Origin of the sequence: Microvirga ossetica, from assembly GCF_002741015.1 — a bacterium.
Taxonomy (GTDB): Bacteria; Pseudomonadota; Alphaproteobacteria; order Rhizobiales; family Beijerinckiaceae; genus Microvirga; species Microvirga ossetica.
The window spans coordinates 2,803,927-2,857,842 of record NZ_CP016616.1 but is presented as its reverse complement, the minus strand read 5'-3'; the positions used below and the strand labels follow the sequence as shown (position 1 = coordinate 2,857,842).

The following is a 53,916-nucleotide window of genomic DNA, read 5'->3' as shown; positions in this document are numbered from 1 at the left end:
ACCTCGATGGAGCAGCTCAAGACGGACATTGCCTCCATCGACGTGACGATCACCCCGGAGATTGAGGAGCGCATCAACGCGATCCATGTCGAGCACTGCAATCCGTGCCCGTGATGGGTACAGCGTCATCCTGGACGGAGCGCAGCGGAGATCCGGGATCGCTCGACGAGCAGACCACTGTCATTCCGGGGCCGCGCAGCGGAGCCCGGGATCCATAACCACTGACGTTGCAGAAAGAGGCAAGACGCTGCTCACTCGTCCTTAAAGCGTCGCAGTTATGGATCCCCGCCTGCGCGGGGATGACAGTCGAGTTTCCAGCGCCACCTTATTAAAGCGATCCCGGATCGGCTTACGCCGTCCGGGATGACGCTCGACAAACCGGAACAAACCCCGTCACCAATCGTCTGACGCTTTGTCAGCAAGCCTCGGGAGGTGCCGCATGCCACGCCTGTTCACCGGCATCGAGATCCCGCCCGAAATCACCCTCGCCCTGTCGCAGTTTCGCGGCGGGTTGCCAGGCGCACGCTGGGTCGACCCCGAGAATTATCATCTCACCTTGCGCTTCATCGGCGACATCGACGACCGCATGGCGGACGACGTCACCTCGATCCTCGGTGAGACCCGCGCCCGCCATCCGCTCAGCATCACCATCGACGGACTCGACAGCTTCGGCGGCGGAAAGCCCCGCGCGGTCTTCGTCCGCACATCCGGCAACGGCGAACTGAACGCGCTGCAGGCGGAGCAGGAGCGGCTCCTGCGCCAGGTCGGCCTGCCGCCGGAAACGCGCAAGTTCACGCCGCATGTGACCCTCGCGCGGCTGAAGAACGCCTCGCCCATCGATGTGGCGGATTACATCGCGATACGCGGTCATTTCCCGAAGCTCGCCTTCACCGCCGAGCGCTTCGTGCTCTATTCCTCGCGCGCCTCGGTCGGCGGCGGGCCCTATGTGGTCGAGGCCGCCTATCCCTTGAGCTGACTCGACGCGACCGTGCAGGGGAGTTACACCGCGCCCATGGCTTCGCTCATCTTCCTCACCCATCCCGAGGTGGTCATCGACCCCGACCGGCCCGTTCCCGAATGGCCCCTGAACGCCACCGGGCGCGCGCGCATGGAGCGCTTTGCCGAGCGGCTTGCGGACAGAGATGTCTCCGCCGTCTATGCGAGCACCGAGCGCAAGGCCATGGACGGCGCCGCCATCGTGGCGGAGCGGCTCGGCCTGTCCTACGACACCGACGAGGCGTTGGGCGAAAACGACCGCTCGTCGACGGGCTTCATCGCGCCGCCGGAATTCTGGGACGTGGTGCGCGAGTTCTTCGGCAATCCGCATGAGAGCATCCGCGGCTGGGAGCGCGCCATCGACGCGCAGACGCGCATCGTGAATGCGGTCAGTCGGATCCTGCGCGAAGACGAGACCTCCGGCGACATCGTCGTGGTATCGCACGGCGGCGTCGGCTGCCTGCTCACCGCGCACCTGCAGAAGGTCGAGATCGGACGGGAAAGCCGTCCTTCCCATCCGGGCGGCGGCTGCTTCATCCGCATCGACCGCGACACGTTCGCGCTGACGCAGGATTGGCGCACCATCGAGGATGGGTTTGTGTCCTGAGTAACGTTCTCCCCTGTCATTCCCGGCCGGAGCGCAGCGGAGGGGAAGGGAATCCATAGCGCCGAGCGTGCCAGTGGATCCCCTTTCCGGCCTTCGGCCGCCGGGGATGACACGAACGCGTTTCGCGCTTGCATCCTTTCGGTCCTGCGATTAGCCCCTCCGATAGGCAGACAAAACAGAACGAACCCCCATGAACCGCAACCGCATCGCGCAACTGGCGCCCGGAATCGCCCTGTGCGCGGCGATCGCGCTTGCGGCCATTCTCCTGCAGCGGCTCGAGGAGCATTGGACGGGGCGGCCCTGGCTCGAGGCGCTCGTCATCGCGATCCTGCTCGGCACAGCGACGAGAACATTTTGGACGCCCGGAACGCGCTGGGTTCCCGGCATCGGCTTCTCGGCCAAAACCCTGCTCGAGATCGCCGTGATGCTGCTCGGGGCATCGATCAGCGCCCAGGCGGTGCTCGAGGCGGGCTTCGGATTGATGCTCGGCATCGCCGTCGTGGTGACGCTGGCGATCGGCGCGAGCTACGCGCTCGGCCGCTGGCTCGACCTGCCTTGGCGCATGGCGGTGCTGGTCGCCTGCGGCAACGCGATCTGCGGCAACTCCGCCATCGCCGCCGTTGCGCCCGTGATCGGCGCAAAGCCGCAGGATGTCGCCTCCTCCATCGCGTTCACCGCGATCCTCGGCGTCGTCGTCGTTCTCGCCCTGCCGCTGCTGGTGCCGATCCTCGATCTGTCGCTCACGCAATACGGCGTGCTTGCCGGTCTCACCGTCTATGCGGTGCCGCAGGTTCTCGCGGCGACCATGCCGGTGAGCGCGATCAGCACCCAGCTCGGCACCCTGGTGAAGCTGGTGCGTGTGCTGATGCTCGGCCCGGTGGTGATCGGCCTCTCGCTGGTCGCGGGCCGCGGGGCGACGGAAGCGACAATGCGCCTGTCCTGGAGCCGGTTGGTGCCCTGGTTCATCCTCGGCTTCTTAAGCCTCGCCGTGCTGCGCTCCCTCGGCTTCATTCCCGACGCGCTCTTACGCATCGCGAGCCCGGTCGCGACGCTTCTCACGATCATCTCCATGGCGGCGCTCGGCCTCGGGGTCGATCTGCGGGTTCTCGGCCGCGTCGGCGGGCGGGTGACGCTCGCCGTGACACTCTCGCTCCTGGTGCTGATCACCATCAGTCTCGCGCTGATCCGGCTGCTCGGGCTGCCGTGAGCCCTCCATGTCATCCCCGGCGCACGAAGTGCGGGAAGGGGATCCATTCACACGGTCGGCGCTGTGGGTTCCCTTCCCCTCCGCTGCGCTCCGGCCGGGAATGACATCAAGGGCTGAGCCCTTGAAACATCGCCCTGCCGCTGCATCACTAAGGCTGACCCGTCCTCACGATGAAGCCGCCCATGCCCCGATTGACCGAGACTGAACGTTCCGAACTCCTGCCCGCCCTCGATGGCTGGACGCTCGTCGAAGGCCGCGATGCCCTGCACAAGCGTTTCGTCTTCGAGGATTTCAACGCGGCCTTCGGCTGGATGACGCGCGTCGCGCTCGCGGCCGAAGCGATGAACCACCATCCGGACTGGTCCAACAGCTACAACAAGGTCGATGTGACGCTCTCCACCCACGACGCCAAGGGCCTGACGCGCCGCGACATCGAGCTCGCGCAGCGCATGGACCAGATGGCCGCCGGGCTGGCGAGGCGATAGGCCATGACTGAGACACGGACCGAGACACGCATCCGCACGGGAGGCTGCGCCTGCGGGCAGCTCACCTTCGCGACCCGCGGCGAGCCGAAGCGCGTGGGGCTCTGCCATTGCATGACCTGCCGCAAGATCAGCGGCGCACCCGTCAGCGCCTACGTGATCTTCGCCGTCGATCAGGTCACGATTTCGGGAGATTTCCGGAGCTGGTCCGCAACGCCCAAGACAGAGGACTGCTTCTGCCCGATATGCGGCTCGCAGGTCTTCGCTCGGTATTCCGATATCGAGATCGAAATCAGGCTCGGCGCCTTCGACGAGCCCAACCTGTTCACGCCGACCTACGAATTGTGGGCCAAGCGTCGCGAGCACTGGCTCTGCACGCCGGATCTCGAAAGCTTTTCCGAGAACCGGGAAGCTTCTCCCTCAGCCTCATCCTGAGCTCGACTTTGGCCAATTTCGCGGGCCAGTAGGCCACCTGCGGGTCAGTCCGGATCGGCAAATCTCACAAGGCTCATGAGCGCGTCCATTACGGCAATCCGATAGATTGCGGTAGCAAACCGGCGATCATTGGCAATTGCGTCGGCATCGCCATGCACGCGCTCCAGCATGGTGTCGAACACCTCCTCCATCATCTCCACATCCACCGGCACGACAACCCCACACGTCATCGCAAAGGCCTCCGGAGTACTCAGCCGCATCGCCAGCGATGTGCCAGGATGAGCCGTCTGCTCCAGATGCTCATCGACCAGCCAAACCTCTTCCTGGCGCATGAGATCCAGCACCACCAAGCCGGCCGTCTCGTGGCGACGCTCAACCCGCCAGACCGAGAAGCGGGCCCGCAGCAGAGCCTGCAGCATCACGTCCTCATCCGAGCCGGGCACCACGACAGCGTTGCGGGTATAGCGGTCCATCCCGCGCGAGCGGCCCGGCGGGGCGGTGTAGAGAGCCAGGTCGTAGGCCAACGTCACCTCGTCCAGGCTCTCGGCCACCAGCATCTTGCCAGCCGTGAGCCCCAGCCGGCGCGCCTGCTCCATCAGGGCCGAATCCGGTACGCAGCGAAGAGCCTCGTTGTGATGGTGGGTGCTGATCGCGCGGAGATGACGATAGCGCGTCAGGATCTCGGTCCGACCCATTTCGGCCATGGCGACCTCCCAGGCTCTTGAGCCTGATTGTGGGAGATCGTGGCCATGCCCGTCCAGCCCCATGTTCCTGACCTCCTGTCCACCTGGCTGGCTCCGTTCCGGTCCGGCCTGACCGGACCAACCTTCCGCCATGCCCTTGTGCTCGTCCTGGGGGCTCTTCTCACCCCGGGCCGTCGCACCGTCACGGCCATGCTCACCGTTGTTGGCCTCGCCCGCACCCGCAGCTTCACGAACTATCACCGTGTGCTCAACCGCAACCAGTGGTCCAGCCGCGAGGTGGCGCGCCGTCTGCTCGGCCTGCTGGTGGCAGCTTTTGTGCCGACCGGGCCAGTGGTGATTGGCCTGGATGACACCCTTGAGCGTCGCTGGGGTGCCCGGATCAGGGCCCGTGGCATCTACCGGGATCCGGTCCGCTCCTCCCATGGCCACTTCGTCAAAGCCTCGGGATTGCGCTGGCTGTCCATCATGATGCTCGCTCCCATCCCGTGGGCCGGTCGCGTGTGGGCCTTGCCCTTCCTGACGGTGCTGGCGCCCTCCGAGCGCTTCTCGCGTGAGCATCGCCAGCGTCACAAGGCGCTCACGGACTGGGCCCGACAAGCCCTTCTCCAGGTCGCCCGCTGGCTGCCGGACCGGCGCCTCGTGGCAGTGGCTGATCAGAGCTACGCGGCGATTGAGCTGCTGAACGCGGTTCGGCATCGCCTGTGCATGATCACGCGCCTGCGCCTGGATGCGCGCCTGTTCACGCCGGCTCCGCGCCGTCGGCCCGGAACCCGAGGACGCCCTCGCGTTGTTGGTCAACGTCTTCCGAGCCTGGCCGAACGCCTGGCCAATCCCAAGACGGCGTGGCGGCAGGTTTGGGTCGACGGCTGGTACGGCGGTGGCGAACGCCTGATTGAGTTCATCTCGGGCACGGCGATCTGGCACCATCCCGGCAAGCACGTGCCGATCCGCTATGTTCTGGTGCGGGACGTGGCCGGCCTCCTCAAGCCACAGGCGTTTCTGTGTACGGACCTGCAAGCCGATCCTCTTGAGATCGTGCGCTGGTTCGTGCGGCGCTGGAGCACCGAGGTGACCTTTGCCGAGGCTCGCAGACACCTGGGGATGGAGACGCAACGCCAATGGTCGGACAAGGCGATCGCCCGCACGACACCAGCCCTGCTGGGGCTGTTCTCGCTGGTCAGTCTCTGGACCGCTGACCCCGCCATTCGGCGCTTGGCTCGCCCGCAGTGTGCCGCTTGGTACAATAAGCGCACCATCACCTTCAGCGATGCTCTGGCGGCCGTCCGACGCTCGCTCTGGGCCGCCGCAGTTTCTGATGCGTCACGCCGGCCCGCCAACATGACAAAAGGCCAAATCGATGTTCTGAAGCGATTGACGGCGACACTCTGCTATCCAGCATAAATGGCCAAAGTCGAGCTGAGAGTCTGGCTCATAAATCTCTCCCTCATCCTGAGGAGCAGCGAAGCTGCGTCTCGAAGGAGGATCAGCGCGCACTGGAGGCGCCCTGATCCTTCGAGACGCAGCTTCGCTGCTCCTCAGGATGAGGGCTTAGGGGATTGCCGAATATCGGGTCAGACTTTGAGGAGTTCGCGGAGCGACCGTCTCGAAGAATGAGGGTTTGGTGCTTTATCGGTTTTAAATCGGACCCGGAGGCTTTACTTCGGCTGCATGCGCAGGGCGCCGTCGAGGCGGATGCCTTCGCCGTTGAGCATGTCGTTCTCGATGATCGCCTTTACCAGCTTCGCATATTCCTCGGGCCTTCCTAAGCGCGAGGGGAACGGCACGTTGGCTTCGAGTGCCTTGCGGTAATCCTCGGCGATACCCTCGAAGAGCGGCGTGTGGAAGAGGCCCGGCATGATCGTCATGACCCGGATGCCGAAGCCCGACAGGTCGCGGGCGACGGGCAGCGTCAGTCCCAGCACGCCGCCCTTGGAGGCGGCGTAGGCCGCCTGGCCGATCTGCCCATCCTGCGCCGCGACCGACGAGGTGTTGACGATGACGCCGCGCCCGCCATCCGGCGTCACGGGGTCGAGCGCGGCCATGGCCGTCGCGCATTTCGAGATCATGGCATAGGTGCCGATCAGGTTGATCTCGACCGCACGGCGGAAGCTTGGCACGTCGTGCGGGATAAGCTCGCCCGTCTCGCGCTTCTTCGCGACGGTGCGCTTGCCCGGCGCGATGCCGACGCAATTGACCAGGATGCGCTCGACGTCGTTGACGGCGCGGGCCGCGGCCAGCGCCGAATCGATGGAGGCCTCGTCGGTCACGTCGCATAGGCAGAAGACGGCTCCGATCTCGCGCGCAACCGCGTCGCCGCGCTCCGCGTTCATATCGAGAATGGCTACCTTGGCGCCGCTTGCGGCGAGCATGCGGGCCGTGGCCTCGCCGAGGCCGGAGGCGCCTCCGGTGACGATGGCTGCCATCAGTTTGTCGAGCTTCATCGCTTTTCTCCCTGTGTCAGGAGATGTCTTAGGGTATCCTCGCGCAGGCGGGAACCGGAGATTACGGAAGGAAGAGTTGAGATGAGTGAACCCTTCATGAAGCCTTTCAGCAAGGCCGAGATGGAGGCCATGCGCCAAGCGACACGGGACGAGGAGGGTCTCAAGCGTCGCTTCTGGGCCAAGCTGAAGCGCGTCGCGGGCAAGATCCCCTTCGCGGAGGATCTCGTCGCCGCCTTCTTCTGCGCCACTGATCCGTCGACGCCGAGCCGGGTGAAGCTGATTCTCCTTGGCGCGATCGCCTATTTCGTCTTCCCGGCGGATGCGATCACCGATCTCCTGCCCCTGTTCGGCTTCGCCGACGACGCGGCCGTCCTCGCCGCTGCGATCACGCAGGTCGCCGGCTCCATCACCGAGGAGCACCGTGCGCGGGCCCGCGAGGCCCTGGAAGACCGCGCGGAGGATGCGGCGAAAGCTTGAGCTTGGACGAGGTAGGATAGAATTCAGAAGAAGGAATATTGACTTATTGCAATGTTATCTCTTAGCGGTATAAGTGATTCTGTTGCAAGAAAAGTGATTTTAACTCCTCTTCCTTTGGTAACAATAAGCAACCATTTTCAGTAACACTGCGTTTGGGTCGCCTCGGCGGCCCTTTTTATTGGGCTGCGGTTTAGGTGAAAGCGCCATGCTTTGACCACCGCCGCGTTTCGACGCATCGCCAATCGTTTGGCGCAGCCTTAACGGAGATGGTGAAGAGTTCTTAACCATCCGCTTGTATGGTCCGCCCCATGACTCCTGCATTCCTTCAGCGCGGCATCGCCGCGGGCATCCTTTCCGCCCTTATCGTCATCGGAACCGGGCCTGCAGCTCAGGCTCAGTCCCAGCGTTCGACGCAGCCCTCGACCCGTTCGACTCCGGCCAAGCCGGCGCCGGCGGCAAAGCCTGCCGCCAAGCCTGCACCGACGGTCAGGACCAACGCGGCCAAGCCCACAGGAGCGGCAGCGGCGGGTGTCGCGGCCGGAGCGGCGGCCACGGCAGCCAGACCGGCCCAAGCCGCGACGGGTCCGGGCGGCGCCTCGCTCCTGACCTCCTACGGCGATTGGGGCGTCTACACGGCCCAGACCGGTCGTTCCAAGATCTGCTACGCGCTCAGCCAGCCCAAGGACCGGCTGCCGAAGAATCTGACCCGGGACCCCGCCTATCTCTTTGTGTCGTTCCGCCCGGCGGAGAACGTGCGGAACGAGGTCGCCCTGGTGCTTGGCTTCACCGCCAAGGAGAACGGCCCGGCGGAAGCCGCGGTCGGCAACGCGTCCTATGCGCTCGTCACCAAGACTGCCAATGCCTGGCTGAAGAACCCCGCCGAGGAGGGCCAGGCCATCGCCACCATGGCCCGCAGCGGCAGCCTGACGGTCAAGACGCAGTCGGCCCGCGGCTCGAGCCTGACCGACCGCTATTCCCTGAACGGCTTCGGCAAGGCCCTGGAGCACGCCCGCAAGGAATGCGCTTCTTAAGGACGGCGCAGTCTCGGCACATCCGTGAGCCCTCATCTTGAGAGTCTGGCTCGTCATTCATCATGACGCGCAGATGCCCTCCCCCTCCCCCTTGTGGGGAGGGCCGGGGTGGGGGTGTCAGCGCTGAACTGGACCAGCGTAGCGCTCACACCCCCACCTCCAACTCCTCCCCCCAAGGGGGAGGAGGGTTTCCCGCGCTTTATGAGCCAGCCTCTCACGATGAGGGATGAATTCATGGCTGCGTTTTGGCGCGAGACTTTTCCCGATCGGTTGAAAATCGGTACCTTGATGAGCATCTTCCGGGCCTCGCGCCCGGAATTTGCGTGTGAAGGCTCACGTTTCCGACGCAATCGTGATATATGGCCGCTTCCATCCCAACAACGAGGCTGAAGATTTCCCATGGCGACGGTGCTCGACATCGCCAAGCATAACCCCAATGCGGCCACCTTGGCCGTGAGCGATGCCGCGCGCGTGGCCGGGTTCGTCGAAAAGAAGGCGGAGTTGAACGTCGTGGCGGGAGCCGCTCCCGGCGGCGCTTCGCTGATCGGCCTCACCCGTGACCAGCTCAAGGATTCGCTTGCCGCCATCGGCGTGCCCGAGCGCGATCTCAAGATGCGCGTGGCCCAGCTCTGGCACTGGATCTATTTCCGCGGCGCGAAGGATTTCGCCGAGATGACCAATGTAGGCAAGGAGCTGCGCGCGCGTCTCGCCGCTGCCTACACCCTTGCCCGCCCGCAGGTGGTCTCCGAGCAGGTGTCGAAGGACGGCACCCGCAAGTGGTTGATCCGCATGGCCTCGACCGGCCCGCTCGACAAGGGCGCGGAGATCGAGTGCGTGTATATTCCGGAAGTCGACCGCGGCACGCTCTGCGTGTCGAGCCAGGTCGGCTGCACGCTCACCTGTTCCTTCTGCCACACGGGCACCCAGCGCCTCGTGCGCAACCTGACCTCGGCCGAGATCGTGGCGCAGCTCATCGTCGCCCGCGATTCCATCGGCGACTGGCCCCATGCGACGCCGCCGGAGGGCGCCCAAGAGAAGGGACTTTTGCCCACCGACGGCAGCCGCTTCGTGTCGAACATCGTGTTCATGGGCATGGGCGAGCCGCTCTACAACACCGACAACGTGATCGCCGCCATCGACGTGATGTCGGACGGCGAGGGCCTGACCCTCTCGCGCCGACGCATCACGGTCTCCACCTCCGGCGTCGTGCCGCAGATGGAGCGCTTGGGCAGCGAGGCGAACACGATGCTCGCGATCTCGCTCCACGCGGTGCGGGACGAGCTGCGCGACGACCTGGTGCCGATCAACCGCAAATACGACATCGGGCAGCTGCTCGATGCCTGCCGCGCCTATCCCGGCCTGTCGAATGCGCGGCGCATCACCTTCGAATACGTGATGCTCAAGGGCGTCAACGATTCGGACGCCGATGCGCGCCAGCTCGTGCGGCTCCTGAAGGGCATCCCGGCGAAGATCAACCTGATCCCGTTCAATCCCTGGCCCGGCTCGAAATACGAATGCTCGGACTGGGAGCGGATCGAGCGCTTTTCCGAGATCGTCTTCCGCGCCGGCTACGCCTCGCCCGTGCGCACCCCGCGCGGCCGCGACATCCTCGCCGCCTGCGGCCAGCTCAAGAGCGAGACCGAAAAGCTGCGCGCCCGCGCCCGCATGATGGCCGAACAGGGCATCGGCGCCGAGGGCGTCTATGCGGTGGGGAACGGGGAGTAGCCTCGAAGGCCTGGCCTTTCCTGAGAAGAAGAAGACAAAACCCACCGTGTCATTCCGGGGCGCACCTCTGGTGCGAGCCGGAATCCATAACCACGACGTGTCAAGAAAGAGCGAGCTGCGTCACGCCTCGCTCTGCATCGTCAGCGGCTATGGATCCCGGGCTCACCTTCGGCGCCCCGGGATGACAGCGGGAGCAATTTTTCCCTGCGTCACGGCCGGGCTTGTGCCGGCCGTCCCGATGCTCTGGAGTGCCACACCTCAGGCAATCCTACATCCCACGATACGCTAAGCGTTGTCCCGCACGGCCTGCGCGCGCTTGCCTGCCTGCGAGATGCGGCCGGCATCCATCGGGTTGACGATCCGGTCGCGGCGGGTGCTCGCGTTCTTGCGCATGCCCTTCCGGGGCGTCCTGCCCGAATCGGGACGGGCTGCCTCCTCCGCGCCCTGCCGCAGGCGAAGTGCACGACGGGCATTCTCCCGGAGTTCCTCCGCCTTGCGGCGCGTCCGCTCGCTGTTGATCCGGGTCAGCGCCTCCGCAAGAATGCGCGCCTTCTGACGGTTGCCGGCATCCTGCTTCTCGAAATTCGTGGCCTGCCGGCTCTTGCCGCGGACCTCGCGGCGCTGGCGATGGGCGATGTCCCTTGCCCGGTCGCGCCGCTCCCGCAGGCGCTGGGTCAGGTCCTTGAGCGCTGCGTCCTCCAGCTTGCCCAGGACCGGATAACGGGTCTGTTCGACGAGGGTGAATTCCTCGTCGCTCATGAGCCGCCGCTCGTCCAGCTTCGACGTCGCCATGGAATCCTCCTCCTGCACGGATGCCCGCCGCCCGGCCGTTTAAGTAGCGCAGTCCTCAGTGAGGGAAACCGGACCCCGCTGCCTCTGGCGGGGCGAGGTGAACTTTGCCACTATGCGGCAACATGGTCCGCTGGCTTCTCCTCATCCCCTTCGCGCTCATCATCGCCATCGGTGTGAGCGGCACCTTCTTTCTCATCGCCTCCATCGTCGATCCGGTCATGGCGACGCTGACGGGCGACACGCTCTTCGTCGGCTTCTGGTCGCTGATCGACGCGGTCTTTGCCGCGGACGATCCCACGCCCATCGTGGAGGACGCGTTTCTGGGGGTCGGCCGGATCATGTTCACGCTGCTGATCTTCCCGCCGCTGCTGATCGCGGTGATCAGCGAGGTGCTCGGAATGCGCAGCCTGCTCTGGCATGCGCTCGCCACGGGCGTGCTGACTGCGGCGGTGCCGTGGATCCTGCGCGGCGCGGCGCGGGTCGGCACGCCGGCGGAGCTTCACGTGAGCCTCGTCCTCGGGCTGACCGGGGCGGTCGCCGGCCTCGTCTATTGGGCGATCGCCGGCGGACGGGAGCCCCGCCGCCCGGAGCCTAGCGCGCCGATGTCGTCAGGATCTTGATCGCGAAGGCCGGGACAAGGCGGGCGAATCGTCGGGATCGTGCTGCAATCCCGGTTGCAATCCCATGTGCATGGGTGCCCGAACACAGCTTGTTGAAACCCGAGCCCTGCTCCATCTCTGATCTCGGCAAAGGTTCGAAGAAACCGAATCGCGAGAAGGACCGACATGACGGCTTTGCTTTTACGGATGCGCGTGGCGCTGACCGGCATGATCCTGGCCCTGGCTCTGTCCGGCTGCGGCATCAACAACGTCCCGACCCTGGAAGAGCAGGCCAAGGCGGCCTGGAGCGAGGTTCAGAACCAGTACCAGCGCCGGGCCGACCTCATTCCCAACCTCGTCGAGACGGTGAAAGGCTTCGCCCAGCAGGAGCGCGAGGTGCTGACGCAGGTCACGGAAGCGCGGGCGAAGGCGACGCAGATCCAGGTCGATGCCTCGACCGTCACCGATCCTGAAAAATTCCGCCAGTTCCAGGAGGCGCAGAACCAGCTCTCCGGGGCGCTGGGCCGGCTTCTCGCCACCGTCGAGCGCTATCCCGAGCTGAAGTCCAACGCCAATTTCCTGGCCCTGCAATCCCAGCTCGAAGGCACGGAGAACCGCATCGCGGTGGCGCGGCGCGACTACATTTCCTCGGTGCAGGCCTTCAACACGGAGCTGCGCACGATCCCCGGCCGCTGGATCGCCGCCATCGTCTATCCGAACGCCAAGCCGATGGAGACCTTCACCGCCACCGCCGGCTCCGAACGCCCGCCCGAGGTGAAGTTCTAGGCGAATGACAAGCGCTGGCGATCTTCCCTCCCCCTTGCGGGGAGGAATCGAGGGTGGGGGTCGAAAGGTCGAAGCGCTGCAGTCGATTCAGAAAATGCGCGACTGCTACAGCGCGTTCTGGTTTCGCCGTACGCCCAGTCGAACCACCCCCACCCCTGCCCCTCCCCGCAAGGGAGAGGGAAGAATCGTGGCGCTCGTCCTCATCGCGCTTGCCCTCCTCCTCGTCTCCCTCCCTGCCCTCGCCCAGACCTTTCCGCAGCTCACCGGCCGCGTCGTCGATGCCGCGAACCTTCTCAGACCCGAGGAGCGGGCGGCGATCGAGGCGAAGCTGAAAGCCCATGAGGACAAGACCACCGACCAGGTAGTCGTCGCCACATTGCGCTCCCTCGAAGGCTATCCGATCGAGGATTATGCCAACCGCCTGTTCCGGCACTGGCAGATCGGCCAGAAGGGCAAGGACAACGGCGCCCTTCTTCTCGTGGCGCCGCAGGAGCGCAAGGTGCGCATCGAGGTCGGCTACGGGCTCGAGGGCGCGCTGACGGATGCGCTCTCCAAGGTCATCATCACCACTGCCGTCGCGCCGCAATTCCAGAAGGGCAATTTTGCCGGGGGCATCGATGCGGGGGTCGATGCCATGCTCTCGATCCTGACCGGAGATGCGGAGGAATGGCATCGCCGCGCCGAAGTGCGCGAGGACGACACCACGGGCTTCGACCCGGTTGTCGCCTTCATCATTCTGCTGATCCTGTTCATCCTGATCTCGCGCCTGATGGGCGCCGGACGGGGTCGCAGCGTCAGGGGCGGGCGCCGCGGGCCGTGGATCATCCCGACGGGAGGCGGCTGGTCCGGCGGCGGCGGAGGGTGGTCCGGCGGGGGTGGCTTCTCGGGGGGAGGCGGTTCGTCCGGCGGCGGCGGTGCTTCGGGGAGCTGGTAGATGATTTCAGCCCAGGATCAGGCGCGCCTCGCCCAGGCGATCGGCGACGTGGAGGACGACACCTCCGGCGAGATCGTGCTCGTGATTGCCGAGCAGGCGGGCCATTACCGCGCCATCCCCCTGCTCTGGGCCCTGCTCGCAGCCCTGGCGACGCCGTGGTCGCTGCTCTGGCTCACGGCGCTCAGCGCTTCGCGCATCCTCCTGATCCAGCTCGCGGTGGCGCTCGTGCTGAGTTTCGTCCTGTCCTGGCCGAAGCTGCGCTACGCCCTGGTGCCGCGCTCCATCAAGCATGCGCAAGGACACGAGGCGGCCTCGCGCGAGTTCCTCCGGCGCGGTCTCACCCGCACCCGGGAGAAGACCGGCGTGCTGATCTATCTGGCGCTCGCCGAACACCATGCGGAGATCCTCGCCGATACCGGCATCGCGGACCGGGTCGATGCGGGGATCTGGGCCGGCATCGTCGCCGATCTGACCGCCGCCATCGGGGCGGGCCGGCTCACGGAGGGGCTGATCGAGGCGATCCGACGCATCGGCGCGATCCTGGCGGAGCACGTCCCGCCGCGCCTCGACGACGTGGACGAATTGCCCGACAAGGTGATCATCCTGCCGTGACCGGCGCGGCACGGGCGGGCGGATCCGCTTAGAAGTCGGGGCTCTTCGCGGCGCCCAGGATGATTCCCGGCTTTGCCGCATCGGTGCTCTGCAGCAGCACCACATAGGCGTCCCCGCCCCTGCGGGCGGTCTCGACGGACACCTCGAAGCGGGCGGAGCCGCCGCGCCATTCGCCGAGGCGGTTCAGGCCGCGCACCACATTGGCGTAGGTGATGGTCTTGCCGCGGTTCTCGCCGCGTTCGATCGGCACCGTCTGCGCCTTCAGGACGGGCAGGAGCCAGATCTCCGCATCGCGCTGCGCGGTCTCGGGCGTCTCCTCGACTGCGATCGTCACCGTGCCGTTCTGCTCGCTGAGATTGACCGCGACCGGCAGGGTCTTGCGACCCTTCGAGGTGTATTGGATCGCCTTCTCGATCTGGGCCCTGTCGGAGCCGATGCAGGACTTCTTGCCGTTGACGATCATCTGCGGCGTGAAGACCTGCCGGTCGCTGCGGCCATGGGCATAGGCCTTCTGCCGCTCGGTGAAGGCCACATGGGCAAGCGTGTCCTTCCAGCCGAGATAATCCCAGTAATTGACCGGCAGGGACAGGGCGATGATGTCAGGCTGGCGGGAGTATTCCACCAGCAGCGCATCGGCCGGCGGGCAGGAGGAGCAGCCCTGGCTGGTGAACAGCTCGACAACCGCGCGCGGCGGATCTGCCAAGGCAGGCTGCAGAAGAGCGGCGAGACCGAGGGCCGCCAAAGTCAGTGTCAAACGGGACGCCATGATGGCCGCCATGGAACACGAATTCAGGCTGAAGGGAAACTCACGTTACCTTGAACGCCAGCGCATCGTGCGAAAAAGTGGACCCGGTTATTCGCTGACGCGGCCCTTCGGGTCGCGCTCAACGATGTGCTCTTCAAAGAGCGGAGCATCGGATCAGATCCCAAAAGTGGAGCCCACTTTTGGGTCCGATGCTTTGGCAGGCGCGCGCCAGCGGCGATGCATCCACAGCCATTGCTCGGGATATTGCCGCACCCATTCCTCGACTACGGCGGTCATCGCCTGCATGGCGCCCTGAACGTTGATCTGTCCGTCGGGGTCGCGCGGCAGGTCGAGGGGCGGCGTGAGCTCGAGGCGGAAACGATGATTCGGCAGACGGATCACCCGCACCCCGTGGACCGGACAATCGAAGCGGCGGGCGAATTTTCCCAGGATCGGGTTCACCAGAGCCGGGCGGCCCATGAAGGTCACGATCACGCCGCGGGTGAAATGCTGGTCGATCAGCATGCCGAGATGGCCGCCCTTCTCCAGCGCGCCCTGCATGGCGAAGGCCGCGCCCTGGCGGGCCGCTTCCAGGCTGCCCATGGTCTCGCTGCGGATCTCGTGCAGGACGCGGGCGATGGCCGGATCGTTGGGGGCGCGGAACACGGCCGTCGTGTCGAGCCCGAAGCGGGCGGCGCAGATGGCGGGCAATTCCCAATTGGCGAGATGGGCCGAGAAGACGATCCCCGGCTTGCCGTCGTCCCTCAGGCTCAAGAAGTGATCGATGCCGTCGACCTCGGTGCGGCCGGGCACGGCGCTCTCGGGATCGAAATCGAACAGGCGGCCGAGATGCGGATATTCGCCGCCGGTGCGGCCGAGATTGTCCCAGGCGGCGAGCGCGATGGCCTTCACCTCGGCGTCCGATTTTTCCGGATAGGCGGCCCGGATATTGGCAAGCGCGGTCCGATGCGGCTTGAGGAGCGGACCGAAGGTGCGGGTGATCGCGGCGCCCAAGGCGCCGGAGCGCTCGGGGCCTAGCGCCCGCGAGAAGGCAAAGACGCCGCGCACGACCCCGACCATGACCGTTCCGACGAGACGCGAGAGAAGGTTGCGGGAACGGTGGGGCTGCTGCACGTGGGTGAAATCCTGGCCTGAAAAGAAAAGTTCTCGCGTCATTTCGCGAGGAGGCGGTTTAGTCAAGGACTGATCGCGCGACCCTTTTACCAGAGACCGGCATAAGATCTGTTATCCCTGAACCCTCATCCTGAGGAGGCTAGAATATTGCGTCGGGCCAATCGGAAAGGTGCACCGGATCAGAACGTCACGACCACCTTGCCGAACACCTTTCTGCCCTCGAGCCGCTCCAGGCCCTTTTGGAACTCGTCGATCGGGAAGACGGCATCAATGACCGGATTCATGCCTCCGGCTATCTTGTCGAGGGATTGCGCGATGTTCTCGATCCGGCAGCCGAAGGATCCGAAAATCCGGTATTGCTGCTGGAAGAGCTGCATCAGGTTCATGGTCGTGGAGACGCCGCTCGTCGATCCGCAGGTGACGAGGCGCCCGCCGCGCTTGAGGCAGAGCAGGGAGCCGTTCCAGGTCTCGGCGCCCACATGCTCGAACACCACGTCGACGCCTTTCCGCTTGGTGAGCCGACGGACCTCGCCCTCGAAGCGCTCGGTGCGGTAATTGACCACGTAATCGGCGCCGAGCGCCTTTGCCTTCTCGCCCTTCTCGTCGTCGCCGACCGTCGTATAGACCGTGCAGCCGATGACTTTCGCCATCTTGATCGCCGCGGTGCCGATGCCGGAGCCGCCCGCATGGACCAGGATCGACTCGCCCGGTTCCAGCTTGGCGTTGTCGAAGAGCATGTGCTGCACGGTGCCGAAGCCGATGGGCGCGCAGGCCGCCTCCTCGAAGGACACGCCCTTCGGCACCGGGATGACCAGCCGCTCCGGCCGGTTGATCAGCTCGCGGGCGAAGCCGTCGATATGGAAGCCCATGATGCCGGCGACGTTCTCGCACAGATTGTCCCAACCCTTCAGGCAGGCCTTGCAATGGCCGCAGGTCTCGGCGCCGTACATGGTCACCGGATCGCCGGCCTTGAACCGGGTGACGCCCTCGCCCACCGCCGCGATCTCGCCCGAGGCCTCGACGCCGACCGCCTGCGGCATCTTGCGCTTGGCGAACGCCATGCCGCGAAAGCCCCAGACATCGAGGTAGTTCAGCGCCAGTGCCTTCACGCGCACCTGCACCTCGCCGGGAGCAGGCGGCGGAGGCGCCTCCATCTCGGTAATGCGAAGGTCACGGTCGCCGAAGAGCTGAAGGGAGCGCATGCGTAAAATCCTTGTCATCGTCATCCTCGGACTTGTTCCGGGGATCTTCGTCTTGCCGGGCAAAGACGTGGATGGCCGGGACAAGCCCGGCCATGACGCGGAGAAATTGCTTGCGGGGGCTTAAAGGGCGGCGGAGCGGATGGCAAGTTCCGGCCTAAGCTCAAGCCGTCATCCCGGACGGCGCAGCCAATCCGGGATCGGGTGCAGGTAGCGTTCTGGAAACTCGACTGTCATTCCCGCGGAGGCGGGAATCCATAACCGCTGACGGCGCCGAACTGGATTAGGGTCGTGGTTATGGATCCCGGCCTTCGCCGGGATGACAGTGCTTCATCCTGAAAGTGAACCGGATCTGCTCCGCTGCCCCGGGACGACGTCGTATCTACCGATGCACGCCGAGCATCGAGGTGAGCCCACCGTCGATGGGAAGCACTGCGCCGGTGATGTAGGCGGCGGGATCGGACAGGAGGAAGGCGGCGAGGCCCGCGATCTCCTCCGGCTTGGCGAAGCGGCCCGCCGGGATCTGCTTTTCCATGTTGTCGCGGTAGGCGGCGTAGGGCGCCATCATGTCCGTGTCGATGAAGCCCGGCGCGATCACGTTGACCGTGACATTGCGCTTGGCGGTCTCGACGGAGAGCGTGCGGCAATAGGAGATCAGCGCGCCCTTGGACGCCGCATAGGCCGCATTGCCCGGATTGCCCTGCAGCGCCGCCACCGAGCCGATGGCGACGATGCGGCCCTGCTTGGCGCGGATCATGCCGCGCATGAGCGCCTTGGCGATGCGGGTGAACGACCAGAAGTTCACCTGCATGGCGGCTTCGGCCTTGTCCTGCTGCATCATGGCGGCGAGCGCATCGTAGGGCTGGCCGGCATTGTGCACGAGGCCGAAGAAGACCTCGCCTTCGATGCTCTCGCAGAAGGTGTCCAGAGCCGCCTTGTCTGACAGGTCGACTTCATGGGCCGTGACGGTGCGGCCGGCATTCGCCTGCACCAGCTCGGCGGCGAGAGCCTTCGCAGCATCGCCCGAGGAGCGGTAGGTGAAGTCGACGTCGTGCCCGGCCACCACCAAGGCCCGCACGATGGCGGCGCCGACGCCCTTGCCGCCGCCTGTCACCAGAACCCGGGTCATAAATTGAACTCCGAAAATCCTCCTCCCCCTTGTGGGGAGGGGTTAGGGGTGGGGGTGCCGGCGCCAGACTTTGACAGGCTACCGCTCACACCCCCCTCTCCAACTCTCCCCCACAAGGGGGGAGAGGGTCGGTTGGCGCTCGTCAGAAAAGATGCTTGGCCCATGGCCATCACTTCGGCTCGGCCCCGAAGACGAGGCAGGTGTTCTGGCCGCCGAAGCCGAAGGAGTTCGAAAGCACGTAATTCACGCTCGCATCCCGGGCGACGTTCGGCACCACGTCGAGCGGGATCGCGGGATCCGGCACCTGATGGTTGATCGTCGGCGGAATGCGGCCGGTGGCCAGCGTCAGGAGCGACATCACCGCCTCGACCGCGCCGGCGGCGGTGAGCGTATGGCCGATCATCGACTTGTTCGAGGAGATCGGTAGATGGGCCATGCGCTCGCCGAACACGGCGGTGCAGCTCATGGCCTCCATCTTGTCGTTCTCCGGCGTCGAAGTGCCGTGGGCGTTGATGTAGCCGATCTCGTCGGGCGTAAGACCGGCATCGTCCAGCGCCTGGCGGATCGCCGTGATGGCGGGCATGCCGTCCGGCGAGGAGCGGGTGCGGTGGAAGCCGTCGCCCTTTTCGCCGCAGCCGAGCACGTAGCCGAGGATTTTCGCGCCGCGCGCCTTCGCGCTGTCCGCGTTCTCCAAAACGAGCGCCGCGCCACCCTCGCCCATGACGAAGCCGTCGCGGTTCTTGGAGAAGGGTTTTGACGCGCCTTCCGGATTCTCGTTCTGGGTCGAGAGCGCCGAGAGCAGCGAGAAGCGGATCAGCGACTCGGGATTGACCGAGCCGTCGGTGCCGATGCAGAGCGCCGCATCCGTCTCGCCGCGGCGGATCGCCTCGACGCCGAGCTGGATCGCGGTGGCGCCGGACGAGCAGGCGGTGGAGAGCGAGATCGGCGAGCCCTTGGTGCCGAAGCGGTCGGCGACCCGGTCGGCCACCGTGCCGAAGATGAAGAGGTCGTGCCACGGCTTGAAGCGGCCCGTGGCAGCGGCCGTGAGAAGATCCTTATAGGTGACGTCACCGGTTTGGCCCGAGGCCTCGGCGAGGGCCTCGCGCTGCGGCCATTCCATCTCGACGGGAGGCACGGCGATGAACAGAGCGCCCGGGAAATCCTCTTGAGCAAGCCCGGACTGGCCGATGGCCTCCGCCGCCGCCAGCGTGGCGAGGCGCTCGGAGAGCACCGGCGCGCAGAAGGGCTCCACATCGACCGAGTCGATGGTGCCCGCAATCGTGGTGCGCAGGCCTTCCGTGGGAAAGCGCTCGATGCGGTGGATGCCGGATTTGCCCGCCGTCAGGGCGGCCCAGGTGTCGTCCTTGCCCTCGCCGAGGGATGTGACCACGCCCATGCCGGTGACGGCGACGAGCGGACGGCCTTTCGTGTCGCGAAGCGCCATTGCCTTCTCCTCAAGCCTTTGTGAGCCGGATGGCGCCCTCGCCGCGCCAATGGCCGACGGAGGTGACGAGCGCCTCGCCCGCCTTGCGCTCGGCGATCAGCCCTGCGGCAATCGCCACGCCCGTGGCAGCCTGTGCCTCGATCGTGTGACCGACGAGATCGCCGGTGGCATGCACGGCGGCCTTCGGCGCGATGTCCTTGAGAGCCGCCTGCTCCTCGTCCGTGATGCCCTTGATGCCGGTCGCGCCGGACAAAACCACGTCGGGCTTGGCTCCGAGCTGCTTCGACAGGGCATGGAGCGCTGCCTCGACGCTGCCGGCCCTGCGGCGGGAGCGGTCGGAGGCGACGCCCGCGACGGCCGCAAGCGGCTTCGCACCGCGCGAGGCGGCATGCTCGCGGGATTCCAGCACCAGGAAGCAGGCGCCCGATCCGAGAATCATGCCGCCGCCCTCCGCCGGGCGTTCCCGGACCGGCCGATAGGGCTTCTTCCAGAGGAAGCCGCCCATCTCGTAGATCAGGAGCACGTCGGGACGCTCGGCATTGTAGGCCCCGCCGACGAGGAAGATGTCGTCCTGGCTGGAGGCGATGCGCTCGCGGGCGATGCGGATCGCATCGACCCCGCTCGATTCCTCACCCATGAAGGTGCGGGAGGCCCCCGTCACGCCATGGACGATGGAGATGTTGCCGGCGAGCAGGTTCGAGAGCTGGGCGAGAAAGAGGGTCGGGCGAAGATCGCCCATCAGGCGCTCGTTGAGGAAGACGCCCGGATTGTCGGCTTTCGCCAGGCCGGTGAGGATCTGCCCGTCGACCGCGTAGTCGCGCTCGCCGCCGCCGGCGGCGACGATGAGCTGCATGCGGCTCTTCAGGGCCGCATCCTCCTTGGCGCCAGCGGCGTCGAGGGCGAGGCCCGCGGCGTAGCAGCCGAGCCTCTGCCAGGCCTCCATCTGCCGCTGATCGGACTTCTTCGGGATCTGCCGGTCCCATTCCAGCGAGCCGACGGGGTGAACCGTAAAGGGTGCGAAGGTGTCGGCATCCGTTTTCGGGGCGCTGCCGCTCGCAAGCGCCGTCAGATGCGCCTCCAGGCCTTCTCCGGCGCTGGAGACGAGACCGATCCCCGTGATGACCACATCCCGCATCAAACACTCTCCTCGAGGAGGCCGATGCGCCGGGCTTGAGCGCGCATCAGGCCATCCATGCCTTCCGGGAAGGGCATGATCCGGAAGCGCAGCTCCGCGTCGCAGATCGGCTTGCCCTCGGCCGCAATCTTGGCCTTGGTCACCGCATAGCCCGAGCCCTCATGCTCCAGCTGCGCCGTGACGGTGAGCACCGTACCCGGTCCGACGAAGGTGCGGAAGCGCGCCTTGTCGACGCCCATCAGGAACGGCATGTGGGTAAAGCCCATCAGGCCGAGCACGAGATAGCCCGAAGCCTGGGCCATGGTCTCGGTGAGAAGAACGCCGGGCACGAGGGGATGGCCGGGGAAGTGCCCTTCGAAGACAGGGCTTTCCTGCGGAACGGTGGAGGACACCTCGATCCGCTTGGTCTCGCGGTCGAGGCTCGTCACCCGGTCGATCATTTCAAAATATTCGAGGCGCATTTGCTTTTTGCAGAACCTGTTCCCCCTCCCCCTTGTGGGGAGGGGCTAGGGGTGGGGGTGCCAGCGATGAACTGGACCAGCGTGGCGCTTACACCCCCACCTCCAACTCCTCCCCGCAAGGGAGAGGAGGGCTGCGTCGCGCCTGCCACCCCGGCTGGCGTATCAAAGGCTTACTCGCCGGGATGGAGTTTTAAGGTATCAGGCCTGCTTGGCGGCAACCAGCGCGTCGATGCGCGACACGAGGTTCTTGAGGACGAAGTATTCCTCGGCCGGGGCCTTGCCCTCGTTCACTTCCTGCGTCCATTGCTCCAGGGGCAGCTTGATCCCGAAGGCCTTGTCGATCGCAAAGGCGATGTCGAGGAAGGCGAGCGAGTCGATGCCGAGATCCTCGATGGCATGGCTCTCGGGCGTGATCTGCTCGCGCGGGATATCGGCGGTCTCCGAAATGATGCCGGCGACGGTCTCGAAGGTGGACGACATGACGCCGCTCTCCTGAAGTGCTTGTTGGTCTCAACGATTCAGCGCCGGCAAGCTTGAGGCCCGGTGTCCAGCCGCTCTTTTCGTCGAGGAGGGTTGTTTCGAACGGCACCCCTTACACGAGAGGCCGCAGGGCGGCAACCGATTGGTTGCATTCCTTAAGCTCGAACCTGAGCCGGAGACCCCGATTCTGCCTGCGGCAACCACTCGAGGGCTAGGCGATTGATTAATCGGCTGCCATCGTCGATAAGGGCGGCCTTCGGCCAAACACCGAATTGTCTTACACCGACAACAGATTGCTTGGATCCACGTGTTCAACAGGTTCCTCAAACCTGAAATCCGCTATGCCCGCCGCATGGCCCGCATCGCGCGCTGGGACCGGCCCGTGGAGGGGCTCTCCGGACGTGTGCGCGCCTGGGCCCATATGCTGCTGGCCGATCACGGGGTCTTCCGCCTGTTTTACCTGAACAAGCACCAGGTCACCGACCGGCTGTGGCGCTCGGCCCAGCCGGCCCCGCACCAGATCGCTGCTCTCAAAGCCGAGGGCGTGCGCACCATCGTCAACCTGCGCGGCGGCCGCGAGCACGGGTCCTGGCAGCTCCAGAAGGAGGCCTGCGAGAAGCTCGGCATCCAATTGGAAGAGTTCATCGTCCGCTCCCGCGGGGCACCGGACCGGGAGACGCTGCTCTCCGCGAAGGAATTCTTCGACAGAATCGAGTATCCCGCCGTCCTGCATTGCAAGTCGGGGGCGGACCGGGCCGGCTTCGTCGCCGCCCTCTATCTCGTGGCCTTCGAGGGCAAGTCCATCGACGAGGCCCAGCGCCAGCTCTCCATGCGCTACGGCCATTTCCGCTTCTCGAAGACCGGCATCCTCGACGAATTCTTCGATCTCTACCGCCGCGAAGGCGAGGCCAGGGGCATCCCCTTCCTGACCTGGATCGAGACGCAATACGACGCGGAAGCCCTGGAGCGGAACTTCCGCCCGAGCTTCTGGTCGAGCCTGCTCGTCGACCGCATCATGCGGCGCGAATAGGCCGCAGCTCGAGGACTACGATGTCACGAGGCTGTGCTCGCCATCGTCGGCGAGCTGCAGCCGATGCAGGCGGGCATAGGCGCCGCCCTTGCCGATCAGGACCTCGTGCGATCCCGTCTCCGCGATGCGGCCGTTCTCCATCACCACGATCTTCTCCGCATTGCGCACCGTCGAGAGCCGGTGCGCGATGACGAGGGTGGTGCGGCCCTTCATGAGCCGGCGGATGGCGTCCTGGACGAGGCGCTCCGATTCGGAATCGAGCGCGCTGGTCGCCTCGTCGAGGAGCAGGATCGGCGCGTCCTTCAGGAAGGCGCGGGCCAGCGAGATGCGTTGGCGCTCGCCGCCGGAGAGGCGCCCGCCGCCGGTGCCGACCACCGTGTCGTAGCCGTCCGGCAGCTTCATGATGAAATCGTGCGCCGCCGCGGCCTTGGCCGCCCCTACAATCTCCTCGTCGGTGGCGTCCGCCCGTCCGAAGGCGATGTTGGCCCGCACGGTGTCGTCGAAGAGGATCACGTCCTGGCTCACCACGGCGATGTCGCGGCGCAGGCTCGCCAGGGTTACGTCCCGCACATCCTGACCGTCGATCAGGACGGCGCCCTGATTGACGTCGTAGAGGCGCGGCACGAGGGCAAGCAGCGTCGATTTGCCCGAGCCCGAGCGGCCGACCAGCGCCGTGGTCTCGCCGGCCTCGGCCACGAGGTTGACCCGGTCGAGGGCCACGGCGTCTCCGTCATAGGAGAAGGTGAGGTTGGAAAACCTGACCTCGCCGCCCGCGAGCTGGAGCGGCTTGGCTTCCGGCCGGTCCTGGATGCGGGGCGCCTCGTCCATGATCGCGAAGGTACGCTGCAGGGCGGCGGCCGCCTCCTGCACGATGGCGTTGAGGTTGCCGAGCGCCCGGATCGGCTGCGCTGCCATGACGAGGGCGGTGACGAAGCCCGTGAAATCGCCGACCGTGCTGCCGCCTGAGAGAATCCGATGGCCGATCAGAATGAGCACGATGGCGACCGCGAGGCCGCCGCCGGTCTCGAGGATCGGGTCCATCCGGCCGCGGGCATTGGCGGCCTTCATCTTGAGGTCGCGTACGTCGTCGAAGGTCTTGGCCGCCTTCGCCTTGAGATAGCGCTCGAGCCCATAGGTCTTGGCGATCCGGGTGCCCGCGAGGCTTTCGGTGATGAGGCTCGCCATCGATCCAGACTGCTCCTGGGTCGAGATCGCGACCCGACGCAGCTTGCGGCCGATCTTGTTGACCGGATAGGCGAAGAACGGCGCGATGACGGCGGCCACGATGGTCAGGACCGGGTCGATCCACAGCATCGCCGCGATCAGGGCGATGATCGTCGTGATCTCACGCAGGAACACGGTGGAAAGGCGGGTGAGCGCCTCCCGGATGAAGGCGAAATCCGTGGTGAAGCGCTGGGTCAGCGCGGCCGGGCTCTCGCGCCCGATCTGGGCGAGATCCGCCTCGATCATGTGGCCGTAGAGCGCCGTCTGCATGTCGGCCTCGATCCGCGTCACGACCTTGTTGGTAAGGATCGTGAGCGCGAGCAGGGAGAAGCCCTTCACGGAGGTGACCGCGATCACGAAGAGCGGCGCCAGCGCGATGGCCTGCGCATCCTTGGCGTCGAAGGCGTCGAAGGCGGCCTTGATCAGCACCGGGTAGAGGCCCGTCGCGCCGGAGACCAGGATCACGAGCAGCAGCACCAGGGCCAGCGTCTTCGCGTGCGGACGCATCCAGTCCCACCACAGGCGACGGATCAACGGAAGGGTATCGCCCCGAAGGAGGATTTTGCGGGCCATGCTCTGCCTGAAACTCTTGCTTTAATCTCTTGCACCGGAAGGCTCGCGGTTAGCACGCATTGGCCTCGGCCCGCAAATCCGGAGCCTGACCGGAAGCCGGTAGGCGCCGCTTGCCGCTTCCCTGCAGGCGGTGCCCTCGACAGAGGTGCCGTTCTATGGCTGCATGGCGCGATCGAACGGGGAAACACCATGACGCTCGAGACCTGGCTCGCCTTCACCGCCGCCTCCGCCGTGCTGCTCGTGATTCCAGGCCCGACGATCCTCCTCGTCGTCTCCTATGCCCTGGGACAGGGCTGGCGGACCGCTCTGCCCATGGCCGTCGGGGTCGCGCTCGGCGATTTCACCGCCATGACCCTGTCGCTCTTAGGGTTAGGCGCCGTGCTCGCGGCCTCGGCCACCCTGTTCACGGTCCTCAAATGGTGTGGTGCCGCCTATCTGGTCTGGCTCGGGATCAAGCTCTGGCGCGCCGGCGGTGCGCTCGATGCCAAGCCGCGCACCGATGCCGCATCCGCAGCGAAGATGCTGGGCCATGCCTGGCTCGTCACCGCGCTCAACCCGAAGGGCCTGACCTTCTTCATCGCCTTCCTGCCGCAGTTCATCGACCCGAAGCTCGCGCTCCTGCCGCAGATCGGCGTGTTCGGGGCGACCTTCCTGACCCTCGCCTTCGCGAACGTGATCACCTACGCCCTCATCGCCTCGCGGGCCCGCCGTGTCGTGCAGAACCCGCGGACCATGCGCGCGATCAACCGGACCGGCGGCAGCCTGCTGATCGGCGCCGGAATCGCCACAGTGGCGCTGAGGGCGGGGCAGGCTTAGGAGGCAAGCCAAAGACTTAACCTGAACCCTCATCCTGAGGAGCCGCTGAAAGCGGCGTCTCGAAGGAGGATCCAGAGCGCACTGGATGCTCCTTCGAGACGGATTGCTCACGCAATCCTCCTCAGGATGAGGTGACACTTTATAAGCGACCGCTCAGACCGCCACCCTCACACCGCCTTGAGATGCCGGATCGGCCGGCCGGGGGCGATCATGGCGGCTGCCGCGATGATGCCCTGGGCGTCGATGCCGAAATGGCGGTAGAGGTCCTTGATCGTGCCGGTCTGGCCGAAATGCTCGACGCCGAGAGAGCGCGTGCGGTGGCCCATCACCGAGCCCATCCAGGCGAGCGTCGCCGGATGGCCGTCGATGACGGTGATCAGCCCGCAATGGGGCGGCACGTCGCCAAGCAGGCGCTCCACATGGGAGCGGGCATGGACGAGGCCGCGCTCACGGGCGCGCTGCGCCGCCGTCCAGCCGGCATTGAGCCGGTCGGCCGAGGTGATGGCCAAAAGCCCGATATCGCGCCTGTCCTCGGCCATCAGCCCAACCGCCTCGATGGCTTCCGGCGCCACCGCGCCGGTATAGGCGACCACGACCTGCGCGTTCGGGCCGGGCTTGCGCAGCCAATAGGCGCCGGCCCTGATGTCGTCGGCCAGTTCCGGCGTCATCTCGCGCTGCGGCTGCTCGAGGCCACGGGTGGAGAGGCGCAGGTAGACCGAGCCGCCGGTCTCGTCGCGCAGCCACGTCTTCTCGTCCGCCTCGCCTTCCCCGTCGCGCTGCATGTAGTCGAAGGCCCAGCGCATGATCACGGCGAGCTCGTCCACGAAAGCGGGCTCGAAGGAGGCAAGCCCGTCCTGCGCCATGCCGACGAGCGGCGTGCCGATGGATTGATGCGCCCCGCCCTCCGGCGCCAGCGTCACGCCGGACGGCGTGGCAACGATCATGAAGCGGGCATCCTGATAGCAGGCATAGTTCAGCGCATCGGCGCCGCGATAGATGAACGGGTCGTAGAGCGTGCCGATGGGCAGGATCCGCTCGCCGAAGAGCGAATGCGAGAGGCCGAGCGCCGAGAGCAGGATGAACAGGTTCATCTCGGCGATGCCGAGCTCGATATGCTGGCCTTCCGGCGAGAATTCCCAGTTGTAGGTCGAAGGAATGCGCTCCTTCTTGAAGGTGTCGACCAGGCTCTCGCGGGCATAGAGGCCGCGCCGGTTGACCCAGGCGCCGAGATTGGTCGAGACCGTCACGTCGGGCGCCGTGGTGACGATGCGGGAGGCCAGTGCCTGATCGGAGCGGGCGAGCTCGTTGAGGATGAGCCCGAACCCCTGCTGGGTCGACATGGACGGATTGGCGGGAAAGGCGAGCGTCTCCGGCACCGGCACCTGCGGCGCCGCATAGCGGCGCGTGCCCTTCTGGACGAACGGCACCTCGGCCAGGAATTGTTCGATCTCGGCCTGCGGGGCCTTGATGCCCTCGAACTTGTCCCATTCATGGCCCGGACGCACGCCTTGCGTCTTCTGCCAAGCCTCCATCTGCGTGGGAGTCAGCAGGCCGGAATGGTTGTCCTTGTGGCCGGCGAGCGGCAGGCCGAAGCCCTTGATCGTATAGGCGAGGAAGCAGACCGGACGGTCGTGCTCCCGCGCCTTCTCGAAGGCGTCGAGCAGGCTCGGCAGGTCATGGCCGCCGAGATTGGACATGAGCTGCGCCAGCTCCTCGTCCGAGCGCTTCTCGATGAGCCGCGTTACCGGCCCCTGGTCACCGAGGTCGTCGAGGAGACGCTTGCGCCAAGCGGCGCCGCCTTGATAGGTCAGGGCGGAATAGAGCTGGTTCGGGCAGGAATCGATCCAGTCGCGCAGGCGCTCGCCGCCGGGCTCCTTGAAGGCCTCCTGCATCAGCACGCCGTGCTTGAGGATCACCACGTCCCAGCCGAAATTGCGGAACAGCGCCTCGAAGCGCTCCCACAAGCCCTCGCGGATCACCGCGTCGAGGCTCTGGCGGTTATAGTCGATGATCCACCACGTGTTGCGGATGCCGTGCTTCCAGCCTTCGAGCAGCGCCTCGAAGATGTTGCCCTCGTCCATCTCCGCATCGCCCACGAGCGAGATCATGCGGCCTTCCGGCCTGTCCTTGGCCCAGCCATGGGCCTTCACGTAATCCTGCACCAGGCTGGCAAACAGCGTCTGTGCGACGCCGAGGCCCACCGACCCGGTGGAGAAATCGACGTCGTCGATGTCCTTGGTGCGGGAGGGATAGGATTGCGCGCCCTTGTAGCCGCGGAAATTCTCCAGCTTCTCCCGGGTCTGGCGCCCGAACAGATACTGGATCGCGTGGTAGATCGGGCTGGCATGGGGCTTCACCGCCACCCGGTCCTCCGGCCGCAATCCCGCAAAATACAGCGCGGTCAGGATCGTGGAGAGGGAAGCGGAAGACGCCTGGTGCCCGCCGATCTTCAAGCCGTCCTCGCTGGCGCGCAGGTGATTGGCGTTGTGGATCGTCCAGGTGGAGAGCCAGAGCACCTTACGCTCGAGTTCCTTCAAGATGCTCAGGTGCCGCGCGTTCGCCATAAGGTTCTCCCGGTTTTGCCGAGATATACGCCGGGAACCGTCGAGAGGCGAGGCCCAAGCCCGCAGCATCGGATTGGCTTTTGGGAGGGCCAAAAAACGAAAAGCCCGCCAAGCGGCGGGCCTTCGTAAGCTCTCAAAACTTGAGAGAAATTGGAGCGGGCGAAGGGATTCGAACCCTCGACCCCAACCTTGGCAAGGTTGTGCTCTACCCCTGAGCTACACCCGCACGCTCCGCGATGCGCAAGGCATCGTTTCGAGGCCGTGATGTGCCCGAAAATGCGGCGCATTGCAAGAGGGGCCGGCAGAACTTTTCCGAGGAACCCTTGAGCCTGCTTCATCCGGTCGCTAGAAGCCCAAGCAAGATTTGGAGGATCGTCTTGGCCCATCTGTCCCCGCAGGAACTCCTGGATCGCCTGTCGTCGCTCGGCATCGCGGCCGAGACCGTGGAGCACGCGCCCGTCTTCACCGTGGCCGAATCGAAATCGGTCAAGGAGCAGGTGCCCGGCGCCCATTCCAAGAACCTGTTCGTGAAGGACAAGAAGGGCCGCTTCTTCCTCATCTCCGCCAAGCACGACACCGAAATCGACCTCAAGCGCACGCATGAGGCCATCGGCGCCTCGGGCCGCCTGTCCTTCGGCTCGGCCGAGCAACTGCGTGACCTGCTCGGGGTCGAGCCGGGCTCGGTCACCGCCTTCGCGGTGGTGAACGATACGGCAGGCAGGGTGACGATGGTGCTCGACGCCAACCTCATGGAGCATGAGCGGGTGAACTTTCACCCGCTGATCAATTCCATGACCACCGGTGTGTCGCGGGAGGATCTGGTGACCTTCCTGCGCGATACGGGACACGATCCGCTCATCCTGCGCCTGCCGGAGCCCGCGGCGGAATTGCCAGACCACACCTAAGCTCCCATTTAGGGAGCGTTCTTCCTACGATTCGAGGATCGCATGCTCTCCGACAATCCCGTTCCCTCCGACGATCTCGTGAAGGACACCACCACGGCGACGTTCCGCCAGGACGTGCTGACGGAATCCATGCAGCAGCCGGTGCTCGTGGATTTCTGGGCGCCCTGGTGCGGGCCCTGCAAGCAGCTCACCCCGATCCTGGAAAAGGCCGTGCGCGCCGCGGGCGGCAAGGTGAAGCTCGTCAAGATGAACATCGACGAGCATCCGCAGATCGCCGGCCAGCTCGGCGTGCAGTCGATCCCCGCCGTCTTCGCCTTCCAGCGCGGCCAGCCGGTGGACGGCTTCATGGGCGCCCTGCCGGAAAGCCAGATCAAGGGCTTCATCGAGCGCCTCGTGGGGCCGCTCGGGCCGAGCGCGGCGGAGGAGATCCTGGCCGAGGCCGACGGTCTCGCCGCCGAGGGCGATATCGGCGGAGCGGCCGAACTCTATTCCGCCGTCCTGGCGCAGGATCCGGAAAACATTCCGGCGCTGGCCGCCCTCGTGAAGCTCCATGTGGAGGTGGGCGATCTGGAGGGCGCGAAGCGCTTCCTCGCCATGACGCCGGAGGGGAAAGCGGGCGATCCGGCCATCGCCGGGGCGCGGGCGGCGATCGAGCTCGCCGAGCAGGCGGGCTCCCTCGGCGATCTCGCGGATCTGCAGCGCCGGATCGAGGCCGACCCCGCGGATTACCAGGCGCGCTTCGATCTGGCGGTCGGCCTGAACGCCCGCGGACGGCGCGAAGAAGCTGCCAACCACCTCCTTGAAATCGTTCGCCGCGACCGCAATTGGAACGAGGACGGCGCACGCAAGCAGCTCGTCCAGTTCTTCGAGGCCTGGGGCCCGACGGACGCGATGACGCTGGCAGGACGGCGGAGGCTCTCCTCGCTCCTGTTCTCTTGACGCCGTAAAGCGCTGTGGGAGATTTGGATGGGAATGAACGCGGTATACCGAGGGCCGGAGGATTGCCCCTCGGTCATCCCGGTCTTTCCCCTGCCCGGCGCGCTGCTGCTTCCGCGCGGCCAGATGCCCCTGAACATCTTCGAGCCGCGCTATCTGGCGATGGTGGATGAGGCGCTGAAAGGCGACCGCGTCATCGGCATGGTGCAGCCCGACGCCGACAACGATCCCCACGCCTCCGTGCCGAAACTCTACCGGGTCGGCTGCGCCGGCCGCATCACGCAGCTCGCGGAGACCGGAGACGGGCGCTATCTCGTCACCCTCATCGGCATCTCGCGCTTCCGCATCGAGGAGGAGCTGCCGCCGATCGATCCGTTCCGCCGCTGCCGCGTCGCCTTCGAGCCCTTCGCCGCCGATTTCACGGCACGCGCCGGGGAGAACGAGGTCGACCGGGCCGGCGTGGTCAAGGCCCTGCGCGACTTCGTCGAGGCGGTGCATGTGAAGGTCGATTGGCGCGGCATCGAGGAGGCGCCCAACGAGGCGCTCGTGAACGCGCTCTGCATGATGAGCCCCTTCGGCGTGCGCGAGAAGCAGGCGCTGCTCGAGGCGCCGAACCTCAAGACCCGCGCGGAAGTGCTGATCGCGCTCACCGAGATCGAGCTCGCCCGCGGCGGCGCCGGCTCCGACTCGACGCTTCAATAGGATATGACGACGATGGTGCCCGACACGACCCCCGGCGAGACGCCCCCACCCGTGGAGGCGACGCGGATCGACCCCAAGCTCCTGGAGCTTCTCGTCTGCCCGCTCACCAAGGAAACCCTCGAATACGATGCGGCCCGCCAGGAGCTGATCAGCCGCCGCGCCAAGCTCGCCTACCCGATCCGCGACGGCATCCCGATCATGCTGCCGGAAGAGGCACGGCCGCTGGGGGATTGAGCGTTTCGTTCAAGCGTCATCCCGGACGAGCGAAGGGGGTCTTCCCTCCCCCTTGCGGGGAGGGATTAAGGGTGGGGGTCGCAAAGTCGAACGCTGTATCTGATCCAGTTATGATCACGCTTCTACAGCGGTTCATTCGGCAATTGCTTACCCCGTCGCACCACCCCCACCCCTACCCCTCCCCGCAAAGGGGGAGGGAACATGTGCTCCATCCTGCACCCGATCCCGGATCGGCTTCGCCGTCCGGGATGACGTTTCAGGCTGACCTCTCTCCAATCGCCTCCGCCAGCGCCAACGTCCTTCTCGCCATCTCGGCATGCAGCCGCTCGACCATGCGGCCGTTGAGGCTGATGGCGCCCTTGCCGGCATTCTCCGGCTGCGCGAAGGCCGCCACGATGGTCCGGGCGTTCTCCACCTCGCCTTCAGACGGCGCGAAAATCCCGTTGGCGGCGGCGATCTGGTCCGGGTGGATCAGGGTCTTGCCGTCGAAGCCGCAATCGCGGCCCTGCTCGCACTCGGCGCGAAAGCCTTGCCTGTCGGACAGGCCGTTATAGACCCCGTCCAGGATGTCGATGCCGTGCGCCCGCGCGGCGGCGAGCGCGCCCATCAGCCAGGGCAGCATGGCGGCGCGGCCGGGCAGCAGCCGGGCGCGGGTGTCCTTGGCGAGATCGTTCGTGCCCATGACGAAGCAGGACAGCCGCGTGTCGACGTCGTGCGCCGCGCTCGCGATCGACTCCGCCCGCAGAATCGCGAGCGGCGTCTCGATCATGGCCCAGATTCGGGTGCGCTCCGCAGCGCCGAACTTGCGCAGGCGCAGGCCCACCGCCGCGAGAGTTTCGGCCGAAGACACCTTCGGCACGAGGATTGCATCCGGCGCCGCGGCGATGGCGGCCGCAAGATCGGCCTCGCCCCAGGGCGTCTCGAGCGCGTTGATGCGTATCACCAGTTCCCGCTTGCCGTAACCGCCCGCCTGCACGGCGGCGCAGACCTGCTCGCGCGCCTCGGCCTTCGCATCGGGCGCCACCGCGTCCTCGAGGTCGAAGATCACCGCGTCCGCGGCAAGCGTCTTGGCCTTCTCGATCGCCCGCGCGTTGGAGCCGGGCATGTAGAGCGCGCTGCGACGCGGGCGGATCGGAGTCATGGCGTTTTCCTCACGGTGCGGATCGGTTTTAGTCGTGGCCGGACTTGAAGAACAGTGTCATTCCCGACCGAAGCGCAGCGGAGGGGAAGGGAATCCATTGTGCGCTGAGCGTGTGGATCCCCTTCCCGGTCCTGCGGACCGCCGGGGATGACAGGGGGAGTGGAAAGAATGTGGGTCGCAGGCGTCGACGGCTGCAGGATCGGGTGGATCGCGGTGCTCATGCGGGTCGACGATCCGCAGATCCACCGCATCATGACGGCGCCGTCCCTTGCCGCCATCGCCGAGGCGCCGGAGCGGCCGGCCGTGATCGCCGTCGACATGCCCATCGGCCTGCCGGAGCGCACTGAAGGCTCGGGGCGCGCGCCGGAGCAGCTGATCCGGCCCCTGCTCGGCGCGCGGCAATCCTCCGTCTTCGCCATTCCCTCGCGCCGCGCCGTCGAGGCCACGGATTATGCCGAGGCCTGCGCCATCGCCGCCGCCACCTCGGACCCGTCGCGAAAAGTGTCGCGGCAGGGCTTTGCCATCTTCCCCAAGATCCGCGAGATCGACGCGCTGCTGCGCGCCCGGCCCGATCTGCTGCCGCGCATCTACGAGGTGCATCCCGAACTTGCCTTCTGGGCGCTGAACGGCCGCCGGTCGCTGACGCTGCCGAAGAAGGTGAAGGGCACGCCCTACGGGCCGGGCATGGACCTGCGCCGAGAGCTGTTGCGTCGGTCCGGCCTTCTGCCCGAGAGCCTGATCGAGGCGCTCCCGCCGCGGGGCGCGGCCCAGGACGACCTGCTCGATGCGCTTGCGGGGTTGACCGTGGCGCTCGATCTCGCGAGAGGTGGGGGACAAGCCTTTCCCGACCCGCCCGGCCGCGACGCTCACGGCCTGCCGGTCGCCATCTGGACGCTCCGCCAAAAGCCTCAAGGTTCGACCATGACCATCACCCGCACCGAGATCGAAGCGGCCCATGCCCGCATCGCCCCCCATATCCGCCGCACGCCTCTCCTGAACTTAGGAAGCGCCTTCGGCCATGACGGGCCGGTGAGCCTGAAGCTGGAATTCCTGCAGCATGCGGGCTCGTTCAAGACCCGCGGCGCCTTCAACACCCTGTTGTCGAACGAAGTCCCTGCTGCCGGCGTGGCGGCGGCGTCCGGCGGCAATCACGGTGCGGCGGTGGCCTATGCGGCGAGGCAGCTCGGCGTGACGGCGCGCATCTTCGTGCCGGAGATCTCGAGCCCCGCGAAGATCGCCGTCATCCGCTCGCACGGCGCCGAGGTGGTGATCGGCGGCGCGCGCTATGCGGATGCCCAGGATTCCTGCGATGCTTACGTGGCCGAGAGCGGCGCGCTGCGTATCCATCCTTTCGCGGCGGAGAGCACGGTGATCGGCCAGGGCACGGCGGGGCTCGAATGGGAGCAGGACGGCCCTGCCCTCGACACGGTGCTCGTGGCCGTCGGCGGCGGCGGCCTCATCAGCGGCGTGGCGAGCTGGTGGGCCGGCCGCGTGAAGGTGGTGGGCGTGGAGCCCGAAGGCTCGCGCGCGCTCCATGCCGCGCTCGAAGCCGGGCGGCCCATCGATGTGGATGTGGATTCAGTGGCTGCCGATTCGCTCGGCGCCAAGAACACCGGCGATCTCGTCTATTCGATCTGCAGCAGGACCGTCGATCACGTCGCCCTCGTCGCGGATGCAGCGATCCGCGATGCGCAGCGGCTTTTGTGGCGCGATTATCGCATCGCCTCCGAGCCCGGCGGCGCGGCGGCACTGGCCGCGCTGATCTCGGGCGCCTATAAACCCCGCTCGGGCGAGCGCATCGGCGTGCTCCTATGCGGCGCCAATGTCGAACTGCAAAAACTTGCCGAGATCACCCACCCGTAATGGAAGGACGCCCATGTTCCCGCAACGTCTGACCGAAGGCTACCGCGCGTTTCTCGACGAACGCCTTCCGCGCGAGAGGAACCGCTACGAGGCTCTGGCAGAAAAGGGGCAATCGCCCGAGGTCATGATCATCGGCTGCTGCGACAGCCGCGTCTCGCCGGAGGTGATCTTCGATTCGAGCCCGGGAGAGATGTTCGTTGTCCGCAACGTGGCCAATCTCGTGCCGCCCTTCGAGACCGGCGGCGATTACCACGGCACCTCGGCAGCGCTCGAATTCGCCGTGCAGGCTCTGCGCGTGAAGCATATCGTCGTGCTGGGCCATGCCCGCTGCGGCGGCGTGCGTGCCTTCGCGGACGACACCGCGCCGCTCTCCCCGGGCGACTTCATCGGCCGCTGGATGAGTCTCATCGCGCCTGCCGCCGAGCGGATCGGCCCGCGCGAAGGCGATCCGACGGATTATCTGACACGCCTGGAGCTGGCCACCGTCGAGAACAGCCTCAGGAACCTGATGACGTTTCCCTGCGTGCGCATTCTGGTCGAGCGCGGCAAGCTGCAGCTCCACGGCGCCTATTTCGGCGTCGCGACCGGCGTGCTCCTGGTGCGCGATCCCGAGACCGGCGAGTTCAAGCCGGCGGTGGAAGGCGTCCCGGAGCGGTTCTCGATGTTTTCGGCGCGGGATGCGGGACCGCTTTAAACATCGCTTGCCTCACTGTCATTCCGGGGCCGCGCAGCGGAGCCCGGAATCCATAACCACAATATTTCAGAAAAGAGCGAGCAGCGTTACGCCTCCTTCTGAATCGTCAGCGGTTATGGATTCCGGGCTCGGCTCTACGAGCCGCCCCGGAATGACAATCGAGAGGGCGGCAGAAACGAAAATGGCCGGGACAAGCCAGGCCATTTCAAAACACATCGGCGGCCTTTTAAGCCGCCTGCCTCTTGGCCTTCAGCAGGCCGCGATTGGCCATGGCTTCGGCGATCTGTACGGCGTTGAGGGCCGCGCCCTTGCGCAGGTTGTCGGAGACGCACCAGAAGGACAGGCCGTTCTCGACCGTGATGTCCTCGCGGATGCGGGAGATGTAGGTGGCGTCCTCGCCCGCCGCCTCATGCGGGGTGATGTAGCCGCCGGGCTCGCGCTTATCGACCACCATGATGCCGGGCGCCGCGCGCAGGATATTGCGCGCCTCGTCCGCCGTGATCGGCTTCTCGAACTCGACGTTGACGGCTTCCGAATGGCTGATGAAGACCGGCACGCGCACGCAAGTTGCGGTGAGCTTGATCTTCGGGTCGAGGATCTTCTTGGTCTCGACCATCATCTTCCACTCTTCCTTCGTGTACCCGTCCTCCATGAACACGTCGATATGGGGGATCAGGTTGAAGGCGATGCGCTTGGGGAACTTCTTCTCCTGCACGTCCTGCAGCGAGTAGAGCGCCTTGGTCTGGCGGTCGAGCTCGTCCATGCCGTCCTTGCCCGCGCCGGAGACCGACTGGTAGGTGGCGACGACCACGCGCTTGATGGTGGCGGCGTCATGGAGCGGCTTGAGGGCCACGACGAGCTGGGCGGTGGAGCAGTTCGGATTGGCGACGATGCCCTTCCTGATGTCGCGCAGGGCCTCAGCATTCACCTCCGGCACCACCAGCGGCACGTCGGCGTCGTAGCGCCAGGCGGAGGAGTTGTCGATCACCACGGCGCCCTGGGCCGCGATCTTCGGCGACCATTCCTTGGAGACCTCGCCGCCGGCGGACATGAGGCACAGATCGACGTCGGAGAAGTCGTAGGTGTCGAGGGTCTTCGTCTTCAGGATCTTGTCGCCGTAGGAAACTTCCGACCCCTGGCTGCGGCGGGAGGCGAGCGCCACCACCTCGTCGGCCGGGAAGGCCCGCTCGGCGAGGATGCTCAGCATCTCGCGGCCCACATTGCCGGTCGCACCGACGACGGCGATCTTGAAACCCATTGATCTTCTCCTGTTGTCGCTCTCCCCGGAAAACTAAAACCCTGTTCGGGTGTCGCCTCTCGCCCCGAGGGAGAGAGGACCGGGGACGACGAGGCTTATTCGGCTGCTTTCGCAACCGCGGTTTTCACCGTTTTGGCGGTTTTCGTTTTGCTCGTCGTCTGAATGAGCAGCGCCATTGCCATCGTCCATTCAAAAGCCCGGTCCGGGCTTCGATACACCGCCACCAACACACCAAAGTCACGCTGTCGTCAAGTGTTCTGTTGACTCTGCCAGGAATCAATCGCCCGTCAGCACGTCGGTCGAGAGATTGAACCGGTAGAAGACCTTGTTCATGCGCTCCGCGCCGAGGCGCTCGTAAAACGCCTGAGCCCCCACATTGGTGCCGTCGGTGGTGAGGTCGATCCGCGTCAGCCCCTCGGCGCGGGCGAAATCCGCCAGCCAGCGCATGAGCATGACGCCGACCGCCTGCCCGCGGGCGTGGCTTTCGACGAAGAGCTCCTTGACGAAGAGCAGGCCCGAAAGCTTGAAGCCGGGCCGCAGCACGGCGAAGCAGGCAAGGCCCACGGCGCGGCCGTCCCGATAGGCCAAGGCGTAGCGCGTGCCTTCCGCCTCCCGCATGGAGCGCTCGACCATCGCACGCGTCGGCTCGAGCGGCTGTGCGACCTCCGGGCCGACATAATGCAGGTCCAGGGCCCGAACCAGAGCCGCGATATCGGCCACGTCCTCCAGAGTGGCGAGGCGGACGGCGAACTGGGACATGCAGGTGCTCTGACGGTTTAAGCTTTGGTTAACCTTGCTTAGCAAAACCTTTCGATGCCTGGCCAGTGCCACGCTAGAACATGTTGATGACGTGGTCTTGGGACTTGATCGGTTGAGCGATGCCGCGGGCGGTTTATGCGGAATGGGATGAGGAGGACGTCGCCGGGTGGGTCGACGAACGCCCGGCCCGTCGCCTGCGCCGCAGGCCCCTGCCCTGGCTGCGCATCGTCCTGATGTCGTCCTGCAGCATCGCGGGGCTCGTCTATTTCGCCCTCGAACAGGAGCAGAACCCGCGTCCGACTGAGCGTGCGAAAGCCGCTCCCTCCGCCACTCTGGTCGCTCCCGCCCCGGCCTGGTCGCCGCTGCCGCCCTCGACCCCGGTCTATTCGCTTGCCAATGCCTCCGGCCCGGTCGCGTCGGAAGCGCGCCAGCATGCGGATGGGGCACGGGAGGACAGCCTGGTCCTCGGGCGCTTCGGCGATGCGCGCTACGCGCAGCTCGCCCTGACGCAAGGGGCGGCCGAGACGGCGGGCAGCTTCTATATCGATACCGTCCGCCGGGCCGCCCGCTCGGGCCTCGCAGTGGCGCATCAGGGCCAGGGGCGGATGATCGCGACGAAGTTCGGCGCCGTCGAAGCGGCTCCTCTGACCTTGTCCGCCAAGACCGAGCAGGCCTGCCAGGCCTTCCGCTTCACCGACGAGAGCGCCGCTTTCACGTTCCAGGGCTGGCTGTGCGGATCCTCCGCCCCCGACGACGCCCAGCTTGCCTGCTTCATCGACGGCATCGGGCTCGCCGGCAGCAGCAACCCGTCCCTCAAGGCGATCTTCGCCCGGGCCGAGCGCAACCGCACCGAAGCCTGCGGACCGGAGGCCCGCACCGCCTCGGTCGCCGTCAGGCCTCGGGCCCGACCGTAACCCGCACCCGGTGCATGACGTTGCAGCCGTAGCCGTTCGGGTTCCAGTTGGCGGCATGGAAAGGCTGGGCGCGGCCTTGCGAGTCCGTGGCGCGGGCGAAGATCTCGTAAGGGCCGTCGCCCGGCAGCGAAGCCGAAGCCTGCCAGCGCACCCAGTCGTAGCGGTTGCGCGGCGGCGTCATCGCCGCCTCGGTCCAGGTCGCGCCGCCGTCGAGGGTCACGTCGACCCGCGCCACGGCATCGTCGCCCGCCCAGGCAGCGCCGCGGATGTGGATGGCGCGCGTGCCCTCAGGATAGTGGGCGCCGTCGGCCGGCGCGGAGACGATGCTGCGGACGGGCATCGATTCGAGGATGCGCAGCGCGACGCCCTTGCCGTCGGACCCCGGCGGCAGAGGATGGACCGGGAGGCGGTAGGACAGGCCGGTCATGCCCGGTCCGTCATGCTCGCGGTTGCGGATCCAGATCCGGGTGAGCCATTTCTGGCTGAGCGACCCCGGCCAGCCCGGCACGATCAGGCGCAGAGGGCCGCCATGGAGGAACGGCAAGGGCTCGCCGTTCATGGCCCAGACGAGGAGCGTGTGCTCCTCGAGAGCCTTGGCGATCGGCACGCCGCGGGACATGGCCTGATGCTCGTGGCTGCCATGCTTGTCGGGATCGGCCCCGAAATGGCCGGTGAACAGGGCGGTTTCCTTCAGTCCTGCCTCGCGCAGCACGTCGCTTAAGGAAACGCCCGTCCATTCCGCGCAGCCGGCGCCGCCATTGGTCCAGGGATTGCCCGCGGCCTGGGGTTCGAAGAAGGAGCGCCCGTTGCCGCCGCATTCGAGCACCATGCGATAGGTCTTGTGCGGGAAGCGGCTCTTCAGCTCCGCGAGCGTCAGGCGGAGCGGGCGCTCGACCTCGCCGTCGACGACGAAGCTCCAGCCTTCCGGATCGCCGGTTGGCTGGGGCATCAGGCCGTTGTTGCGAACGAAGAAATGGGCAATCGGCGTGGTGTCGTCGTCAAGCAGCTCCTCCGGCGTCTCGGCGACCAGGGGCACCTCGCCCAAAAGGCTCAGACCCATTTTAGCCGATAGAGCGAAACCAAGCTTGGGCTTATCCTGCATCGGCGGTTGTCCTTCCTACCTCGCCGTTACCGTCACGCTTCGAAGGAACCATTTTAACAGCGTCGCCTTGTCTTGACAGTATTTGCATGTGTTGACGGCGCACAACAGAAGGTCCATGCGCCACTTCTGGAGGTTTACCCATGCGCCGCATCGCACTTTTGGGTTTGGCTTCACTCGCTGCGCTCACGACCGCCTCGGTCGTGGCTGAGGCACAGACCCGGAACCGCCCCCTCGTCCTCAGGGTCCAGCCCCGCAGCTTTCTCGATCCGGGGCCCGTCGTGCCGGTCGGCTCGATCAATCCAGGCTATACCGGGTACGGGCAAGCCCAGTCCTATCTGCTGAGCCCACCCTATGCTCCCAACGGCGCAGGCTTCGGCGTCGCCACCCTGCCCGATCCGATCACCAACGGGCCTTTCGTCGGATCACGCAATCCCTTCCCGATGTTCGGCGTTCCAGAGGTCGAAGTGACAGGTTCGATCCGCTAATCGCTCCATGGAATGGAAAGCCCCGGGCACGGCCCGGGGCTTTTTTCGTTACGACTGAGCTTCCAGCTCCCTGACGATGGCGTCGCCCACATCCTGCGTGCCGACCGCATTCGCGCCCGGAGCCGCGATGTCCTTGGTGCGGGTGCCGGAGGCGAGCACGTTGGCGATGGCCTTGTCCAGGCGATCCGCCTCGTCGATGAGGCCAAAGGAATAGCGCAGGGCCATGCCGAAGGAGCCGATCATGGCGATGGGATTGGCGAGGCCCTTGCCGGCGATGTCCGGCGCGGAGCCATGCACGGGCTCGTAGAGCGCCTTGCGCCGGCCGGTGGCCGGATCCTCCATTCCGAGGGATGCGGAGGGCAGCATGCCGAGCGAGCCGGTGAGCATGGCGGCGATGTCGGAGAGGATGTCGCCGAACAGGTTGTCGGTGACGATCACGTCGAACTGCTTCGGGTAGCGCACCAGCTGCATGGCGCAATTGTCGGCGAGCACGTGCTCGAGCTGGACGTCCGAGAACTCGGCCTTGTGGATGCGGGTGACGACCTGGCGCCAGAATACGCCGGTCTTCATCACGTTGAACTTCTCCGCCGAGGAGACCTTGTTGCGGCGCTTGCCTGCCAAGTCGAAGGCGACGCGAGCGATGCGCTCGACTTCGTGCGTGTGGTAGACCTGCGTGTCGACCGCGCGCTGGGAGCCGTCCTCGAGCGTCACGATCTCCTTCGGCTCGCCGAAATACACGCCGCCGGTGAGCTCTCGCACGATCATGATGTCGAGGCCTTCCACCACTTCGCGCTTGAGCGAGGAGGCATCGGCGAGCGCCGGATAGCAGATCGCCGGGCGCAGATTGGCGAAGAGGCCAAGATCCTTGCGCAGGCGCAGGAGGCCAGCCTCGGGGCGCACGGCATAGGGAACCGTATCCCATTTCGCGCCGCCGACGGCGCCGAAGAGCACCGCATCGGCTCCTTTAGCGCGATCCATGGCGGCTTCCGAGATCGCCGCCCCATGCGCGTCATAGGCCGAGCCGCCGACGAGATCCGTCTCGGTCTCGAAGCCGACGCCCCGCTTGCGGAACCAACCCACGATCTTCTCGACCTCGCGCATGACCTCCGGGCCGATGCCGTCGCCGGGGAGAAGGAGAAGCTTGTGCGTTGCCATGTTGCAGTGTCCTCAGCTCGATTGTCGCTTCGTCGTCCCCAGGCCTGCCCAAGGACTCATGTTCCCACATTGCTCAACCTCATCCTGAGGAGCAGACGAAGTCTGCGTCTCGAAGGAGGCTCCAGTGCTCTCCGAACCCTCCTTCGAGACGGTCACTGACGTGACCTCCTCAGGATGAGGGCATCAAGAGTCCACCGGTCGACAACGGGACGTGGATGACCGGGTCAAGCCCGGCCATGACGAGAGGGTTTAGGCGCGCGACCCTTGCCTTGGCAAGCATTTGTCGCGTTGGCCGTTAGGCGGAGGCTTGCGGCTCGCTGTCCGTTCGCCGGTCCTTCGCGGTCCTGACGACCGTGACCGAACAAGGCGCCTCTGCCACCACCTGGGACGAGACGCTGCCGAGATAGCGCCTGAGCGCCGAGGAGGCGCGCGCGCCGATCACGATGTGATCGACATTGTTGCGGCGGGCATAATCGACGAGGGCACCCGCCGGGTCGGGCGCCTCCAGCACGCTGTAGGAGATCCGCTCGCTCGGGATGTCGAGGGAGGCGCCCCAATGCCGGAGCTGCACGAGACGCTGCACGTGCAGGCTCCTCCCCTCCTCGTCCTCCAGGATATCCACCGCGATGCGCGAGGTTTTCAGGACGTTGACGCAGGCGATGCGCGCCTCGCCCTCGATGGACAGGATTCGCCCGATCATCAGGCGCAAAGAATCGGCCAAGTCCTCGCTGCCGGGCGAGAGATCGATGGCGGCGAGCACGATCGGGGCCCGGGAGAGCTGGCCCGCGATGTTGGGCGTCTCGAGGGGCTGCGCCTTGCGGGCCTTGAGCCAGCGGCGGAAGGTCTTCATGCCGCCGTCCCGTTCCAGGCGCTCGGCGCGCTCGGTCAGCTTCACCCGATCCGGGTTCTCCAGATCGAGCGCGAGCAGCGCCGCGGTGGCATAGCGGTCCTGCGGATCGACCTCGAGGCAGCGCAGGATGATCTCCTGCAGCCAGGGCGGGCAATCGGGCCGCAGCGCCCGCGGCGGGACCGGAACGCGCCACAGGCGCCGGCGGATCTGCCCGCCGCGCGGATTGCCGAAGGGACGTTCGCCGGTGACGAAGAAATACAGCATCACGCCGAGCGCGAAGAGATCGCTGCGCGGATCGGCCCTGTCCTGCAGCACCTGCTCCGGCGCCATGTAGGGCGTCGTGCCGAAGGGCTCGCGGAACTCCTCGGCCAGGAGATCCGGCAGGCGCTCGTGGCGGGCGAAGCCGTAATCGATGAGAACCGGCTCGCCGCTCGCGCGGATCATCACGTTGCTCGGCTTCACGTCGAGATGGATCACATGCTGCCGGTGAAGATCGTGCAGCGCATGCGCCACTTTCGCACCGATGGCGACGACGTCGGGCCAGGGCAGCGGCACCGCGTCGAGATGTTTTTTAAGCGATTCGCCCGGTATCCGCTCCATGACGATGTAGGGCATGGGCTCGAGCGGACCGGTTGCGACGAAGCGGGGAACATGCGCGCCCGAGAGGTGCGGCATGATCATCTGCTCGGTCTCGAAGCAGACGATGGGCAGGGGATCGTCGCTGTCGATCAGCAGCGGGATCTTCATGACCAGCGGCGTCGGATCGCCTTCCCGGGCGACGGCCCAGAGCTGCGCCATGCCGCCGGTGCCCAAATGCTCCTGAAGCTCGAAACCGTCGATCGCCGTTCCGGGGCTGAGGCGCCAGCGCACGCGCTATCGTCCCTCTTCGAGACGAAGCGCCAGTTTTTCGGGCAACCCGGCGGCCCGTACCTTGCGGGCGGCTGTTGCCGTGTCGTAGGGCACGCGCAGATAGCGCAGGGTCTGGCGGGCCGTATCGAAGACGGCGTAGTTCGCCGCCGCCACCCCGTCGCGAGGCTGCCCGACGGCGCCGATCACCGCAAGCCATGTGCGGCTCGGCAGAAGCGGGATGTCGTTGTCGCCCACCGGCGAGAAGGCGCCCACCTTGGCGGTGGTGCTCATGTGATAGAGCATGGGCACATGCACATGGCCGCAGAAGGTGATGTGCGCATCGACCCGGCTGAAATGCCGGATCGCTTCCATGGGGCCCGACATGTAGTCCCAGGTCCGCGGCGCATAGCCGTTAGCATGGACATAGAGAATGCTCCCCTCGTCATGCGTGAGGGGAAGATCGGCGAGGAAGCGGCGCTGTTCCGAGCCGAGCTGATTGCGCGTCCAGCGGATTGCCTCGCGGGCGACGCTGTTCATGTCTTCGTCGGAGCCGTCAATGGCCGCATCGTGATTGCCGAGGAGCGCAACTGCACCCTTATCCACCAATCCCCTGACCTGATCGACGACCCAGGCCGGATCGGCGCCGTAGCCGACATAGTCGCCGAGGAAGATCAGCCGGTCGACGGAGATCAGGCGCGCATGGGCAAGGCAGGCCGAGAGCGCCTCGCGATTGCCGTGGATATCGGTGAGGATGGCAATGAGCATGGGGCAGTACAACTCCAAAGCCGCCGATGCTGCAACTGGCCGATGGCCGGCAGGAAGCGAAAAGGCTAACCCCGCAGCGCCTGCAGCACCTTGCCGCCGGGCCGGCCGCGCGGTTCGAGGCCGATGCGGCGCTCCACGTCCTTGATCGCTTCGCGGGTCTTGGCGCCGATCTTGCCGTCCGGCTCGCCCACATCGTAGCCGCGGGCGGTCAGCAGCTGCTGCAGCTCGCGGCGCTGGGCGCGCGAGAGCGGCGGATCGTCGGTCGGCCAGGCCGTCTGGATGCCGGGCTGGCCTTTCAGGCGGTCGCCGAGCAGGGCGATGGCGAGACCGTAGGATTCGGCGGCGTTGTAGGAATAGACCGCATCGAAATTCTTGGTGACGATGAAGGCCGGGCCGTTCACGCCGGCCGGGATGATGATGCCGGCGGCATAGTTGCCCGAGAGCGGACGCCCGTCGACGCGGGTCACGCCCATGGCGGCCCAGGATGCGAGCGGCTTCTTGTTCTTGCGTCCGGCGAGACCTGCATTGAAGCTTTGCGGCAGGCGCACCTCGTAGCCCCAGGGCAGGCCGTTCACCCAGCCGGCCTTTTTGAGGAAGTTGGCCGTCGAGTGCACCGCGTCCGGCACGGAGGTCATGATATCCCGGTGCCCGTCCCCGTCGCCGTCGACGGCGAGACGCTGGAAGGTCGAGGGCATGAACTGGGTATGGCCGAAGGCGCCGGCCCAGGAGCCGCGCAGGTTCGCCGGGTTGATGTCCCCGTCCTGCACGATCTTGAGCGTCGCCATCAGCTCGCCCTTGAAATATTCGTTGCGGCGCGGCGCGTAGCAGACGAGGGTCGACAGGGACTGGATCAGAGGCCGGCCGCCGATATCCTTGCCGAAATTGGATTCCACGCCCCAGACGCCGGCGATCGCATGGCGATCGACGCCGAAGCGTGCCTCGGCCGCGGCAAGCGCCTGTCCCGCTTGCCGCATGGCGGTGCGGCCGTCCTGCACCCGCTCCTCGTCGACGAGAGCCGCCAGGTAATCCCAGATCGGCGTCTTGAACTCGGGCTGGTTGTTCATGAGGTCGAGGATGGTCAGATCCGGGGTGACGCCGCGGGTCGCGACGTCGAAAGCCTGGCCGGACACGCCCTTGGCGGCGGCCTGGCTGCGCAAGGAGGCGAGGCAGGAGCCAAAATCGGCCTGGGCCGAAGCCGGGGTCGCGAGGCCGAGGGCGGCAAGAACGAGGAGAGCGGGGGCAAAAACGTGCTTCATGCGCCGCACCTTGCAGGAAATTAGGTTAATCTTGTGAAAACGGAGCGGCTCTTCACGCTTTCGTTAGATTGGACTGTCCTGTCCTGCCCTTTCTCTCCTCTCCACTACCTGCGACGTCCTCAGCTCGACTTTGGCCATTTATGCTGGATAGCAGAGTGTCGCCGTCAATCGCTTCAGAACATCGATTTGGCCTTTTGTCATGTTGGCGGGCCGGCGTGACGCATCAGAAACTGCGGCGGCCCAGAGCGAGCGTCGGACGGCCGCCAGAGCATCGCTGAAGGTGATGGTGCGCTTATTGTACCAAGCGGCACACTGCGGGCGAGCCAAGCGCCGAATGGCGGGGTCAGCGGTCCAGAGACTGACCAGCGAGAACAGCCCCAGCAGGGCTGGTGTCGTGCGGGCGATCGCCTTGTCCGACCATTGGCGTTGCGTCTCCATCCCCAGGTGTCTGCGAGCCTCGGCAAAGGTCACCTCGGTGCTCCAGCGCCGCACGAACCAGCGCACGATCTCAAGAGGATCGGCTTGCAGGTCCGTACACAGAAACGCCTGTGGCTTGAGGAGGCCGGCCACGTCCCGCACCAGAACATAGCGGATCGGCACGTGCTTGCCGGGATGGTGCCAGATCGCCGTGCCCGAGATGAACTCAATCAGGCGTTCGCCACCGCCGTACCAGCCGTCGACCCAAACCTGCCGCCACGCCGTCTTGGGATTGGCCAGGCGTTCGGCCAGGCTCGGAAGACGTTGACCAACAACGCGAGGGCGTCCTCGGGTTCCGGGCCGACGGCGCGGAGCCGGCGTGAACAGGCGCGCATCCAGGCGCAGGCGCGTGATCATGCACAGGCGATGCCGAACCGCGTTCAGCAGCTCAATCGCCGCGTAGCTCTGATCAGCCACTGCCACGAGGCGCCGGTCCGGCAGCCAGCGGGCGACCTGGAGAAGGGCTTGTCGGGCCCAGTCCGTGAGCGCCTTGTGACGCTGGCGATGCTCACGCGAGAAGCGCTCGGAGGGCGCCAGCACCGTCAGGAAGGGCAAGGCCCACACGCGACCGGCCCACGGGATGGGAGCGAGCATCATGATGGACAGCCAGCGCAATCCCGAGGCTTTGACGAAGTGGCCATGGGAGGAGCGGACCGGATCCCGGTAGATGCCACGGGCCCTGATCCGGGCACCCCAGCGACGCTCAAGGGTGTCATCCAGGCCAATCACCACTGGCCCGGTCGGCACAAAAGCTGCCACCAGCAGGCCGAGCAGACGGCGCGCCACCTCGCGGCTGGACCACTGGTTGCGGTTGAGCACACGGTGATAGTTCGTGAAGCTGCGGGTGCGGGCGAGGCCAACAACGGTGAGCATGGCCGTGACGGTGCGACGGCCCGGGGTGAGAAGAGCCCCCAGGACGAGCACAAGGGCATGGCGGAAGGTTGGTCCGGTCAGGCCGGACCGGAACGGAGCCAGCCAGGTGGACAGGAGGTCAGGAACATGGGGCTGGACGGGCATGGCCACGATCTCCCACAATCAGGCTCAAGAGCCTGGGAGGTCGCCATGGCCGAAATGGGTCGGACCGAGATCCTGACGCGCTATCGTCATCTCCGCGCGATCAGCACCCACCATCACAACGAGGCTCTTCGCTGCGTACCGGATTCGGCCCTGATGGAGCAGGCGCGCCGGCTGGGGCTCACGGCTGGCAAGATGCTGGTGGCCGAGAGCCTGGACGAGGTGACGTTGGCCTACGACCTGGCTCTCTACACCGCCCCGCCGGGCCGCTCGCGCGGGATGGACCGCTATACCCGCAACGCTGTCGTGGTGCCCGGCTCGGATGAGGACGTGATGCTGCAGGCTCTGCTGCGGGCCCGCTTCTCGGTCTGGCGGGTTGAGCGTCGCCACGAGACGGCCGGCTTGGTGGTGCTGGATCTCATGCGCCAGGAAGAGGTTTGGCTGGTCGATGAGCATCTGGAGCAGACGGCTCATCCTGGCACATCGCTGGCGATGCGGCTGAGTACTCCGGAGGCCTTTGCGATGACGTGTGGGGTTGTCGTGCCGGTGGATGTGGAGATGATGGAGGAGGTGTTCGACACCATGCTGGAGCGCGTGCATGGCGATGCCGACGCAATTGCCAATGATCGCCGGTTTGCTACCGCAATCTATCGGATTGCCGTAATGGACGCGCTCATGAGCCTTGTGAGATTTGCCGATCCGGACTGACCCGCAGGTGGCCTACTGGCCCGCGAAATTGGCCAAAGTCGAGCTCAGAATCTGGTTCGTAAAGCGCGGGCAACCCTCCTCCCCCTTGTGGGGAGGAGCTGGAGGTGGGGGTGTTGGCGCCAAACCTTCATAGGCTATCTCCCACACCCCCACCCCGGCCCTCCCCACAAAGGGGAGGGGGAAGGCGCCTGCGTCTCATGATGAATGACGAGCCAGCCTCTGAAGAGGTAAGGGAATGCGGGGAAGGGAGGACAGCCAGCTGTTGGCCAAGCGACTCTTCATCCAAGCTCAGGATCGGGAAGATCCGTCTGGATCCAACGGTCGCTCATATGGATGTCGGTTGTCTCCAGCCGCCCCGGGCCGAGATTGACGAACTTGTGCGGCACGCCGGCCGGCCCGAGAAAGACCTGCCCCGCCTCGCATTCGAAGCGCTCGTCGCCCACCGTGAAGAGCGCCCGCCCCTCGCGGATGATGAAGAGCTCATCGTAAGGATGGACATGCCATTTCGGCCCGACGCCGACCTGTTCCGTGGTGTAGAAGAGCACGGTCACGCCGGTGCCTAAGGTATGCCCCTCCACATGGCCCTTCCAGAAAAGGTCGGGATGGGTCGCCCAATCGGCGCGGCTGAGAACTTTTGGCTTGCCCTGTGTCATCGCTTACTCTCATCGAGTGGATTACATTAAGAATTATTTCCGACTATGCCGCTGAAGGCTGACCGAACACATAACGAGATAAACGATGATACTGGAGGAGCACACCACTGCAGACGGCCTTCTGACAGTTAGTGTCCAGCAGTTCGACGATGGCATCGCTATCGGTTTTGATGGTCTAGCTTGGCATACCCACCCGAACTTGCTGATCGAAACCTACGGCGAGGATGAGGAGAAGGCTCTAAGAGGCTTCATATCGGCGATGCTCAATGACGAACTCTTGATCATCTGTTCCATGGCAGGAGATCGCCTCGTCGAGGCATGGATCGATGACGACTTCCAAAGCGCCATGGAGTTCGCTTCGCAAAGCGAGACCATAAAGGTCAGGCATTGGAGTGGTTGGATCGAGGCGAATACTTCCGCACGGGGCTGAGTTTCCCCGCACCCTGGGCGGCAAAGGGGCGGGCCGAGACTCGCCAGCCTCAAGCAATCTTCTACGCCCAGGCGCGTTCCGAAAGCTTCTTCTCGAAGGCGTCGATGGCGGGCGCCTTTTCCATGGTCAGGCCAATGCCGTCGAGGCCGTTGAGCATGCAATGCTTCTTGAACGGATCGATGTCGAAGGTGACCGTGCCGCCGTCGGGGCCGCGGATTTCCTGCTTCTCCAGGTCGATGGTGAGCGTCGCATTGGCGCCGCGCTCGGCATCGTCGAAGAGCTTCTCCAGGTCCTCAGGCGAGACCTTGATCGGCAGGATGCCGTTCTGGAAGCAGTTGTTGTAGAAGATGTCGGCGAAGCTGGTGGAGATCACGCAGCGGATGCCGAAATCGAGCAGCGCCCAGGGGGCGTGCTCGCGGGACGAACCGCAGCCGAAATTGTCGCCCGCCACGAGGATGTTGGCCTTGCGATTGGCCGGCTGGTTGAGCACGAAATCCGGGTTCTCCGAGCCGTCCTCGCGATAGCGCATCTCCGAGAACAGGCCCGTGCCAAGCCCCGTGCGCTTGATCGTCTTCAGGTACTGCTTGGGAATGATCATATCGGTGTCGATATTGATGATCCGCATCGGCGCCGCGACGCTTTCCAGCACGGTGAACTTGTCCATGGTCTTCACATCCCTGAAGGCGGCGGCCCAGCCGCTGTCAGGTGCCTCTTATCAAAGGCTTGGCGAGCCGACTAGGCCAACGATGGTCGCGGCGGGAAATTGCGTCACCGCCAGAGATTCGTCTTGGCGAGGTCATAGACCTCGTCGGCACGGCCGCTCAGCACGGCCTTGACCATGTAGAGGGTGAAGCCCTTCGCCATGTCGAGCGTGACCGAGGGCGGCATGGCGAGCTCCGTGCGGTTCACCACCGCATCGACCAGGACCGGCCCGTCATGGGCGAAGGCGGCGGCGATCCCCTCCTCCACCTCGGACGGATCCTCGAGCCTGATGCCGCGGATGCCGGCGGCCTCGGCCATGGCCGCAAAATTCGGGTTCTGCAGCTCCGTGCCGAAATCGAGAAAGCCGGTGGATTTCTGCTCGAGCTCGACGAAACCGAGGGTGCCGTTGTTGAAGACCACGACCTTCACCGGAAGGCGCTGCTGCGTCAGAGTGAGGAGATCGCCCATCAGCATGGCGAAGCCGCCGTCGCCGGAGAGCGAGATCACCTGCCGGCCGGGGAAGGCGGCCTGGGCGCCGATCCCCTGCGCCATCGCATTCGCCATCGAGCCGTGCCAGAACGACCCGACGAGCCGACGCTTCCCGTTCATGGCGAGGTAACGCGCGGCCCAGACCGTCGGCAGGCCGACATCGCAGGTGAAGATCGCGTCCTCCGCCGCCCGGTCGCTGATTGCCTTGGCGACCTGCTGCGGGTGGATCGGCCGCTTGCCCGGGGTGCTAACGGCCAGATCGTCGAGGGACTCGCGCGCCTTGGCATAATGATCTCTCGCCTTCGCGAGGTGCGTGCCGTCGGTCTTCTGGTCGATGAGCGGCGACAGGGCCGCCAATGTCGCACGCACATCGCCCACGACGCCGACATCGACGGGCACGCGGCGGCCGATATTCTCACCCCGCAGATCGACCTGAGCGATGCGAACCTTGGTGCCGTCGGGGTAGAACTGGCGATAGGGGAAATCGGTGCCGAGCATCAGCAGGACGTCGCAATCGCACATGGCGTAATAGCCGGACGAGAAGCCGATCAGCCCGGTCATGCCGACATCGTAGGGGTTGTCCCACTCCACATGCTCCTTGCCGCGCAAGGCATGCACCATGGGCGCCTGAAGACGCTCGCCCAGAGAAAGCAGCTCGTCATGAGCCCCCGCGCAGCCCGAGCCGCACAGGATCGTGATGCGCTTGCCCTCGTTGAGCAGGGCCGCGAGACGCTCGAGATCGCCGGGCGCGGGCGCGACGACGGGAGCGGAGGGCAGCAGACCCTCGAATTTCGTCGCCGGCGCGGCGGCGGCCGGCTGCAGCGCGACGTCGCCGGGCAGCACCAGCACCGACACGCCGCCCTTCGCCCTCGCCGCGCGGATCGCTGTCTCGAGGATGCGCGGCATCTGGCTGGTCGCGGAGACGAGCTCGCAATAATGGCTGCATTCGCGAAACAGATTTTCCGGATGCGTTTCCTGGAAAAAGCCGCTGCCGATCTCGGGCGAGGGAATATGCGCGGCGATGGCGAGCACCGGCACGCGCGAGCGGTGGCAATCGAACAGGCCGTTGATGAGGTGCAGGTTGCCCGGCCCGCAGCTTCCGGCGCAGACGGCAAGCGCGCCGGTCAGATGCGCTTCGGCCCCGGCCGCGAAGGCCGCGACCTCCTCATGCCGGACATGGATCCATTCGATATTGCCCTGGCGGCGGATGGCGTCCGTCAACCCGTTGAGGCTGTCGCCGACGAGGCCGTAGACGCGTTTCACGCCGGCAGCGGCCAGGATCTCGACGAATTGTTCGGCCAGCATCTTCGCCATGAAGCCCCTCCTCCCATGAGAATCGTCCGCCGCGGCGCGGGCGGGCCGATGAGACGTGGAGCAAACTATGTGGCGCAGCATCCAGCTGCTGGCAGGTGCCCGATATCAAAGGCTCGTGAATCCGGCCGCGCCAATGACTGGCTGAGCAACCAGCGCTCTTGGCGCAGTCCCCGCGTTCCGGAGCGTCGATACGCCTTCCACGGTACCACGTTTTCGCAATCGCAATTTGCAACTATTGGGTGATATCAACCGGATTAATATCACTTTAGTTGTGTCTCCGAGCAACCCTTCGAAAGCAAGTTGACTGCCATGGATGCCGAAAGGATCAACCAGCTTATCCAGATCACGGGCGCTCAATGGGAGGCGAAGGATACGCCCCTGTCCAAGGCCAAAGTCGCACCGGGAGCGATGAAATACATGGGGCTGGCGATATCGCCGACCGAGATTTCCAAGGAAGCCAAGCTCGCAGCGAGAACCGAGCCCAGGGCCGTCTCCCTCCAGCCGCCGCCGCCGAAGGTGGATTGGCGCAACAACGGCGGAAATTTCGTGACTGAGATCAAGAACCAGCACGAATGCGGCGCCTGCGTTGCGTTTGCCACCTGCGCCGTGCTCGAGTCCCGTGCGCGCATTGCGCAGCAAGCGCCTCATCTGAACATCGACCTGTCCGAAGCCCATCTGTTCGCCTGCGGCTGCGGCGATTGTTGCGACACCGGCTGGGTCAACAGCAAGGCCTTGGACTTCGCGCGCAGGAAGGGCATCGGCGCGGAAACCGATTTCCCCTACAACACAATGAGAAGGGACGGATGCAAGCCGATCAATGCCATCGTCAAGGTCAGGGCCTACGCCGCCATAGAGACCCTGACCGTCAGGAAGAAGGTCGTCGCGGCAAAGGGGCCCGTATCCGCCTCGATGGAGGTCTATGAAGACTTCCTGTCCTACGGAAGAGGGATTTATCAGCATGTCACCGGGTCCCTCATCGGATATCATGCGGTCTGCGTCGTCGGCTACGACGATACCGATCAATGCTGGATCGTGAAGAACAGCTGGGGCCGCGAATGGGGCGATGGCGGCTTCTTCAAGATCGCTTACGGACAATGCGGGATCGATACCAGATTTGCCTTCTATGATGCGGATCTCGTCGGCATCGGGACGGCGACAAGGACGCGGGCCAGGAAGAGCGCCAGGGAAAAGGAACTCGAAAATGCCTAGGCAGCCACCCTTCGAAGCTCTGGCGGAAACAACGGGCCATGTCGGCGAGCCGCTGACGGTCGAACTGAAAGGCGGCGGCGGAACGGGCTTCGTCTGGCAGCCTCAAACGCCTCTTCCGGAGACCGTGAAGCTGGACAAGGAATATGTCGTGCCCGACCCGGAACATGGGATGGGAGGCGCGGGGAAAGAGAAGCTGACCTTCAGCTTCGCCCAGCCCGGACATTACGAACTCGCCTTCGGCTTCGTTTCCCCATCGGGCGATCGGATCGTGGAGAATGCGATCCTCAGGTTCGAGATCGAGTGAGATCGCGATTCGTCGCAGCGAGCGCATCTTGTTCTGCGCTCGCCGTCGCATCGTTTCGCCCGCCGATGCGTCTTAAAGCATCGGACCCAAAAGTGGACTCCACTTTTGGGGTCTGATCCGATGCTCCACTCTTTGAAGAGCGCATCGTTGAGCCCGACCCGAAGGGCCGCGTCAGCGAATAACCGGGTCCACTTTTTCGCACGATGCGCTAGCTCGCCGCCGCCTCGATCGCTTCCATGTCCTCGTCGGAGAGGCCGAAATGGTGGCCGATCTCGTGCACCAGGACGTGGGTGACGATCTGGCCCAAGCTCTCCTCGTGCTCGGCCCAGTAATCGAGGATCGGGCGGCGGTAGAGCCAGACCATGTTCGGGAACTGGCCCGTCTGCATCATCGCGCCGCCCTGCGCGAGGCCGATGCCGCGGAAGAGCCCGAGCAGGTCGAAGGGTGTCTCGCAGCCCATCTCCTCCATCGTCTCGTCGTCGGGAAAATCCTCGACCCGGATCACCACGCCCTCGCAGAGCCGGCGGAACGCTTCCGGCAGGCGCGCATAGGCATCCCGCGCGAGAGCTTCGAGATCGTCGAGGGAGGGTGCCTGGAGATTGGCGAGGCTCGTCATGGCGTCAGAGGATCCTCAGCTGGACCAGAAGCCAGATAGTGAGGATGACGACGCCGACCAGCGACAGCGCGCGGCCGATGCGCCGGCCCCAGAGCTCGATCGGATCGGTGCCGCCGCCCTCGCCCGCACCGACGGCGTCCTTGGCCCCGAAATGCTCCCCCGCCTGCCGCCCCATCCGCGCAAGCGCCGAGGAGCCGAGGGTTTCCGTATCCCGCCGGACGCGCTCCAGCGCCTCACGGGCCTCGCGGGCTTTCTCCTGGTCCCGTTCGCTCATCGATCCCTCCTCCAGCCCTCCTCCAGGCCTTCACCATTGCTTTACCATGGCCGGCGCAATGCCGCCTTGCAACGGAACGCCTGACCTCCTTCGCCGTTAACAGCCCCGGAACTGTCAACATTCGATGAGGCAACAATGCGTAAAGTGTTTGGTATCCTGGCTGTGGCCGGGCTGGTGGTTTTCGGCGCCGGTGCGGCGTCGGCTCAGGGCGTCGACGTGCGGATCGGCCCGTCGGGCGTTCGTGTCGAGCAGGAGCGGGATTACCGTCCGCGCTATCGTGAACGCATCGTCGAGCGCCGCGTGGTGCGCCCGGTCCGGACGCGCACCGTGTGCCGCACGGTGATGGAAGAGCGGGTGCGCCGGAATGGCGTGGTCGTCCGCCGCCCTGTCGAGCGTTGCCGCCAGGTCGTGGCCGGCCGCCGGGTCTACGTGGATTAAGCACTGAGACTTTTATCATGAAAAGGCCGTGGCTCGGCTGAGCCACGGCCTTTCCGTTTGTCCGTGAAGACGACGATCAGCGGAAAGTCCGGATGTCCACGAAGCGGCCCGCAATCGCGGCCGCCGCCGCCATGGCGGGCGAGACCAGATGGGTGCGGCCCTTGAAGCCCTGGCGGCCCTCGAAATTGCGGTTCGAGGTGGAGGCGCAGCGCTCGTGGGGCGCGAGACGGTCGGCGTTCATGGCAAGGCACATGGAGCAGCCTGGCTCCCGCCAGTCGAAGCCGGCTTCCTTGAAGATCCTGTCGAGACCTTCGGCCTCGGCCTGCATCTTCACGATGCCCGAGCCGGGCACGATCATGGCGTTGACGCTCGCGGCGACGCGCTTGCCCTCGACGACCTTGGCCACTTCGCGCAGGTCCTCGATGCGGCCATTGGTGCATGAGCCGATGAAGACGCGGTCCAGCGCGATGTCGGTGATCTTCGTGCCGGGGGTGAGGCCCATATATTCCAGCGCCCTCCACTTCGAGCGGCGCTTGTTCTCGTCCTGGATGTCGTCCGGGTTCGGCACGACGCCGGCGACGGAAACGACATCCTCGGGGCTCGTGCCCCAGGTGACGATGGGCGGGAGATTGGCCGCGTCGAGACGGATCTCGGTATCGAAGAACGCGCCCTCGTCCGTGCGCAACGAGTCCCAGTAGCGCACGGCCGCGTCCCAGGCCTCGCCCTGCGGCGCCTTGGGACGGCCTTTCAGATAGGCATAGGTCTTCTCGTCGGGAGCGACCATGCCGGCGCGGGCGCCGCCCTCGATCGACATGTTGCAGATCGTCATGCGGCCTTCCATCGACAGGGACCGGATGGCCTCGCCCGCATATTCGATCACATGGCCGGTGCCGCCGGCGGTGCCGATCTCGCCGATGATGGCGAGGATGATGTCCTTCGCGGTGACGCCGGCGGGCAGCTGCCCGTCCACGGTCACGCGCATGTTCTTGGCCTTCTTCTGGATCAGGGTCTGGGTGGCGAGCACATGCTCGACCTCGGACGTGCCGATGCCATGGGCGAGCGAGCCGAAGGCGCCATGGGTCGAGGTGTGGCTGTCGCCGCAGACGATGGTCATGCCCGGCAGGGTGAAGCCCTGCTCCGGGCCCACCACGTGGACGATGCCCTGGCGGATGTCGAGCTCGTTGAAGTACTCGACGCCGAATTCCTTGGCGTTCTGGGCGAGAGCCGCAACCTGGGTCGCGGCTTCGGGATCCTCGATGCCGTGCGAGCGGTCGGAGGTCGGCACGTTGTGGTCGACCACGGCCAGCGTCTTGCCCGGCTGGCGCACCTGGCGGCCGGTCATGCGCAGGCCCTCGAAGGCCTGCGGGCTCGTGACCTCATGGACGAGGTGGCGGTCGATGTAGAGAAGGCACGTCCCGTCATCCTGCTGATCGACGACGTGGTCGTCCCAGATCTTGTCATAGAGGGTGCGGGCTTTAGCCATGGTTCTCTTCCAACGGTCGACAATAAGTGGTTCGGCGTTTTTAGCGGCAGGACGCCGGGACGGGAAGATGTCCTGAGCGCACACCGCCTTGAAACGATCGCATAGCAGACACAAGCCTTCGCGCAATTATATTTTTGTCGCGATGGCGTGCCGCAACGCTTGTCCTGTCAGCAAA

General features: G+C 65.8%; 58 protein-coding genes and 1 tRNA gene (1 of these 59 only partly in view). 30 read left to right on the top strand and 29 right to left on the bottom strand.

Features of this window, described 5'->3' with window-relative positions:
• The 6 genes from BB934_RS13555 to BB934_RS13530 all read left to right on the top strand — a co-directional run.
• On the top strand, positions 1-114 hold the 3' end of the coding sequence (locus BB934_RS13555) for an aldo/keto reductase (RefSeq protein ID WP_099510105.1). It extends 930 nt beyond the left edge of the window; the window shows 114 of its 1,044 coding nt (coding positions 931-1,044); the start codon falls outside the window, past its left edge; its stop codon occupies positions 112-114.
• Between the two features lie 325 nt (positions 115-439).
• Positions 440-976, top strand: coding sequence for an RNA 2',3'-cyclic phosphodiesterase (gene thpR, locus BB934_RS13550; protein WP_099510104.1), 537 nt, complete (start codon positions 440-442; stop codon positions 974-976).
• 36 nt (positions 977-1,012) lie between these two features.
• A complete protein-coding gene (locus BB934_RS13545; protein ID WP_099510103.1) occupies positions 1,013-1,603 on the top strand; it encodes a histidine phosphatase family protein in 591 nt (196 codons plus the stop codon).
• Positions 1,604-1,793: 190 nt separating this feature from the next.
• Complete coding sequence (locus BB934_RS13540) at positions 1,794-2,810, top strand: YeiH family protein (protein ID WP_099510102.1); 1,017 nt, start codon at positions 1,794-1,796, stop codon at positions 2,808-2,810.
• Between the two features lie 182 nt (positions 2,811-2,992).
• On the top strand, positions 2,993-3,295 hold the full coding sequence (locus BB934_RS13535) for a 4a-hydroxytetrahydrobiopterin dehydratase (protein ID WP_099510101.1): 303 nt from the start codon (positions 2,993-2,995) through the stop codon (positions 3,293-3,295).
• 3 nt (positions 3,296-3,298) lie between these two features.
• A complete protein-coding gene (locus BB934_RS13530) occupies positions 3,299-3,727 on the top strand; it encodes a GFA family protein (RefSeq protein WP_099510100.1) in 429 nt (142 codons plus the stop codon).
• Between the two features lie 44 nt (positions 3,728-3,771).
• On the opposite strand, the gene BB934_RS13525 is transcribed toward BB934_RS13530, so the two are convergent.
• Positions 3,772-4,431 carry a DUF7986 domain-containing protein gene (locus tag BB934_RS13525; protein WP_099510067.1) on the bottom strand — a complete coding sequence of 220 codons (660 nt, stop codon included), beginning with the start codon at positions 4,429-4,431 and terminating at the stop codon, positions 3,772-3,774.
• A gap of 45 nt (positions 4,432-4,476) precedes the next feature.
• Between BB934_RS13525 and BB934_RS13520 the strand changes: the two genes are divergently transcribed.
• Positions 4,477-5,832 (top strand): IS701 family transposase, encoded by a 1,356-nt coding sequence (locus BB934_RS13520; protein ID WP_099512825.1) that lies wholly within the window; start codon positions 4,477-4,479, stop codon positions 5,830-5,832.
• Positions 5,833-6,086: 254 nt separating this feature from the next.
• Here BB934_RS13520 and BB934_RS13515 read toward each other — a convergent pair whose 3' ends face one another.
• Complete coding sequence (locus BB934_RS13515; RefSeq protein ID WP_099510099.1) at positions 6,087-6,872, bottom strand: SDR family NAD(P)-dependent oxidoreductase; 786 nt, start codon at positions 6,870-6,872, stop codon at positions 6,087-6,089.
• Between the two features lie 81 nt (positions 6,873-6,953).
• Between BB934_RS13515 and BB934_RS13510 the strand changes: the two genes are divergently transcribed.
• The 3 genes from BB934_RS13510 to rlmN all read left to right on the top strand — a co-directional run bounded on the left by BB934_RS13510 (position 6,954) and on the right by rlmN (position 10,105).
• The gene (locus BB934_RS13510; protein ID WP_099510098.1) at positions 6,954-7,349 is read left to right on the top strand and encodes a YkvA family protein; all 396 of its coding nucleotides are present in this window, start codon (positions 6,954-6,956) and stop codon (positions 7,347-7,349) included.
• A gap of 308 nt (positions 7,350-7,657) precedes the next feature.
• Positions 7,658-8,380, top strand: coding sequence for a hypothetical protein (locus tag BB934_RS13505; protein ID WP_175608884.1), 723 nt, complete (start codon positions 7,658-7,660; stop codon positions 8,378-8,380).
• Between the two features lie 399 nt (positions 8,381-8,779).
• Positions 8,780-10,105, top strand: a complete 1,326-nt coding sequence (rlmN, locus tag BB934_RS13500) for a dual-specificity RNA methyltransferase RlmN (RefSeq protein ID WP_099510097.1) — start codon at positions 8,780-8,782, stop codon at positions 10,103-10,105.
• 285 nt (positions 10,106-10,390) lie between these two features.
• Here the strand turns inward: rlmN and BB934_RS13495 are convergent, their stop codons facing one another.
• On the bottom strand, positions 10,391-10,897 hold the full coding sequence (locus BB934_RS13495; RefSeq protein WP_099510096.1) for a hypothetical protein: 507 nt from the start codon (positions 10,895-10,897) through the stop codon (positions 10,391-10,393).
• Positions 10,898-11,019: 122 nt separating this feature from the next.
• On the opposite strand from BB934_RS13495, the gene BB934_RS13490 reads away from it, so the two are divergent.
• From BB934_RS13490 to BB934_RS13475, 4 genes are all read left to right on the top strand, one after another.
• Complete coding sequence (locus BB934_RS13490) at positions 11,020-11,517, top strand: hypothetical protein (protein ID WP_099510095.1); 498 nt, start codon at positions 11,020-11,022, stop codon at positions 11,515-11,517.
• 165 nt (positions 11,518-11,682) lie between these two features.
• Positions 11,683-12,282, top strand: a complete 600-nt coding sequence (locus BB934_RS13485) for a LemA family protein (protein ID WP_099510094.1) — start codon at positions 11,683-11,685, stop codon at positions 12,280-12,282.
• Positions 12,283-12,376: 94 nt separating this feature from the next.
• Positions 12,377-13,216, top strand: a complete 840-nt coding sequence (locus BB934_RS13480; RefSeq protein WP_099512831.1) for a TPM domain-containing protein — start codon at positions 12,377-12,379, stop codon at positions 13,214-13,216.
• Positions 13,217-13,828, top strand: a complete 612-nt coding sequence (locus BB934_RS13475; RefSeq protein ID WP_099510093.1) for a TPM domain-containing protein — start codon at positions 13,217-13,219, stop codon at positions 13,826-13,828.
• 28 nt (positions 13,829-13,856) lie between these two features.
• Here BB934_RS13475 and BB934_RS13470 read toward each other — a convergent pair whose 3' ends face one another.
• From BB934_RS13470 to BB934_RS13460, 3 genes are all read right to left on the bottom strand, one after another.
• Complete coding sequence (locus BB934_RS13470; RefSeq protein WP_099512829.1) at positions 13,857-14,594, bottom strand: DUF1223 domain-containing protein; 738 nt, start codon at positions 14,592-14,594, stop codon at positions 13,857-13,859.
• Positions 14,595-14,747: 153 nt separating this feature from the next.
• On the bottom strand, positions 14,748-15,653 hold the full coding sequence (locus BB934_RS13465; RefSeq protein WP_099512828.1) for a lipid A biosynthesis lauroyl acyltransferase: 906 nt from the start codon (positions 15,651-15,653) through the stop codon (positions 14,748-14,750).
• Between the two features lie 233 nt (positions 15,654-15,886).
• The gene (locus BB934_RS13460) at positions 15,887-16,909 is read right to left on the bottom strand and encodes a zinc-binding dehydrogenase (RefSeq protein WP_099510092.1); all 1,023 of its coding nucleotides are present in this window, start codon (positions 16,907-16,909) and stop codon (positions 15,887-15,889) included.
• On the opposite strand from BB934_RS13460, the gene BB934_RS50220 reads away from it, so the two are divergent.
• Positions 16,908-17,033 carry a hypothetical protein gene (locus BB934_RS50220; RefSeq protein ID WP_257792372.1) on the top strand — a complete coding sequence of 42 codons (126 nt, stop codon included), beginning with the start codon at positions 16,908-16,910 and terminating at the stop codon, positions 17,031-17,033. The two genes, BB934_RS13460 and BB934_RS50220, sit on opposite strands and share 2 nt — an antisense overlap.
• Positions 17,034-17,288: 255 nt before the next feature.
• Here BB934_RS50220 and BB934_RS13455 read toward each other — a convergent pair whose 3' ends face one another.
• The 5 genes from BB934_RS13455 to BB934_RS13435 all read right to left on the bottom strand — a co-directional run bounded on the left by BB934_RS13455 (position 17,289) and on the right by BB934_RS13435 (position 21,555).
• Positions 17,289-18,035 carry an SDR family NAD(P)-dependent oxidoreductase gene (locus tag BB934_RS13455; protein ID WP_099510091.1) on the bottom strand — a complete coding sequence of 249 codons (747 nt, stop codon included), beginning with the start codon at positions 18,033-18,035 and terminating at the stop codon, positions 17,289-17,291.
• 169 nt (positions 18,036-18,204) lie between these two features.
• On the bottom strand, positions 18,205-19,479 hold the full coding sequence (locus BB934_RS13450) for a beta-ketoacyl-ACP synthase (RefSeq protein WP_099510090.1): 1,275 nt from the start codon (positions 19,477-19,479) through the stop codon (positions 18,205-18,207).
• A 10-nt stretch (positions 19,480-19,489) separates the two neighbouring features.
• Positions 19,490-20,614 (bottom strand): beta-ketoacyl-ACP synthase, encoded by a 1,125-nt coding sequence (locus BB934_RS13445; RefSeq protein WP_099510089.1) that lies wholly within the window; start codon positions 20,612-20,614, stop codon positions 19,490-19,492.
• Positions 20,614-21,075, bottom strand: coding sequence for a 3-hydroxyacyl-ACP dehydratase FabZ family protein (locus BB934_RS13440; protein WP_099510088.1), 462 nt, complete (start codon positions 21,073-21,075; stop codon positions 20,614-20,616). Before BB934_RS13440 ends, BB934_RS13445 begins: the two co-directional genes overlap by 1 nt.
• Before the next feature lie 198 nt (positions 21,076-21,273).
• Positions 21,274-21,555 carry an acyl carrier protein gene (locus BB934_RS13435; protein ID WP_099510087.1) on the bottom strand — a complete coding sequence of 94 codons (282 nt, stop codon included), beginning with the start codon at positions 21,553-21,555 and terminating at the stop codon, positions 21,274-21,276.
• A 307-nt stretch (positions 21,556-21,862) separates the two neighbouring features.
• On the opposite strand from BB934_RS13435, the gene BB934_RS13430 reads away from it, so the two are divergent.
• Entirely contained in the window at positions 21,863-22,585 is a 723-nt protein-coding gene (locus tag BB934_RS13430; RefSeq protein WP_099510086.1) for a fused DSP-PTPase phosphatase/NAD kinase-like protein, read from the top strand.
• Positions 22,586-22,600: 15 nt separating this feature from the next.
• On the opposite strand, the gene BB934_RS13425 is transcribed toward BB934_RS13430, so the two are convergent.
• Positions 22,601-24,382 (bottom strand): ABC transporter ATP-binding protein, encoded by a 1,782-nt coding sequence (locus BB934_RS13425; RefSeq protein WP_099510085.1) that lies wholly within the window; start codon positions 24,380-24,382, stop codon positions 22,601-22,603.
• 189 nt (positions 24,383-24,571) lie between these two features.
• Here BB934_RS13425 and BB934_RS13420 point away from each other — a divergent pair, with 189 nt between their 5' ends.
• Positions 24,572-25,198: a LysE family translocator gene (locus BB934_RS13420; protein WP_099510084.1), complete on the top strand. Its 627-nt coding sequence runs from the start codon at positions 24,572-24,574 to the stop codon at positions 25,196-25,198.
• Positions 25,199-25,365: 167 nt separating this feature from the next.
• On the opposite strand, the gene BB934_RS13415 is transcribed toward BB934_RS13420, so the two are convergent.
• Together BB934_RS13415 and BB934_RS13410 are read right to left on the bottom strand one after the other, a co-directional pair.
• Positions 25,366-27,762 (bottom strand): transketolase-like TK C-terminal-containing protein, encoded by a 2,397-nt coding sequence (locus tag BB934_RS13415; protein ID WP_099510083.1) that lies wholly within the window; start codon positions 27,760-27,762, stop codon positions 25,366-25,368.
• A 151-nt stretch (positions 27,763-27,913) separates the two neighbouring features.
• Positions 27,914-27,988, bottom strand: a tRNA-Gly gene (locus BB934_RS13410).
• A gap of 151 nt (positions 27,989-28,139) precedes the next feature.
• Here BB934_RS13410 and BB934_RS13405 point away from each other — a divergent pair.
• From BB934_RS13405 to BB934_RS13390, 4 genes are read left to right on the top strand one after another with little or no spacing between them, the layout of a single operon-like run.
• Positions 28,140-28,667, top strand: coding sequence for a prolyl-tRNA synthetase associated domain-containing protein (locus BB934_RS13405; protein WP_099510082.1), 528 nt, complete (start codon positions 28,140-28,142; stop codon positions 28,665-28,667).
• 42 nt (positions 28,668-28,709) lie between these two features.
• Entirely contained in the window at positions 28,710-29,606 is an 897-nt protein-coding gene (gene trxA, locus BB934_RS13400; RefSeq protein WP_099510081.1) for a thioredoxin, read from the top strand.
• A 27-nt stretch (positions 29,607-29,633) separates the two neighbouring features.
• Positions 29,634-30,305: an LON peptidase substrate-binding domain-containing protein gene (locus tag BB934_RS13395; RefSeq protein WP_099510080.1), complete on the top strand. Its 672-nt coding sequence runs from the start codon at positions 29,634-29,636 to the stop codon at positions 30,303-30,305.
• Positions 30,306-30,317: 12 nt separating this feature from the next.
• Positions 30,318-30,539: a Trm112 family protein gene (locus BB934_RS13390; protein ID WP_099510079.1), complete on the top strand. Its 222-nt coding sequence runs from the start codon at positions 30,318-30,320 to the stop codon at positions 30,537-30,539.
• 256 nt (positions 30,540-30,795) lie between these two features.
• On the opposite strand, the gene BB934_RS13385 is transcribed toward BB934_RS13390, so the two are convergent.
• A complete protein-coding gene (locus tag BB934_RS13385; protein ID WP_099510078.1) occupies positions 30,796-31,680 on the bottom strand; it encodes an HpcH/HpaI aldolase/citrate lyase family protein in 885 nt (294 codons plus the stop codon).
• A gap of 168 nt (positions 31,681-31,848) precedes the next feature.
• Here BB934_RS13385 and BB934_RS50565 point away from each other — a divergent pair, with 168 nt between their 5' ends.
• Together BB934_RS50565 and BB934_RS13370 are read left to right on the top strand one after the other, a co-directional pair.
• The gene (locus BB934_RS50565; protein WP_335645620.1) at positions 31,849-33,543 is read left to right on the top strand and encodes a serine/threonine dehydratase; all 1,695 of its coding nucleotides are present in this window, start codon (positions 31,849-31,851) and stop codon (positions 33,541-33,543) included.
• Positions 33,544-33,556: 13 nt separating this feature from the next.
• Entirely contained in the window at positions 33,557-34,237 is a 681-nt protein-coding gene (locus BB934_RS13370) for a carbonic anhydrase (RefSeq protein ID WP_099510077.1), read from the top strand.
• Positions 34,238-34,463: 226 nt separating this feature from the next.
• Here BB934_RS13370 and BB934_RS13365 read toward each other — a convergent pair whose 3' ends face one another.
• Both BB934_RS13365 and BB934_RS13360 read right to left on the bottom strand, forming a co-directional pair.
• A complete protein-coding gene (locus BB934_RS13365) occupies positions 34,464-35,495 on the bottom strand; it encodes an aspartate-semialdehyde dehydrogenase (RefSeq protein ID WP_099510076.1) in 1,032 nt (343 codons plus the stop codon).
• Positions 35,496-35,771: 276 nt separating this feature from the next.
• Positions 35,772-36,254, bottom strand: a complete 483-nt coding sequence (locus BB934_RS13360; protein WP_099510075.1) for a GNAT family N-acetyltransferase — start codon at positions 36,252-36,254, stop codon at positions 35,772-35,774.
• A 119-nt stretch (positions 36,255-36,373) separates the two neighbouring features.
• Here BB934_RS13360 and BB934_RS13355 point away from each other — a divergent pair, with 119 nt between their 5' ends.
• On the top strand, positions 36,374-37,168 hold the full coding sequence (locus tag BB934_RS13355; protein WP_099510074.1) for a hypothetical protein: 795 nt from the start codon (positions 36,374-36,376) through the stop codon (positions 37,166-37,168).
• Here the strand turns inward: BB934_RS13355 and BB934_RS13350 are convergent.
• Positions 37,146-38,270: a sulfite oxidase gene (locus BB934_RS13350; RefSeq protein ID WP_099510073.1), complete on the bottom strand. Its 1,125-nt coding sequence runs from the start codon at positions 38,268-38,270 to the stop codon at positions 37,146-37,148. The two genes, BB934_RS13355 and BB934_RS13350, sit on opposite strands and share 23 nt — an antisense overlap.
• A gap of 140 nt (positions 38,271-38,410) precedes the next feature.
• Here BB934_RS13350 and BB934_RS13345 point away from each other — a divergent pair, with 140 nt between their 5' ends.
• Positions 38,411-38,755, top strand: a complete 345-nt coding sequence (locus BB934_RS13345; protein WP_099510072.1) for a hypothetical protein — start codon at positions 38,411-38,413, stop codon at positions 38,753-38,755.
• A 48-nt stretch (positions 38,756-38,803) separates the two neighbouring features.
• Here the strand turns inward: BB934_RS13345 and leuB are convergent, their stop codons facing one another.
• The 5 genes from leuB to BB934_RS13320 all read right to left on the bottom strand — a co-directional run bounded on the left by leuB (position 38,804) and on the right by BB934_RS13320 (position 45,124).
• On the bottom strand, positions 38,804-39,910 hold the full coding sequence (leuB, locus tag BB934_RS13340; RefSeq protein ID WP_099510071.1) for a 3-isopropylmalate dehydrogenase: 1,107 nt from the start codon (positions 39,908-39,910) through the stop codon (positions 38,804-38,806).
• Positions 39,911-40,205: 295 nt separating this feature from the next.
• Positions 40,206-41,630, bottom strand: a complete 1,425-nt coding sequence (locus BB934_RS13335) for a bifunctional serine/threonine-protein kinase/universal stress protein (RefSeq protein ID WP_099510070.1) — start codon at positions 41,628-41,630, stop codon at positions 40,206-40,208.
• Positions 41,631-41,633: 3 nt separating this feature from the next.
• Entirely contained in the window at positions 41,634-42,374 is a 741-nt protein-coding gene (locus BB934_RS13330; RefSeq protein ID WP_099510069.1) for a metallophosphoesterase family protein, read from the bottom strand.
• Positions 42,375-42,439: 65 nt separating this feature from the next.
• Positions 42,440-43,630, bottom strand: a complete 1,191-nt coding sequence (locus BB934_RS13325) for a lytic murein transglycosylase (protein WP_099510068.1) — start codon at positions 43,628-43,630, stop codon at positions 42,440-42,442.
• A gap of 138 nt (positions 43,631-43,768) precedes the next feature.
• Positions 43,769-45,124 (bottom strand): IS701 family transposase, encoded by a 1,356-nt coding sequence (locus BB934_RS13320; protein WP_099512825.1) that lies wholly within the window; start codon positions 45,122-45,124, stop codon positions 43,769-43,771.
• 45 nt (positions 45,125-45,169) lie between these two features.
• Here BB934_RS13320 and BB934_RS13315 point away from each other — a divergent pair, with 45 nt between their 5' ends.
• Positions 45,170-45,829 (top strand): DUF7986 domain-containing protein, encoded by a 660-nt coding sequence (locus BB934_RS13315; protein ID WP_099510067.1) that lies wholly within the window; start codon positions 45,170-45,172, stop codon positions 45,827-45,829.
• 278 nt (positions 45,830-46,107) lie between these two features.
• Here BB934_RS13315 and BB934_RS13310 read toward each other — a convergent pair whose 3' ends face one another.
• Positions 46,108-46,482 carry a cupin domain-containing protein gene (locus BB934_RS13310; RefSeq protein WP_099510066.1) on the bottom strand — a complete coding sequence of 125 codons (375 nt, stop codon included), beginning with the start codon at positions 46,480-46,482 and terminating at the stop codon, positions 46,108-46,110.
• Positions 46,483-46,567: 85 nt separating this feature from the next.
• On the opposite strand from BB934_RS13310, the gene BB934_RS13305 reads away from it, so the two are divergent.
• On the top strand, positions 46,568-46,912 hold the full coding sequence (locus BB934_RS13305) for a hypothetical protein (RefSeq protein WP_099510065.1): 345 nt from the start codon (positions 46,568-46,570) through the stop codon (positions 46,910-46,912).
• A 61-nt stretch (positions 46,913-46,973) separates the two neighbouring features.
• Here the strand turns inward: BB934_RS13305 and leuD are convergent, their stop codons facing one another.
• Positions 46,974-47,576 (bottom strand): 3-isopropylmalate dehydratase small subunit, encoded by a 603-nt coding sequence (leuD, locus tag BB934_RS13300; protein WP_099510064.1) that lies wholly within the window; start codon positions 47,574-47,576, stop codon positions 46,974-46,976.
• Between the two features lie 104 nt (positions 47,577-47,680).
• Positions 47,681-49,417, bottom strand: coding sequence for a ubiquinone-dependent pyruvate dehydrogenase (poxB, locus tag BB934_RS13295; RefSeq protein ID WP_099510063.1), 1,737 nt, complete (start codon positions 49,415-49,417; stop codon positions 47,681-47,683).
• Positions 49,418-49,726: 309 nt separating this feature from the next.
• On the opposite strand from poxB, the gene BB934_RS13290 reads away from it, so the two are divergent.
• Both BB934_RS13290 and BB934_RS13285 read left to right on the top strand, forming a co-directional pair.
• Complete coding sequence (locus BB934_RS13290; RefSeq protein ID WP_099510062.1) at positions 49,727-50,626, top strand: C1 family peptidase; 900 nt, start codon at positions 49,727-49,729, stop codon at positions 50,624-50,626.
• Entirely contained in the window at positions 50,619-50,930 is a 312-nt protein-coding gene (locus BB934_RS13285; protein WP_157934160.1) for a protease inhibitor I42 family protein, read from the top strand. The genes BB934_RS13290 and BB934_RS13285 overlap by 8 nt, the downstream gene beginning before the upstream one ends.
• Positions 50,931-51,138: 208 nt before the next feature.
• Here BB934_RS13285 and BB934_RS13280 read toward each other — a convergent pair whose 3' ends face one another.
• Positions 51,139-51,546 carry a metallopeptidase family protein gene (locus BB934_RS13280; protein WP_099510060.1) on the bottom strand — a complete coding sequence of 136 codons (408 nt, stop codon included), beginning with the start codon at positions 51,544-51,546 and terminating at the stop codon, positions 51,139-51,141.
• A gap of 4 nt (positions 51,547-51,550) precedes the next feature.
• Complete coding sequence (locus BB934_RS13275) at positions 51,551-51,820, bottom strand: hypothetical protein (RefSeq protein WP_099510059.1); 270 nt, start codon at positions 51,818-51,820, stop codon at positions 51,551-51,553.
• Between the two features lie 135 nt (positions 51,821-51,955).
• Here BB934_RS13275 and BB934_RS13270 point away from each other — a divergent pair, with 135 nt between their 5' ends.
• Positions 51,956-52,258 (top strand): hypothetical protein, encoded by a 303-nt coding sequence (locus BB934_RS13270; RefSeq protein ID WP_099510058.1) that lies wholly within the window; start codon positions 51,956-51,958, stop codon positions 52,256-52,258.
• 76 nt (positions 52,259-52,334) lie between these two features.
• Here BB934_RS13270 and leuC read toward each other — a convergent pair whose 3' ends face one another.
• Positions 52,335-53,741 carry a 3-isopropylmalate dehydratase large subunit gene (gene leuC / locus BB934_RS13265; protein ID WP_099510057.1) on the bottom strand — a complete coding sequence of 469 codons (1,407 nt, stop codon included), beginning with the start codon at positions 53,739-53,741 and terminating at the stop codon, positions 52,335-52,337.
• Positions 53,742-53,916 lie beyond the last annotated feature (175 nt).

What these genes read in the sequence shown, in the direction of transcription:
- thpR (WP_099510104.1), top strand. Translation starts at nt 440, where the DNA reads ATGCCACGCCTGTTCACCGGCATCGAGATCCCGCCCGAAATCACCCTC.
- BB934_RS13545 (WP_099510103.1), top strand. Translation starts at nt 1,013, where the DNA reads ATGGCTTCGCTCATCTTCCTCACCCATCCCGAGGTGGTCATCGACCCC.
- BB934_RS13540 (WP_099510102.1), top strand. Translation starts at nt 1,794, where the DNA reads ATGAACCGCAACCGCATCGCGCAACTGGCGCCCGGAATCGCCCTGTGC.
- BB934_RS13535 (WP_099510101.1), top strand. Translation starts at nt 2,993, where the DNA reads ATGCCCCGATTGACCGAGACTGAACGTTCCGAACTCCTGCCCGCCCTC.
- BB934_RS13530 (WP_099510100.1), top strand. Translation starts at nt 3,299, where the DNA reads ATGACTGAGACACGGACCGAGACACGCATCCGCACGGGAGGCTGCGCC.
- BB934_RS13525 (WP_099510067.1), bottom strand. Translation starts at nt 4,431, where the DNA reads ATGGCCGAAATGGGTCGGACCGAGATCCTGACGCGCTATCGTCATCTC.
- BB934_RS13520 (WP_099512825.1), top strand. Translation starts at nt 4,477, where the DNA reads ATGCCCGTCCAGCCCCATGTTCCTGACCTCCTGTCCACCTGGCTGGCT.
- BB934_RS13515 (WP_099510099.1), bottom strand. Translation starts at nt 6,872, where the DNA reads ATGAAGCTCGACAAACTGATGGCAGCCATCGTCACCGGAGGCGCCTCC.
- BB934_RS13510 (WP_099510098.1), top strand. Translation starts at nt 6,954, where the DNA reads ATGAGTGAACCCTTCATGAAGCCTTTCAGCAAGGCCGAGATGGAGGCC.
- BB934_RS13505 (WP_175608884.1), top strand. Translation starts at nt 7,658, where the DNA reads ATGACTCCTGCATTCCTTCAGCGCGGCATCGCCGCGGGCATCCTTTCC.
- rlmN (WP_099510097.1), top strand. Translation starts at nt 8,780, where the DNA reads ATGGCGACGGTGCTCGACATCGCCAAGCATAACCCCAATGCGGCCACC.
- BB934_RS13495 (WP_099510096.1), bottom strand. Translation starts at nt 10,897, where the DNA reads ATGGCGACGTCGAAGCTGGACGAGCGGCGGCTCATGAGCGACGAGGAA.
- BB934_RS13490 (WP_099510095.1), top strand. Translation starts at nt 11,020, where the DNA reads ATGGTCCGCTGGCTTCTCCTCATCCCCTTCGCGCTCATCATCGCCATC.
- BB934_RS13485 (WP_099510094.1), top strand. Translation starts at nt 11,683, where the DNA reads ATGACGGCTTTGCTTTTACGGATGCGCGTGGCGCTGACCGGCATGATC.
- BB934_RS13480 (WP_099512831.1), top strand. Translation starts at nt 12,377, where the DNA reads ATGCGCGACTGCTACAGCGCGTTCTGGTTTCGCCGTACGCCCAGTCGA.
- BB934_RS13475 (WP_099510093.1), top strand. Translation starts at nt 13,217, where the DNA reads ATGATTTCAGCCCAGGATCAGGCGCGCCTCGCCCAGGCGATCGGCGAC.
- BB934_RS13470 (WP_099512829.1), bottom strand. Translation starts at nt 14,594, where the DNA reads ATGGCGTCCCGTTTGACACTGACTTTGGCGGCCCTCGGTCTCGCCGCT.
- BB934_RS13465 (WP_099512828.1), bottom strand. Translation starts at nt 15,653, where the DNA reads ATGGTCGGGGTCGTGCGCGGCGTCTTTGCCTTCTCGCGGGCGCTAGGC.
- BB934_RS50220 (WP_257792372.1), top strand. Translation starts at nt 16,908, where the DNA reads ATGCGTAAAATCCTTGTCATCGTCATCCTCGGACTTGTTCCGGGGATC.
- BB934_RS13460 (WP_099510092.1), bottom strand. Translation starts at nt 16,909, where the DNA reads ATGCGCTCCCTTCAGCTCTTCGGCGACCGTGACCTTCGCATTACCGAG.
- BB934_RS13455 (WP_099510091.1), bottom strand. Translation starts at nt 18,035, where the DNA reads ATGACCCGGGTTCTGGTGACAGGCGGCGGCAAGGGCGTCGGCGCCGCC.
- BB934_RS13450 (WP_099510090.1), bottom strand. Translation starts at nt 19,479, where the DNA reads ATGGCGCTTCGCGACACGAAAGGCCGTCCGCTCGTCGCCGTCACCGGC.
- BB934_RS13445 (WP_099510089.1), bottom strand. Translation starts at nt 20,614, where the DNA reads ATGCGGGATGTGGTCATCACGGGGATCGGTCTCGTCTCCAGCGCCGGA.
- BB934_RS13440 (WP_099510088.1), bottom strand. Translation starts at nt 21,075, where the DNA reads ATGCGCCTCGAATATTTTGAAATGATCGACCGGGTGACGAGCCTCGAC.
- BB934_RS13435 (WP_099510087.1), bottom strand. Translation starts at nt 21,555, where the DNA reads ATGTCGTCCACCTTCGAGACCGTCGCCGGCATCATTTCGGAGACCGCC.
- BB934_RS13425 (WP_099510085.1), bottom strand. Translation starts at nt 24,382, where the DNA reads ATGGCCCGCAAAATCCTCCTTCGGGGCGATACCCTTCCGTTGATCCGT.
- BB934_RS13420 (WP_099510084.1), top strand. Translation starts at nt 24,572, where the DNA reads ATGACGCTCGAGACCTGGCTCGCCTTCACCGCCGCCTCCGCCGTGCTG.
- BB934_RS13415 (WP_099510083.1), bottom strand. Translation starts at nt 27,762, where the DNA reads ATGGCGAACGCGCGGCACCTGAGCATCTTGAAGGAACTCGAGCGTAAG.
- trxA (WP_099510081.1), top strand. Translation starts at nt 28,710, where the DNA reads ATGCTCTCCGACAATCCCGTTCCCTCCGACGATCTCGTGAAGGACACC.
- BB934_RS13395 (WP_099510080.1), top strand. Translation starts at nt 29,634, where the DNA reads ATGGGAATGAACGCGGTATACCGAGGGCCGGAGGATTGCCCCTCGGTC.
- BB934_RS13390 (WP_099510079.1), top strand. Translation starts at nt 30,318, where the DNA reads ATGGTGCCCGACACGACCCCCGGCGAGACGCCCCCACCCGTGGAGGCG.
- BB934_RS13385 (WP_099510078.1), bottom strand. Translation starts at nt 31,680, where the DNA reads ATGACTCCGATCCGCCCGCGTCGCAGCGCGCTCTACATGCCCGGCTCC.
- BB934_RS50565 (WP_335645620.1), top strand. Translation starts at nt 31,849, where the DNA reads ATGTGGGTCGCAGGCGTCGACGGCTGCAGGATCGGGTGGATCGCGGTG.
- BB934_RS13370 (WP_099510077.1), top strand. Translation starts at nt 33,557, where the DNA reads ATGTTCCCGCAACGTCTGACCGAAGGCTACCGCGCGTTTCTCGACGAA.
- BB934_RS13365 (WP_099510076.1), bottom strand. Translation starts at nt 35,495, where the DNA reads ATGGGTTTCAAGATCGCCGTCGTCGGTGCGACCGGCAATGTGGGCCGC.
- BB934_RS13360 (WP_099510075.1), bottom strand. Translation starts at nt 36,254, where the DNA reads ATGTCCCAGTTCGCCGTCCGCCTCGCCACTCTGGAGGACGTGGCCGAT.
- BB934_RS13355 (WP_099510074.1), top strand. Translation starts at nt 36,374, where the DNA reads ATGCCGCGGGCGGTTTATGCGGAATGGGATGAGGAGGACGTCGCCGGG.
- BB934_RS13350 (WP_099510073.1), bottom strand. Translation starts at nt 38,270, where the DNA reads ATGCAGGATAAGCCCAAGCTTGGTTTCGCTCTATCGGCTAAAATGGGT.
- BB934_RS13345 (WP_099510072.1), top strand. Translation starts at nt 38,411, where the DNA reads ATGCGCCGCATCGCACTTTTGGGTTTGGCTTCACTCGCTGCGCTCACG.
- leuB (WP_099510071.1), bottom strand. Translation starts at nt 39,910, where the DNA reads ATGGCAACGCACAAGCTTCTCCTTCTCCCCGGCGACGGCATCGGCCCG.
- BB934_RS13330 (WP_099510069.1), bottom strand. Translation starts at nt 42,374, where the DNA reads ATGCTCATTGCCATCCTCACCGATATCCACGGCAATCGCGAGGCGCTC.
- BB934_RS13325 (WP_099510068.1), bottom strand. Translation starts at nt 43,630, where the DNA reads ATGAAGCACGTTTTTGCCCCCGCTCTCCTCGTTCTTGCCGCCCTCGGC.
- BB934_RS13320 (WP_099512825.1), bottom strand. Translation starts at nt 45,124, where the DNA reads ATGCCCGTCCAGCCCCATGTTCCTGACCTCCTGTCCACCTGGCTGGCT.
- BB934_RS13315 (WP_099510067.1), top strand. Translation starts at nt 45,170, where the DNA reads ATGGCCGAAATGGGTCGGACCGAGATCCTGACGCGCTATCGTCATCTC.
- BB934_RS13310 (WP_099510066.1), bottom strand. Translation starts at nt 46,482, where the DNA reads ATGACACAGGGCAAGCCAAAAGTTCTCAGCCGCGCCGATTGGGCGACC.
- BB934_RS13305 (WP_099510065.1), top strand. Translation starts at nt 46,568, where the DNA reads ATGATACTGGAGGAGCACACCACTGCAGACGGCCTTCTGACAGTTAGT.
- leuD (WP_099510064.1), bottom strand. Translation starts at nt 47,576, where the DNA reads ATGGACAAGTTCACCGTGCTGGAAAGCGTCGCGGCGCCGATGCGGATC.
- poxB (WP_099510063.1), bottom strand. Translation starts at nt 49,417, where the DNA reads ATGGCGAAGATGCTGGCCGAACAATTCGTCGAGATCCTGGCCGCTGCC.
- BB934_RS13290 (WP_099510062.1), top strand. Translation starts at nt 49,727, where the DNA reads ATGGATGCCGAAAGGATCAACCAGCTTATCCAGATCACGGGCGCTCAA.
- BB934_RS13285 (WP_157934160.1), top strand. Translation starts at nt 50,619, where the DNA reads ATGCCTAGGCAGCCACCCTTCGAAGCTCTGGCGGAAACAACGGGCCAT.
- BB934_RS13280 (WP_099510060.1), bottom strand. Translation starts at nt 51,546, where the DNA reads ATGACGAGCCTCGCCAATCTCCAGGCACCCTCCCTCGACGATCTCGAA.
- BB934_RS13275 (WP_099510059.1), bottom strand. Translation starts at nt 51,820, where the DNA reads ATGAGCGAACGGGACCAGGAGAAAGCCCGCGAGGCCCGTGAGGCGCTG.
- BB934_RS13270 (WP_099510058.1), top strand. Translation starts at nt 51,956, where the DNA reads ATGCGTAAAGTGTTTGGTATCCTGGCTGTGGCCGGGCTGGTGGTTTTC.
- leuC (WP_099510057.1), bottom strand. Translation starts at nt 53,741, where the DNA reads ATGGCTAAAGCCCGCACCCTCTATGACAAGATCTGGGACGACCACGTC.